The 55749-nt window shown below is 70.4% G+C and carries 54 protein-coding genes (2 of these 54 only partly in view); 21 read left to right on the top strand and 33 right to left on the bottom strand.

Annotated features, from left to right (window positions below; genetic code table 11):
• The 3 genes in view from AB0I43_RS29310 to AB0I43_RS29300 are tightly spaced (at most 28 nt apart) and all read left to right on the top strand, a layout consistent with a single transcriptional unit that may run on beyond the window.
• Positions 1-1030 carry the 3' portion of an LLM class flavin-dependent oxidoreductase gene (locus AB0I43_RS29310; RefSeq protein WP_356977077.1) on the top strand. The gene continues 104 nt to the left of window position 1, outside the view, so only the last 1030 of its 1134 coding nucleotides appear in the window; the start codon falls outside the window, past its left edge; the stop codon is at positions 1028-1030.
• Positions 1027-1779 carry a glucose 1-dehydrogenase gene (locus tag AB0I43_RS29305; protein WP_357432969.1) on the top strand — a complete coding sequence of 251 codons (753 nt, stop codon included), beginning with the start codon at positions 1027-1029 and terminating at the stop codon, positions 1777-1779. The genes AB0I43_RS29310 and AB0I43_RS29305 overlap by 4 nt, the downstream gene beginning before the upstream one ends.
• A 28-nt stretch (positions 1780-1807) precedes the next feature.
• Complete coding sequence (locus tag AB0I43_RS29300; protein WP_357432968.1) at positions 1808-2752, top strand: alpha/beta hydrolase; 945 nt, start codon at positions 1808-1810, stop codon at positions 2750-2752.
• A 183-nt stretch (positions 2753-2935) separates the two neighbouring features.
• Here AB0I43_RS29300 and AB0I43_RS29295 read toward each other — a convergent pair whose 3' ends face one another.
• The 3 genes from AB0I43_RS29295 to AB0I43_RS29285 form a co-directional block, all read right to left on the bottom strand.
• Positions 2936-3967, bottom strand: a complete 1032-nt coding sequence (locus AB0I43_RS29295) for a TAXI family TRAP transporter solute-binding subunit (protein ID WP_357432967.1) — start codon at positions 3965-3967, stop codon at positions 2936-2938.
• A complete protein-coding gene (locus AB0I43_RS29290; protein ID WP_357432966.1) occupies positions 3964-6093 on the bottom strand; it encodes a TRAP transporter fused permease subunit in 2130 nt (709 codons plus the stop codon). Before AB0I43_RS29290 ends, AB0I43_RS29295 begins: the two co-directional genes overlap by 4 nt.
• Before the next feature lie 67 nt (positions 6094-6160).
• The gene (locus AB0I43_RS29285; RefSeq protein WP_357432965.1) at positions 6161-6922 is read right to left on the bottom strand and encodes a helix-turn-helix domain-containing protein; all 762 of its coding nucleotides are present in this window, start codon (positions 6920-6922) and stop codon (positions 6161-6163) included.
• 77 nt (positions 6923-6999) lie between these two features.
• On the opposite strand from AB0I43_RS29285, the gene AB0I43_RS29280 reads away from it, so the two are divergent.
• Entirely contained in the window at positions 7000-7590 is a 591-nt protein-coding gene (locus AB0I43_RS29280; RefSeq protein WP_357432964.1) for a DUF2867 domain-containing protein, read from the top strand.
• Between the two features lie 93 nt (positions 7591-7683).
• On the top strand, positions 7684-8475 hold the full coding sequence (locus AB0I43_RS29275) for an SDR family oxidoreductase (RefSeq protein WP_357432963.1): 792 nt from the start codon (positions 7684-7686) through the stop codon (positions 8473-8475).
• Between the two features lies 1 nt (position 8476).
• Here the strand turns inward: AB0I43_RS29275 and AB0I43_RS29270 are convergent, their stop codons facing one another.
• Together AB0I43_RS29270 and AB0I43_RS29265 are read right to left on the bottom strand one after the other, a co-directional pair.
• Complete coding sequence (locus AB0I43_RS29270; protein ID WP_357432962.1) at positions 8477-9526, bottom strand: aminotransferase class V-fold PLP-dependent enzyme; 1050 nt, start codon at positions 9524-9526, stop codon at positions 8477-8479.
• Positions 9527-9604: 78 nt separating this feature from the next.
• Positions 9605-10087 carry a nuclear transport factor 2 family protein gene (locus AB0I43_RS29265; RefSeq protein ID WP_356977065.1) on the bottom strand — a complete coding sequence of 161 codons (483 nt, stop codon included), beginning with the start codon at positions 10085-10087 and terminating at the stop codon, positions 9605-9607.
• Between the two features lie 242 nt (positions 10088-10329).
• Here AB0I43_RS29265 and AB0I43_RS29260 point away from each other — a divergent pair, with 242 nt between their 5' ends.
• Entirely contained in the window at positions 10330-10596 is a 267-nt protein-coding gene (locus tag AB0I43_RS29260; protein WP_356977064.1) for a three-helix bundle dimerization domain-containing protein, read from the top strand.
• Positions 10597-10599: 3 nt separating this feature from the next.
• Here AB0I43_RS29260 and AB0I43_RS29255 read toward each other — a convergent pair whose 3' ends face one another.
• From AB0I43_RS29255 to AB0I43_RS29230, 6 genes are read right to left on the bottom strand one after another with little or no spacing between them, the layout of a single operon-like run.
• Complete coding sequence (locus AB0I43_RS29255) at positions 10600-11631, bottom strand: zinc-binding dehydrogenase (RefSeq protein ID WP_357432961.1); 1032 nt, start codon at positions 11629-11631, stop codon at positions 10600-10602.
• Positions 11631-12833, bottom strand: coding sequence for an LLM class flavin-dependent oxidoreductase (locus AB0I43_RS29250; RefSeq protein ID WP_357432960.1), 1203 nt, complete (start codon positions 12831-12833; stop codon positions 11631-11633). The genes AB0I43_RS29255 and AB0I43_RS29250 overlap by 1 nt, the downstream gene beginning before the upstream one ends.
• 25 nt (positions 12834-12858) lie before the next feature.
• Positions 12859-13743 (bottom strand): VOC family protein, encoded by an 885-nt coding sequence (locus tag AB0I43_RS29245; protein WP_357432959.1) that lies wholly within the window; start codon positions 13741-13743, stop codon positions 12859-12861.
• 26 nt (positions 13744-13769) lie between these two features.
• Positions 13770-13943, bottom strand: coding sequence for a hypothetical protein (locus tag AB0I43_RS29240; RefSeq protein ID WP_356977059.1), 174 nt, complete (start codon positions 13941-13943; stop codon positions 13770-13772).
• Positions 13944-13990: 47 nt separating this feature from the next.
• Complete coding sequence (locus AB0I43_RS29235; RefSeq protein WP_356977057.1) at positions 13991-15121, bottom strand: Rieske 2Fe-2S domain-containing protein; 1131 nt, start codon at positions 15119-15121, stop codon at positions 13991-13993.
• 48 nt (positions 15122-15169) lie between these two features.
• Positions 15170-15700: a flavin reductase family protein gene (locus AB0I43_RS29230; protein WP_356977055.1), complete on the bottom strand. Its 531-nt coding sequence runs from the start codon at positions 15698-15700 to the stop codon at positions 15170-15172.
• A gap of 257 nt (positions 15701-15957) precedes the next feature.
• On the opposite strand from AB0I43_RS29230, the gene AB0I43_RS29225 reads away from it, so the two are divergent.
• The 3 genes from AB0I43_RS29225 (at position 15958) to AB0I43_RS29215 (ending at position 18218) form a co-directional block, all read left to right on the top strand.
• Complete coding sequence (locus AB0I43_RS29225; RefSeq protein WP_356977053.1) at positions 15958-16800, top strand: IclR family transcriptional regulator; 843 nt, start codon at positions 15958-15960, stop codon at positions 16798-16800.
• A 73-nt stretch (positions 16801-16873) separates the two neighbouring features.
• On the top strand, positions 16874-17497 hold the full coding sequence (locus tag AB0I43_RS29220) for a PadR family transcriptional regulator (RefSeq protein WP_356977051.1): 624 nt from the start codon (positions 16874-16876) through the stop codon (positions 17495-17497).
• A 10-nt stretch (positions 17498-17507) separates the two neighbouring features.
• Positions 17508-18218 carry a helix-turn-helix domain-containing protein gene (locus AB0I43_RS29215; protein WP_356977049.1) on the top strand — a complete coding sequence of 237 codons (711 nt, stop codon included), beginning with the start codon at positions 17508-17510 and terminating at the stop codon, positions 18216-18218.
• On the opposite strand, the gene AB0I43_RS29210 is transcribed toward AB0I43_RS29215, so the two are convergent.
• Positions 18200-18775 (bottom strand): dihydrofolate reductase family protein, encoded by a 576-nt coding sequence (locus tag AB0I43_RS29210; RefSeq protein ID WP_356977047.1) that lies wholly within the window; start codon positions 18773-18775, stop codon positions 18200-18202. The two genes, AB0I43_RS29215 and AB0I43_RS29210, sit on opposite strands and share 19 nt — an antisense overlap.
• 184 nt (positions 18776-18959) lie before the next feature.
• On the opposite strand from AB0I43_RS29210, the gene AB0I43_RS29205 reads away from it, so the two are divergent.
• Both AB0I43_RS29205 and AB0I43_RS29200 read left to right on the top strand, forming a co-directional pair.
• Entirely contained in the window at positions 18960-20210 is a 1251-nt protein-coding gene (locus tag AB0I43_RS29205) for a bifunctional 3,4-dihydroxy-2-butanone-4-phosphate synthase/GTP cyclohydrolase II (RefSeq protein WP_356977045.1), read from the top strand.
• A gap of 208 nt (positions 20211-20418) precedes the next feature.
• The gene (locus AB0I43_RS29200; RefSeq protein ID WP_357432958.1) at positions 20419-21363 is read left to right on the top strand and encodes an expansin EXLX1 family cellulose-binding protein; all 945 of its coding nucleotides are present in this window, start codon (positions 20419-20421) and stop codon (positions 21361-21363) included.
• Between the two features lie 101 nt (positions 21364-21464).
• On the opposite strand, the gene AB0I43_RS29195 is transcribed toward AB0I43_RS29200, so the two are convergent.
• Together AB0I43_RS29195 and AB0I43_RS29190 are read right to left on the bottom strand one after the other, a co-directional pair.
• Positions 21465-23156, bottom strand: a complete 1692-nt coding sequence (locus tag AB0I43_RS29195; RefSeq protein WP_357432957.1) for an FAD-binding dehydrogenase — start codon at positions 23154-23156, stop codon at positions 21465-21467.
• Positions 23153-23791: a TetR/AcrR family transcriptional regulator gene (locus AB0I43_RS29190; RefSeq protein ID WP_356977040.1), complete on the bottom strand. Its 639-nt coding sequence runs from the start codon at positions 23789-23791 to the stop codon at positions 23153-23155. The genes AB0I43_RS29195 and AB0I43_RS29190 overlap by 4 nt, the downstream gene beginning before the upstream one ends.
• Positions 23792-24208: 417 nt before the next feature.
• On the opposite strand from AB0I43_RS29190, the gene AB0I43_RS29185 reads away from it, so the two are divergent.
• Positions 24209-24805, top strand: a complete 597-nt coding sequence (locus AB0I43_RS29185) for a cutinase family protein (protein WP_356977340.1) — start codon at positions 24209-24211, stop codon at positions 24803-24805.
• A gap of 55 nt (positions 24806-24860) precedes the next feature.
• Here the strand turns inward: AB0I43_RS29185 and AB0I43_RS29180 are convergent, their stop codons facing one another.
• On the bottom strand, positions 24861-26870 hold the full coding sequence (locus AB0I43_RS29180) for an SDR family oxidoreductase (RefSeq protein ID WP_356981157.1): 2010 nt from the start codon (positions 26868-26870) through the stop codon (positions 24861-24863).
• A gap of 326 nt (positions 26871-27196) precedes the next feature.
• On the opposite strand from AB0I43_RS29180, the gene AB0I43_RS29175 reads away from it, so the two are divergent.
• Complete coding sequence (locus AB0I43_RS29175) at positions 27197-27685, top strand: hypothetical protein (protein WP_356981156.1); 489 nt, start codon at positions 27197-27199, stop codon at positions 27683-27685.
• 4 nt (positions 27686-27689) lie between these two features.
• Here AB0I43_RS29175 and AB0I43_RS29170 read toward each other — a convergent pair whose 3' ends face one another.
• The 10 genes from AB0I43_RS29170 to AB0I43_RS29125 all read right to left on the bottom strand — a co-directional run bounded on the left by AB0I43_RS29170 (position 27690) and on the right by AB0I43_RS29125 (position 40210).
• Positions 27690-28802: a glycosyltransferase gene (locus AB0I43_RS29170; RefSeq protein ID WP_356981155.1), complete on the bottom strand. Its 1113-nt coding sequence runs from the start codon at positions 28800-28802 to the stop codon at positions 27690-27692.
• Positions 28799-30151 (bottom strand): glutamate-1-semialdehyde 2,1-aminomutase, encoded by a 1353-nt coding sequence (locus AB0I43_RS29165; protein ID WP_356981154.1) that lies wholly within the window; start codon positions 30149-30151, stop codon positions 28799-28801. Before AB0I43_RS29165 ends, AB0I43_RS29170 begins: the two co-directional genes overlap by 4 nt.
• A 169-nt stretch (positions 30152-30320) precedes the next feature.
• Complete coding sequence (locus tag AB0I43_RS29160) at positions 30321-31610, bottom strand: GNAT family protein (protein ID WP_356981153.1); 1290 nt, start codon at positions 31608-31610, stop codon at positions 30321-30323.
• A gap of 3 nt (positions 31611-31613) precedes the next feature.
• Positions 31614-32969, bottom strand: coding sequence for a glycosyl hydrolase family 28-related protein (locus AB0I43_RS29155; protein ID WP_356981152.1), 1356 nt, complete (start codon positions 32967-32969; stop codon positions 31614-31616).
• Positions 32966-34249: a protein tyrosine kinase gene (locus AB0I43_RS29150; protein WP_356981150.1), complete on the bottom strand. Its 1284-nt coding sequence runs from the start codon at positions 34247-34249 to the stop codon at positions 32966-32968. The genes AB0I43_RS29155 and AB0I43_RS29150 overlap by 4 nt, the downstream gene beginning before the upstream one ends.
• Positions 34240-35616 carry a hypothetical protein gene (locus tag AB0I43_RS29145; protein ID WP_356981148.1) on the bottom strand — a complete coding sequence of 459 codons (1377 nt, stop codon included), beginning with the start codon at positions 35614-35616 and terminating at the stop codon, positions 34240-34242. The genes AB0I43_RS29150 and AB0I43_RS29145 overlap by 10 nt, the downstream gene beginning before the upstream one ends.
• Positions 35613-36629, bottom strand: a complete 1017-nt coding sequence (locus AB0I43_RS29140; RefSeq protein ID WP_356981146.1) for a glycosyltransferase — start codon at positions 36627-36629, stop codon at positions 35613-35615. The genes AB0I43_RS29145 and AB0I43_RS29140 overlap by 4 nt, the downstream gene beginning before the upstream one ends.
• Positions 36626-37972 carry a lipopolysaccharide biosynthesis protein gene (locus tag AB0I43_RS29135; RefSeq protein ID WP_356981145.1) on the bottom strand — a complete coding sequence of 449 codons (1347 nt, stop codon included), beginning with the start codon at positions 37970-37972 and terminating at the stop codon, positions 36626-36628. The genes AB0I43_RS29140 and AB0I43_RS29135 overlap by 4 nt, the downstream gene beginning before the upstream one ends.
• Positions 37965-39122 (bottom strand): glycosyltransferase family 4 protein, encoded by a 1158-nt coding sequence (locus AB0I43_RS29130; RefSeq protein ID WP_356981143.1) that lies wholly within the window; start codon positions 39120-39122, stop codon positions 37965-37967. The genes AB0I43_RS29135 and AB0I43_RS29130 overlap by 8 nt, the downstream gene beginning before the upstream one ends.
• On the bottom strand, positions 39122-40210 hold the full coding sequence (locus AB0I43_RS29125) for a glycosyltransferase family 4 protein (RefSeq protein WP_356981141.1): 1089 nt from the start codon (positions 40208-40210) through the stop codon (positions 39122-39124). The genes AB0I43_RS29130 and AB0I43_RS29125 overlap by 1 nt, the downstream gene beginning before the upstream one ends.
• Before the next feature lie 281 nt (positions 40211-40491).
• Between AB0I43_RS29125 and AB0I43_RS29120 the strand changes: the two genes are divergently transcribed.
• Positions 40492-41835, top strand: coding sequence for a polysaccharide pyruvyl transferase family protein (locus AB0I43_RS29120; protein WP_356981139.1), 1344 nt, complete (start codon positions 40492-40494; stop codon positions 41833-41835).
• A 1-nt stretch (position 41836) separates the two neighbouring features.
• Positions 41837-42670, top strand: coding sequence for a glycosyltransferase (locus tag AB0I43_RS29115; RefSeq protein ID WP_356981137.1), 834 nt, complete (start codon positions 41837-41839; stop codon positions 42668-42670).
• Positions 42671-42732: 62 nt separating this feature from the next.
• On the opposite strand, the gene AB0I43_RS29110 is transcribed toward AB0I43_RS29115, so the two are convergent.
• Together AB0I43_RS29110 and AB0I43_RS29105 are read right to left on the bottom strand one after the other, a co-directional pair.
• Positions 42733-43326 carry an MspA family porin gene (locus AB0I43_RS29110; RefSeq protein ID WP_356981135.1) on the bottom strand — a complete coding sequence of 198 codons (594 nt, stop codon included), beginning with the start codon at positions 43324-43326 and terminating at the stop codon, positions 42733-42735.
• A gap of 235 nt (positions 43327-43561) precedes the next feature.
• Complete coding sequence (locus AB0I43_RS29105; protein WP_356981133.1) at positions 43562-44647, bottom strand: methyltransferase domain-containing protein; 1086 nt, start codon at positions 44645-44647, stop codon at positions 43562-43564.
• Positions 44648-44682: 35 nt separating this feature from the next.
• Here AB0I43_RS29105 and rfbC point away from each other — a divergent pair, with 35 nt between their 5' ends.
• Positions 44683-45243 (top strand): dTDP-4-dehydrorhamnose 3,5-epimerase, encoded by a 561-nt coding sequence (rfbC, locus tag AB0I43_RS29100; protein ID WP_356981131.1) that lies wholly within the window; start codon positions 44683-44685, stop codon positions 45241-45243.
• On the opposite strand, the gene AB0I43_RS29095 is transcribed toward rfbC, so the two are convergent.
• Genes AB0I43_RS29095 through AB0I43_RS29080 form a run of 4 tightly spaced genes read right to left on the bottom strand, consistent with a single transcriptional unit; the run spans position 45221 to position 48971 of the window.
• A complete protein-coding gene (locus AB0I43_RS29095) occupies positions 45221-46255 on the bottom strand; it encodes an SDR family oxidoreductase (protein ID WP_356981129.1) in 1035 nt (344 codons plus the stop codon). The genes rfbC and AB0I43_RS29095 overlap by 23 nt on opposite strands.
• The gene (locus tag AB0I43_RS29090) at positions 46256-46906 is read right to left on the bottom strand and encodes a PIG-L family deacetylase (protein WP_356981127.1); all 651 of its coding nucleotides are present in this window, start codon (positions 46904-46906) and stop codon (positions 46256-46258) included.
• On the bottom strand, positions 46903-47679 hold the full coding sequence (locus AB0I43_RS29085) for a glucose-1-phosphate cytidylyltransferase (RefSeq protein WP_356981125.1): 777 nt from the start codon (positions 47677-47679) through the stop codon (positions 46903-46905). Before AB0I43_RS29085 ends, AB0I43_RS29090 begins: the two co-directional genes overlap by 4 nt.
• A gap of 20 nt (positions 47680-47699) precedes the next feature.
• The gene (locus tag AB0I43_RS29080; RefSeq protein WP_356981123.1) at positions 47700-48971 is read right to left on the bottom strand and encodes a class I SAM-dependent methyltransferase; all 1272 of its coding nucleotides are present in this window, start codon (positions 48969-48971) and stop codon (positions 47700-47702) included.
• Between the two features lie 496 nt (positions 48972-49467).
• Here AB0I43_RS29080 and AB0I43_RS29075 point away from each other — a divergent pair, with 496 nt between their 5' ends.
• Complete coding sequence (locus tag AB0I43_RS29075) at positions 49468-50982, top strand: sugar transferase (RefSeq protein ID WP_357432956.1); 1515 nt, start codon at positions 49468-49470, stop codon at positions 50980-50982.
• 80 nt (positions 50983-51062) lie between these two features.
• Positions 51063-51311 carry a hypothetical protein gene (locus AB0I43_RS29070; RefSeq protein ID WP_356981119.1) on the top strand — a complete coding sequence of 83 codons (249 nt, stop codon included), beginning with the start codon at positions 51063-51065 and terminating at the stop codon, positions 51309-51311.
• 145 nt (positions 51312-51456) lie between these two features.
• Here the strand turns inward: AB0I43_RS29070 and AB0I43_RS29065 are convergent, their stop codons facing one another.
• Entirely contained in the window at positions 51457-52257 is an 801-nt protein-coding gene (locus tag AB0I43_RS29065; protein WP_357432955.1) for a prolyl oligopeptidase family serine peptidase, read from the bottom strand.
• Positions 52258-52446: 189 nt separating this feature from the next.
• Here AB0I43_RS29065 and AB0I43_RS29060 point away from each other — a divergent pair, with 189 nt between their 5' ends.
• The gene (locus AB0I43_RS29060; protein WP_357432954.1) at positions 52447-53118 is read left to right on the top strand and encodes a molybdopterin-dependent oxidoreductase; all 672 of its coding nucleotides are present in this window, start codon (positions 52447-52449) and stop codon (positions 53116-53118) included.
• A 7-nt stretch (positions 53119-53125) separates the two neighbouring features.
• Here the strand turns inward: AB0I43_RS29060 and AB0I43_RS29055 are convergent, their stop codons facing one another.
• On the bottom strand, positions 53126-53743 hold the full coding sequence (locus AB0I43_RS29055; RefSeq protein ID WP_357432953.1) for a TetR/AcrR family transcriptional regulator: 618 nt from the start codon (positions 53741-53743) through the stop codon (positions 53126-53128).
• A gap of 123 nt (positions 53744-53866) precedes the next feature.
• Here AB0I43_RS29055 and AB0I43_RS29050 point away from each other — a divergent pair, with 123 nt between their 5' ends.
• Together AB0I43_RS29050 and AB0I43_RS29045 are read left to right on the top strand one after the other, a co-directional pair.
• Positions 53867-54466 carry an SRPBCC family protein gene (locus AB0I43_RS29050; protein ID WP_357432952.1) on the top strand — a complete coding sequence of 200 codons (600 nt, stop codon included), beginning with the start codon at positions 53867-53869 and terminating at the stop codon, positions 54464-54466.
• A 134-nt stretch (positions 54467-54600) separates the two neighbouring features.
• On the top strand, positions 54601-55749 hold the 5' portion of the coding sequence (locus AB0I43_RS29045) for an NAD(P)/FAD-dependent oxidoreductase (RefSeq protein ID WP_357432951.1). Its footprint extends 309 nt past the window's final position; only the first 1149 of its 1458 coding nucleotides appear in the window; it begins with the start codon at positions 54601-54603; its stop codon lies beyond the right edge, outside the window.

The raw sequence follows: 55749 nt of genomic DNA, 5'->3' as shown, positions 1-55749 counted from the left end.
GATGGGTTTCGACACCGTCTGGGCCGTCGAACACCACGGCCTGAAGTGGTACGCGCACATGAGCGCGCCGGAGATCTTCCTGACCTGGGTCGCCGCGCGCACCTCCCGGATCCGGATCGGTCACGGCGTGGTGTGCATGCCGTTCAACTTCAACCACCCGGTGCGCGCCGCCGAACGCGCCGCCATGCTCGACGTGCTCTCCGGCGGGCGGGTCAACCTGGGCGCCGGACGCGGGGCCACCCCGCAGGAGACCTCCATGTGCGGCGTCGACCCCGACCGCACCTACCAGGAGGTCGAGGAGGCGCTGCGCATCATCGGCAAGGCGTGGCAGGACCCGGAGGGCGAATTCGAGTGGCACGGTGAGCTGCTCGACATCGATCCGCATCCGCTGCTGCCCCGGCCGGTGCAGCTGCCGCATCCGCCGCTGTTCATGGCGTGCACCAAGAAGGACACCCTGAAGCTGGCCGCCGACTACGGAATCGGCGCGCTGGTCCTGGGTTTCGCGGGCATCGAGGAGATCGCCGACCTGCGCCGCACCTACGACGCGGCCATCGCCGAGCGCACCGGGGAGAAGTTCGTCTCCACCGTGGTCAACGATCATTTCGCCGCGCTGTGCCCGACCATCGTGCTCGACGACCGGGAGCGGGCCCAGCAGATCGGCGCGCGCGGTCAGCGCTTCTTCGCTCAGTCCATCAAGCACTGGTACGGCGCGGGCCCGGTGCCGGACGAGGCCGTCGACCCGACCGTGGACGAGGTGGCCGGCATCCAGAAGGCCGCCGAGGAGCACCTGGCCTACCTGCACGAGGCCAAGATTCCGGTGAAGCCCGGCGCGACGTCGGTGTTCAACGCCGAGCACGCCTACGGCAGCCCCGAGGACGCCATCGCCTATGTGGAGCGGCTGCAGGCCGCGGGCGCCGACGAGATCCTGTGCCTGATCCAGATGGGCACCGTGCCGCAGGAAGCCTGCCTCGAGACCATCCGGCACTGGGGCGAGAAGGTCATCCCGCATTTCAAGAAGGACGCGAAATGAGCGATCTCACCGGAAAAGTCGCACTGATCACCGGTGCCGCCCGGGGGCAGGGTGAAGCCGAGGCGCGGCTGTTCGTCGAACGCGGCGCGCGCGTCGTGCTGACCGACGTCCTGGCGGAGGAAGGCCGGGCCGTCGCCGAATCCCTCGGCGCCGCCGCCGCTTTTGTCACCCACGATGTGAGCAGCGCCGAGGACTGGGCGAGCGCGGTGGACACCGCCGTCGAGCGGTTCGGCGGTCTGGACGTGCTGGTCAACAACGCCGCCATCTACACCGCCAAGCCGCTGATCGACACCGGCGCCGACGAACTGGAACGGATTCTGCGGATCAACCTGGTCGGCTCCTTCCTCGGCATCCAGGCCGTGGTCGCGCCGATGACGGCGGCCGGTGGCGGTTCGATCGTCAACATCTCCTCGCAGGCCGGGTTGCAGGGGCTGCCCGGGCACGCGGCGTACGGCGCCTCGAAGTGGGGTTTGCGCGGACTCACCAAGACCGCCGCACTGGAACTGGGGCCGGCCGGGATCCGGGTGAACTCGGTGCATCCCGGCCCGATCGCCACCCCGATGATCGGTCATCTGGGTCTGGCCACCGGGCCCGGCAGCTTCCCGACGCTGCCGCTGGGCCGGGTCGGGCTGCCCGCCGAGGTGGGCAGTCTGGTCGCCTTCCTGGCCTCCGACGAGGCCGCCTTCATCACCGGGGCCGAGCTCGCCATCGACGGCGGTCTCGCGGCCGGGCCGTTCATACCCCAGTGAAGCACCGCACACAGAGCAGGAGGCGACGATGGCGTTGAAGCCAGAGGCGCAGGCAATCGTCGACGCGGCCGCCGGGTCGTTCCCGAAGCTGGGCACCGAGGTGACCGACGCCGCGCAGGCGCGGCGCATGCTCGCCGCCCGGCCCGTCGCGGCGGTGGACCCGATCCCGGTCCGCAAGGTGGAGGAGCGGCTGATACCCGGGCCGGAAGGTGCGCCGCCGGTGCGGGTGCGGATCTATCACCCGGCCGGGGCGGGCGGCGAACTGCCGGCCATCGTGTTCTGCCACGGCGGCGGATTCACCATCTGCAGCCTGGATTCCCACGATCAGCTCTGCCGGGGCATGGCCAACGAGGTCGGCGCGATCGTCGTCTCGGTCGATTATCGGCAGGCGCCCGAGCATCGGTATCCGGCCGCCGCCGAGGACGCCTACGCGGTGCTGTGCTGGGTCGCCGAACTCAAGGCCTCGCTCGGCGGGGATCCCGGCCGGATCGCGGTGGCGGGCGACAGTTCCGGGGGCAATCTCGCCGCGGTGACCACGCTGCTGGCCCGGGATCGGCGCGGGCCCGCGATCGCGCATCAGCTGCTCGTCTACCCGATGCTCGACCCGGCCCGCGACACCGACTCCTACCGGGAGAACGCCCAGGGCTACTTCGTCACCGACGATCATCTGCGCTGGTACTGGGAGCAGTATCTCGGACCGGACGGCGACGCCGCGGATCCCTACGCCGCGCCCGCCCATGCCGCCGACCTGACGGGTCTGCCGCCCGCGCACATCGTGACGGCGGAATACGATCCGCTCCGGGACGAGGGCGAGAACTACGGTGCGCGGCTGCGCGCCGCGGGCGTCGACGCCGAGGTGATCCGATACGACGGTGAGTTCCACGGCTTCTTCAGCATGGGCGAACATCTCCCGGACGCGAAAGTAGCCTCGGCCGCGGCGTATTCGGCCCTGCGCCGCGCGCTGCACGACTAGCTGACAGCCTGGGCTCGGACGCCGTCGAGCAGCAGGGTCAGCAGGCGATCGGCCTGGGCGGTGGGCGCGGGTGCGTCCTGGGCCGCCCAGGCGATCGCGCCGATCATGCGCAGGATGTCGCGTCGGCCGGATCGCCGAACACCCCTGCCGGGTGCCAGGTGGCGGGGCAGGGGTGGTCCGGGGTCAGTGGGTCAGGGCGTGGGTGGCGCCGCGGTGCAGGGGGACCGGTTCGGTCTTCTGCGCGTTGTCCTTGACGATGCCCTTGGCGGCCGAGTTGGCCTGTTCCAGTTGGGTTTTGCGGTCGAAGACGGTCTTGGCCAGGACGCAGGCCAGGTTGGCGTCCAGGTCGTCGCGGACCAGCAGGACGTTGGGGACCACGATGGTCTTGGCGTCGGCGGGCAGCCCGTAGGTGGCGGCGGGGATGGTGCCTTCCTCGTAGACGGGGCTGATCTTCTGCATCGCGCCGTTCAGGCCGGCGATGTCGAGGAACCTGACCTGGTCGCGCGCCGAGGTGAACAGGTCGGTGATGCCGGGGGTGGGCAGCCCGCCGGAGAAGAACATGGCGTCGATCGAGCCGTCCTTCATGCCGTCCACGGTCTTGGTGAGATCGAGGCGCTGGGCGGAGATGTCGCTGTCGGGGTTGAGGCCCGCGGCCTGCAGCACGCGGTTGGCGATCACCTCGGTGCCGGATTTCGGCGAACCGGTGGAGACCCGCTTGCCCTTCATGTCGGCGACCGAATTGATGTTCGCGCCCTTGCGCACCACCACCTGGGTGTAGTTCGGGTACAGCCGGGTAAGCGCCTGCACCGGTTGCTTTTTCCCGTCGAAGCTGCCGACGCCGAGCACCGCGTCGGAGGCGGAATCGGCGAGCGAGAACGCGACCTGGTAGGTGCCCGCCACCAGCTGCTGGATGTTCTGCACCGACGCGCCGGTCTCGGCGGCGGTGGCCTTCACGGTGCCGTTGGTGGCCTGGGCGATCTGCTCGGCGTAGGCGTTGCCGAGCGCGAAGTAGACACCGGTCGCGTTGCCGGTGGCGATGCCGACCCGGGTTTCCTGGTGCACTTCACAATTCACCTCGCCGCCCGCGTCGGTCTGTGGCGCGTCGCGGCGACCGCCGCAGCCGGTGAGCAGCCCGGCCGACAGGACCGCGACGCCGAGCACCGCGATCACCCCCGCCGACCTCGATCTGACGAAACCCTTTGCGACTGCGCTCATGTCGTCCTCCTTCGTGACAGGGCAGTAACCCCGATAGCCGCGACCACCGCGACCAGCCCGGCGATGATCGCACCGGGCTCCAGGTACAGCAGCGTAAGACCGCCGAGCGCCGCGAGCACGCGGGCGGGCTTACCGGCAGGTCCGACGCCGAGGATCCAGCCGCCGGTCGCGACGGCCAGCGCGGCCACCGCGAGGCAGGCGATCAGCGTCGTCCACAGCACCTCGAGCCAGGGACCCCGCCCCAGCAGCGCTTCTCCGTTGGTGGTCAGCACGAAGACCACCGGCACCAGGAACGCGGGCAGCGCGTATTTCAGCGCCTGCCACATCGTGGGCACGGTGCGCCCGCCGGTGATGGCGGCCGCGCCGACAGCGGCGAGCGCGGTCGGCGGCGTCACCTCCGAGAGCACGGAGTAGTAGAAGACGAACATCGCGGCCGCGGGCGCGGGCACGTTCAGCTCCAGCAGGGCGGGCCCGATGATGGCCCAGCCGATGATGAACGAGGCCGTCACCGGCACCGCGAGCCCGAGGATCGCGAGCGCCACCGCCGCGAGCACGACCGTCAGCGCCAGGATCACGGTGTGGTTGTCCGAGATCGAACGCGCGGCCTGCACCAGCAGCGCGGCCAGTTGCGCGCCGAGGCCGGTCTTGGTGGTGATCGCGGTGATGACGCCGGCCGAGGTGCACACCGCGACCACCGGCAGCGCCGAGCGCACCCCGGAGCTGAGCGCGGCGAAGACCTGGCGCGGCGAGCGGGCCCGGGCCCGGGTGCGCGAATCCAGGAACGCCAGCACGAATGCCAGCGCCGTCGCGTACACCACGGACTTGGTGGCGCTGACGCCGATCAGCAGCAGCACCACGATGACGATCAGGGACAGGAAGTGATAACCGAAGCGCCCCAGCAGCCGCCACGACGAGGTGGTCGCGACCTCCACGGGCCGGGTGCCCAGCCGGCGCGCGTCGATCTCGACGGCGAGCAGAATGCCCAGGTAGTACAGCACCGTGGGGATCAGCGCCCAGCCCAGCACCGTGACGTAGGAGACGTCGAGGTACTCGGCGACGATGAACGCCGCCACACCCAGCGTCGGCGGTGACAGGATCGCCCCGACGCCCGCGGCGGCGAGCATGCCGCCGGCCTGCTCGGCGGGATACCCGGCCTTGCGCAGGATGGGCCAGGTGACCGCGCCGACGCTGACCGCCGTGGCCGTGCCCGACCCGGACACGGTGCCGAGCAGGAAGCCCGAGGCGACGGTGGTGCGCCCGGCCGCCGTGCGCGAACGCCGGAACGCCGACACCGACAGATCCACGAAGAACTGTGCCGCGCCGGAGAATTCGAGCACCGCGCCGTAGAGCGTGAACAGCACGATGTAGGTGGCCGCCACGTCCAGCGGTGTGCCGAAGAAGCCGCTCGAGGAGTTGTAGAACGCGTCGATCATCTGCGAGAAGTCCAGTCCCGCATGGGCGATGGACCAATCCTGCGGCATCAGTCCGCCGTAGTACCCGTAGGCGACGAAGACCAGGCACACCAGGGGCAGCACCCAGCCGGTGGTGCGCCGGCAGGCCTCCAGCACGAGCACCAGCAGGACCGCGCCCATCGCGATGTCGACCGGATCGAACAGGGTCTGGCGGTCCAGGAAGTCGTCGTAACCGCCGCCGCCGGAACCGATCCGGAACGGCAGCACCGGATACAGGCAGACCGCCAGGGTGAGCGCCGCGAGCGCGTAATCCAGCGGCCCCGGCCCGGATTCCCGGTCCAGGCGCCGGATTCCGGAGCGATAGGCGAGGAAGACCAGCGGGAGCGTGCCCGCCAGGAACACCACCAGGTAGTACTGGCTGCCCTGCGGCAGCGGGCGGAACACCTGCCAGAGTGCGAGCAACGCCACCGCGAACGCCGCGGTGGCCACGATCCGCTCCGGCCATCCGGTCAATTCCCGGGCGGGGCGTTCCTCGTCGTCGACCTCGATGGTGTCCGGGAGTTGTCTTGGCTCGTCCGGGATTTCGACCCGGGTCGTCTCGAAGTGCCCGGGTTCGACCGTTTCGGTACCGGCGTTCTCCGACCCGGTCGAGGGGTGCGGCCGTTGCTCAGCGGTCGGCTCGCCCCCCGATCGATCGCCCTGCGAGTCCAACATGGCGCGACGATATCAACGGGATAGGTCAAGATCACAGAGTTTTGAAACATGTGCTCCGCAACATTAACTATTCCTTAGGTATGGGAATTCCCACACCCGATTCGGGAACGATCGCCTGCCATCGTGCCGACAGCGCGCCGGGCGTGACCCCGCCCAGGGCGACGGTGGTGCGGACCAGGTGCGACTGGTCGGCGAACCCGGCACCGGCCGCCACCGCCGCGGCGGGCCGGAACGGTAGCTGGACGACTGCCGCCCGCAGCCGATGCCAGCGGCGCAGGGCGGGCAGCGAGCAGCCCAGACTTTGCGCGCAGAGCTGCCGGAATCGTCTGGGCGACACCCCGGCTCGCGCGGCCAGTTGCCCGGCGGGCAGGCCACCGTCGAGGAGTTCCAGGGCGCGACCCACCCGCGGATCGAGGTCGGCGCCCGGCCCGAGGGTCCGCGCCACCGCCGCGCGCAGCCGGGCCGGATCGAGGTCGGTCCCGAGGCCCGTCAGCAGGCGCGTGACCCGGGATCGGTCCAGGGCGTGCACGCCGCGCGGACCGGTCAGCCGGTGCGGATCGATCCAGAGCGACACATAGCCCGCCGGATAGGTGAAGGTGCGAAACAGGCCCGGCGAGACCAGGATTCCGGCCCCGGCGGTGCGCACGCCGCGCTCGTCGCGCACGGTCACCGGCGCGTCCGCGGACAGCACCAGCTGCCAGGCCGGGTGCCGGAATCCGTTCGGCGTCACGGCCGAACTCTCGGCGATGCAGGCGAACTCGGCCGCCACCGCCACGAACGCGGTATTGCCGTTTCGTTCAAGACGCCAGGACCGGCTGGGCTGCACCATGAGCTCATCGTGGCACCGCCGCCGGGCCACCGGCCAGCGGGCCGCGCTGTGATTCCGACCTCGGGAAAGGCTCGACGATGAAGCTTCCGGATACCGCGCACACCACCCGGCCGTGGCGGATCCACGAGATCGCCCCGGATTTCGTCCTCTACGACGTGTGGGGCCTGCCGACCCCCGGCGGCCCGGACGATCTGCCGCTGCTGGTGCAGTGGTTCGCGGGTAGCGACGAGGGCGCCACCCGGCCGCCGCTGGTGTACCGGTTCCTGATGGCCGCGCGCTGGCGGATCGGCGCGGTATTGCGCTGGGACACCGCCGAATCCGGCGTCGGGACCCGCACGCCGAGCCTGCGCGACCGGCTGCCCGCCGATCTCGCGGCCGGCCCGCGTGGCCCCGATCCGCAGACGGTGCCGTTCACCTCGCTGTATCAGACCCACGACGAATGGGTGGCCGAGATGGGCAACCGGACCGTGCACGGTCTGCTGCACCTCGGCTGGGTCCCCGACGGACATGGCGGCTACCGCGGTCAGATGGCCGTGCTGGTCAAGCCGAACGGGTGGTTCGGCCGGCTGTACATGGCCGCGATCACCGCTTTCCGATACGTGCTGGTCTATCCGGCGCTGCTGGGCATGATCGAGCGCGGCTGGCGGCAGCAGCTCGCCGGCCGCTGACACCGGTCAACGAGATCACCGGTCGCGCGCGCCCGCCCGGTCCCGCACAATCGGTGGCGGTAAGTGACATCGACGTGGATGTGGTGGGCCGGCATGATTTTGGATCGTTTTCGGATCGACGGGCAGGTGGCCGTGGTCACCGGCGCGGGGCGCGGCCTGGGGGCGGCCATCGCCGTCGCCTTCGCCGAGGCCGGGGCGGACGTGGTGATCTCCGCGCGGAGCAAGGACCAGCTCGACGAGGTGGCCGGGCGGGTCGCCGCGCTCGGGCGGCGTGCGCACGTGGTGCCCGCCGATCTCAGCGATCCCGACGCGGCGGCCGCCTTGGCCGCGGTGGCGGTCGAGGAGTTCGACCGCCTCGACATCGTGGTCAACAATGTCGGCGGCGCGATGCCGAGTCCGCTGCTGGACACCACGCCCGAGGCGCTCTCCCAGGCGTTCGACTTCAATGTGGCCAACGCGCACGCGCTGGTGCGCGCCGCCGTGCCGCTCATGCTGGAGACAGCGCACGGCGGGTCCATCGTCAACATCACCTCGGCGATGGGCCGGCTGCCGGGGCGGGCCTTCGCGGCCTACGGCACCGCCAAAGCCGCTCTGGCGCATTACACCAAGCTCGCGGCGCTGGATCTGAGCCCGCGCATCCGGGTGAACGCGATCGCGCCGGGCTCGATCCGCACCTCGGCGCTGGAGATCGTCGCGCAGAACGAGGCCATGCGCACCGAACTCGAGACCAAGACGCCGCTGCACACCATCGGCGAGCCGGAGGACATCGCCGCCGCCGCGCTCTACCTGGTCTCCCCGGCGGGCAAATACCTCACCGGCAAGGTGCTCGAGCCGGACGGCGGCCTGATCATCCCGAACCTGGCCATCCCGCTGCCGGATCTGTGAGTCAGCGGTTCGGTCCGAGCGCGTCGAGCGCGCGGTCGACGTCGGCATCGGAGTTGTGCAGGTGGAACGAGAAGCGCAGGCCGCCGCCCCGCGCCGATACGATCACCGCGGCGGCTTCCAGCCGTTCGGCCGCCGCGCCCGCGCCGGGCACGGTGACGATCGCCGAGGGCTGGGCCGGGGTCCGATAGCCGAGATCGGCCAGCCCGGTGCGGAAGCGCTCGGCCAGGGCGAGGTTGTGCGCGTGGATCTTGTCCACGCCCAGCTCTTCGAGCAGGCTCAGCGCGGCCGCGGCGGTGACGACCCCCAGCCAGTCCGGGGTCTGATCGAAGCGCCGTGCGGTGCCGGCCAGGGCGACCGGCTGGTACAGCTCGGCCCAGCGGTCCTCGGCCGCGTACCAGCCGGGGCCGACCGGGCGCAGCTCGGCGGCGGCCTCGGCGCTCGCGCCGAAGAACGCGACGCTGCGCGCCCCGATCAGCCATTTGAAACTCGCGCACACCCAGTAGTCGGCGTCGGCGAAGCGCAGCGGCAGCCAGCCCGCGGCCTGGGTGGCGTCGAGCAGCAGGCGCGCGCCGGCCGCGCGGGTGACCTCGCGTAGCCGGGCGGTGTCGGCGATCCGGCCGTCAGCGGACTGCACCACGCTCACCGCGACCAGCGCCGTCTCCGGCCGCACCGCCGCCGCCAGCCGCTCCAGCGGCACCGTGCGCACCGCGAGGTCGCCGCGGAACAGGAACGGCATTGTCACCGAGGCGAATTCGCCCTCGGCCACCAGGACTTCCGCGCCCGCGGGCAGGGCCGCCGCGACCGGCGCGATCAGCGCGGACACGGTGCTGCCCAGGCCGATCTCGTCGGCGCTCGCGCCGTCGAGCAGCCGGGCGAAGCCGGCGCGCAGTTCGGGCACGAGGTGGTCGTGCACCAGGGGCGCACCCCGCCCGGCGGCCCAGCGGTCCTGGGCCGCGCGCACCGCGGCCAGCGCGCGGGCGGGCGGCAGGCCGTGCGAGGCGGTGTTCAGATAGACGGTCTCGGGGGCGAATTCAGCGGGCGCTAGAGACATACCTCGAGCATGATCCGACGCCCGGGGACCGGTCCAGCGCCACTACTGCCAAACTGGACCGATCTCCTGCCAATCGGCTCACTCCGTCGCCGCGGCGGCCCAGCGGTTCGTCAGCAGGTGGAAGCTCGGCGTGTCCGCCAGTGACTGCGACGCCTCGTAGATGCGCTGATAGCCGGTGGAGCTGATCCGCCACTGCCCGTCGGCGTCGCGGCGGTAGGCATCGGAGTAGTAGCCCGACCCCCGGATCAGCACCCCGTACTCGGTGGCGATCACCGTGTCCTCGAAAAGCCAGGAGCCGGTGGCGGTTTCACCGTCGACGTCGATCTCCGGCTGGCTGGCCACGTGGGTGGTGAGCACGCTCGGCCCGAGGTTCTGGCGCATGAACTCGACGATCGCGTCCCGTCCGTCGAACACCAGGGCCTTGCCGAGCGCGTGCGTGCCGTAGCGGCCCTGCGCGTCGACGGCGAGGGTGTCGGCGAACTCGTCCCACAGCTTCAGATCGAGGGTGCGGAAGTAGCGGTGCTTGAGCCGGCGGATGGCTTCGAGGGCGGCGAGATCCATCCGCTCAGGCTCGCACGCGCGGTGTGCGGCGACAACCGATCTCGCGACCCGGTTCCGGTGGTCAGGACGGCAGCTCGACTTGTGCGCTCCTCGTATGCTTCCCGACCCGGGGTCAGGTGAATGGGCGGTGAACAGTAGCTGTCGAGCAGAGGGAGAGCGCGCGACCGTGCGTGTCGCGGGGTACTCGCCGACTGGGCGCCCAGCACGGCGTCCGGAATTTCGTCCACGCCGAGGAGTCCGCCGTGACCGAGAGTCCCGCTTCCGCCACCCACACCGATGATCCCACCCTGGACCAGGGGATGGCGCTGCGTGTCGCCACGCATCGCCTGACCGAGGAATTCGGCGCCGACGTCGAGGAGACCGTGATCGGGGGTCTGCTCCGCGCGGCCTACGACCACCTCGCCGCCGACGCCAAGCTCGACAATTTCCTGCCGTTGCTGGCCGAGCGCTACACCCGCGAACTGCTCCGCGCGGCCGCGGAGCAGCGCGTCGGATCGCGCGCTAGTTGACCCTCAGCCGTTGGGCCGCACCAGGATCTGGATGTGGTCCTCGGGGTCGCGCAGCGCCGCCAGGGTGCCCGCGACCCCGTCCAGGCCCACCTCCGCGGTGATCAGCGCCGCGGCGTCGATGCTGCCCTCGGCGATCCGGCCCAGCGTGCGCGCGTACTCCTCGTGCGGGTAGACCATGCACATCTGCAGCGAGATGTCCTTGTAGATGCCGACGATCGGGCGGATCACGTCATCGCTCATCACCGCGCCCACCTGCAGGATGGTGGTCTCGCGCGGCACCTTGTAGAGCAGGTCGTTGAGCAGGCCCGGCACCGCGGCGCACACCCAGACGTGCAGCAGCTGACCGGATTCGGCGGCCGCGCGCCACACGTCCACCGGATCCCGCTCGGCCGGATCCACCACCTGGTGCGCACCCAGCCGCAAGGCCGTCGCGCGCCGCAGGGCCGAGGGATCCGAGGCGATGATCGGCGCGACGCCGCGTTCGGCCAGCGCCGCCACCACGCCGAGTCCGACGGGACCGCAGCCGATCACGATGCCGGTGCCGCCCGGGCCGATGCCGGTGCGCGCCACGTTGCCGTAGCCCACCGCCAGCGGTTCGGTCAGCGCGGCGACCTGCGGCGGCACGTGCTCCGGAATCGGTTCCAGGGCCATGGCCTGCAACACCATTCGCTCGCCGTAGCCGCCGGGGAAGTCGTTGGAGAAACCGACGCCGTGCACCCGGCCCGCGTGATCGACCGCCCAGGGCAGGGCGACGACCAACTGCCCCTCGGTGTGCGGCGTGTCCGGGCCCGCCGCGAGCACGCGCGCCGCGATCTCGTGGCCCAGCACCAGATCCCGGCCCGGGTCGAATTCGAAGGTCGACACCCCGCTGTCGCGGGAGGCCTGCAAGAAGTCCTCGGTGTGGTCCAGGGCCTGCTTGTCGGACCCGCAGATGCCGCAGGCCACCGTTTCCACCAGCACCTGGCCGGGTCCGGGCACCGGGTCGGGTACCTCGTCGACGATCAGCGCGCCCGCGCGCAGCACCACGGCCCGCATCAGGCGCCCGTCCCGTCGTCCAGCGCGGTGGCCAGCGCCTGCCCGTGCTGCTCGAAGGCGCTCTGGATCCCGGCGGTGAGCCCGCCGATCATCCGCTCGCTGTTGGCGTGCGCCCGCTCCAGCGACGCGACGCGATTGCGGTTGGCGCGGGTGAAGTGCGGAATCACCTGTTCGGCGAACAACTTCGCCGAACGCCGCGTGGCGTCCCAGTCCGCGACATTGAGCCCGAGCAGCAGGAAGGTGCCGAAACCGCCGGACTGCTCGGCGAGCTTCTCGATCGTGGCGATGGCGTCCTCGGGCGTGCCGATGGTGGCGCGGCCGAAGGCCGGGAAGCCCTCGCCGGTCCACTGCCGCACCGCGGCGCCGGCGGAGGTGTGCCAGGGCGCACGTCGGCCGCTGAGCTTCTCGATGTAGTCGACCAGATGCCCGACGCCCCACTCGGCCTCGCGCATCGCCTGTTCCCGGGTTTCGGCCAGGTGCATGGGCGCGACGAGCCGCCATCGAGATCGGTCCACGGTGTGGCCGTGCTCGGCCATGGTCCGGGTGTAGACCTTCCAATTCGGCAGCAGCGCCTCGTAACCGGACGGATCCGAGGCGGCCAGCGACAGCAGGCCCGCGCCGTGGCGGCCGGCCAGCACCGCGCCCGAGGGCGACATGGTGGACGCGACCGCCAGTTCCAAGCCCTCGGGCCGGTACGGCAGCAGCTGCAAACGGGCTTCCTCGAGGTGATACCACTGTGTCCGCGCCGTCACGGTCTCCCCGCGCAGCAGGCGCACCAGCACGCCCATGGACTCGTGCATCATCTCGCGCTGGCGCACCGGGTCGATGCCCATCATGGCCGCGTCGGTGGCCAGCTGGCCGGGGCCCACGCCCATCATGGCGCGGCCCATGGTCAGGTGATCGAGCAGGCACAGCCGGTCCGCCAGCATCATCGGCTGGTGGTAGGGCAGCGAGTTCACTCCGGTGCCGAGCCGGATCTGCCGGGTGCGCTGGGCCGCCGCGGCGAGGAAGACCTCGGGCGCGGCGATGATCTCCAATCCCGCCGAATGGTGTTCGCCGATCCAGGCTTCGGTGTAGCCGAGCTGATCGGCCAGCTCCACCAGGGCCAGATCGCGGTGGATCTGCAAGGTGGGGTTGCCGGTCAGCGGGTGGTAGGGGGCGATGAAGAATCCGAACCGGGTCGGTCCGTGCTGCTCGCTCAATTCAGTTGTCCTCACTCGTACTACATCACCGGGACCAGTCGTGGCCCCAGTAGCTGTCGGCGGTGATCTCCTCGGCCGTGTAACTGTCTTCGTCGACCTGCACGCCCTCGGTGCCGAACTCCAGATCCCAGCCGCCCGGGGTGCGGACGTAGAAGGAGATCATCTTGTCGTTGGTGTGCCGGCCCAGCGTCGAGGACAGGTGATATCCGGCCTTGCCGACCCGGTCCAGGGCGCGGCCCACGTCGTCGAGCGAGTCGACCTCGACCATGATGTGCACCAGTCCCGAACCCTCCTGGCCGCCGGAGGGAATCAGCGCCAGGCTGTGGTGGCGGCGGTTGACGCCGAGGAAGCGCACCCGCATCGGCCCGTACTCCGGCGGCGTCGGCAGCCGGAACGCGCCGCGCGGCCGGAACCCGAGCACGTCGGTGTAGAAGTGGAAGGCGGCGTCGAGATCGGGCACCGGTAGTACGGCGTGCCCGAGCCCCAATCCCTCGGTGACGAACCGGTTTCCGTGCTTGCCGACGACGGGGGAGTGGTCGAGCACGGGTCCGTGGAACACCTCGACGGTGGTGCCGGCGGGATCGGTGAAGCTGATCGCCTGCTCCACCCGGCGGGCGTCGGCCTGCTCCAGCGAGAGCGCGGTGACCTCGAGGCCGAACTCCTCGACGGCGGCGCGCACCCGGGCGAGCGCCCGGTGATCGCGGACCTCCCAGCCGATCGCGAGCACCTTGTCGGTCTCGCCGGGCACCAGCTCCAGGCGCGCGGCCCGCTCGTCCATGCGCAGGTAGACCGCGTCCGGATCGGGGCCGCTGCCGGGCGCGAAACCGATGACGTCGAAGGCGAATTCGCGCCAGGCGTGCGGGTCGCGCACGGCCACCCGCACGTAGCCGAGCGAACTGATCAGAGCCATGGGTGGATCCTTTGCGAGAGAGGCGTTCACAGGAGGTCCTGCTCACGGGTGTGCAGGCCCAGCGCGCCCGCGGTGACGGCGTTCTCGATGCTGCGGCGCAGGGCCAGGCAGCCCTGGAAGGGGCCGGCCTGTGCCTCGGCGCAGGTGCGGGCGGCGGCGCCGGTCCACTGCACGCTGGTGTGGGCGGGGCTGAATTTCACGACCCCGACTCGGTTTCCGCAGGTGTGACAGCTGACGACGGCCATGGTCAGGCGTGCTGCCGCGCGGCGAGATTCTCGGCGACCTCGGCTTCCCACGCGGTCACCGCGCGGGTGGTGTCGACCTCGAATTCGAAACGGTCGGTCATCTTGTCGTCGATGTCGGCGACATCCCGGTAGAACTGTTCGTACCACCGGCGCAGCTGGTAGACGGGGCCGTCCTCCTCGCACAGCAGCGGATTGTCGATGCGGGTCTTGCGTTTCCAGATCGCGACGTCCTGTTCGAAGCCGCGGCCCAGGCCGCCCGCGAAGCGCACCGCCATGGCGTCGGCCTCTTCCGGCGAGAGACCGGGCCGCTTCTTCACGATCGCGCCGTACTGCAGGACGAACTTGGTCGGCGTGACCGGGTAGTGGCAGTTGATCAGCACGGCTTCGACGGTCGCGCCGTGGGATTCGTTGACCAGGTTGTCGATCATGTAGGAGGGGCCGTAGTAGTGCGCCTCGGAGTGCAGCACGTTCTCGCCGCCGGCTTCGCGGGCCAGCTCGCCCTGGATGTCCGCGCGCCCGATCGAGGTCATGTACTGGCTGGCGACGTGGCCCTCGAAGACGTTCTTGAAGTAGGTGGGGAAGGCGAAGTGCACGTAGAAGAAGTGCGCCATGTCGACCACGTTGTCGATGACCTCGCGGCAGTTCGCGCCCTCGATGACGATCTCGTTCCAGGTCCAGTCGCTCCACTCGTCGCTGAACGCGCCCTCGATCCGCGGGATCGCGACCTCGTCCGGCGGCGGATTGCCCTCCGGGTCGTTCCAGACGAAGAGCTGCTTGTTCTGCTCCAGCGTGGGCCAGGCCTTGGTGCGGGCCAGCGGCGGCACCCGGCGCGCGTAGGGGATGCCGGCGCAGCGGCCGTTGCCCTTCCAGCGCCAGTCGTGGAACGGGCAGGCCAGGGCATCGCCCTTGATGGTGCCGTCGCCGAGGTTGCCGCCCATGTGGCGGCAGTAGGCGTCGAGCACGTTCAGCGTGCCGTCACCGGCGGCGAAGACCACGAGCTCGGTACCGAAAGCCGTGATCGTGTGCGGCTTCCCGTCGCGGAAGGAATCCGCGAGGCCGAGGCAGTGCCAGCCGCGGGCGTACCGTTCGGGCGGCGCGCCGGTGTCGATCACGCGTACCTGATCGTCGGTCATGATGTGTTTCCTCCGAAGGTATTTCGGTCAGGTCTATGACTGGCTGGGTTATTTCGATGCTGCGACCGCCGGCCGGGTACCGGTAGCCGGGGTCTCACTCATCGGGCCGCGCTCCAGGCGCTCGAAGGCCGAGCGATAGAACAGCAGCGGTGCGGCTTCGCGCTGCTCGCCGAGCGTGCTGACGTGCCCGACGACGATGGTGTGGTCACCGCCGTCCACCTCCTGGGCCAGGGTGCAATCGATCCAGGCCAGCGCACCGGCGAGCAGCGGCGAACCGTTGGGGGAGCGGGTCCAGTCCAGCCCCGCGAATTTGTCTGCGCCGCTGCGACTCAGCTGCCGGCACACCGCTTCCTGATCCTCGGCGAGGATGTTCACGCAGAACCGCCCGACCGTGCGGATGCGCGGCCAGGTGGTCGAACTGCGAGCCGGAAAGATCGCGACGGCGAGCGGATCCAGCGAGAGGGCGGAGAACGATTGGCAGGCGAACCCGAGCGGGAGGTCGCCGTCGGAGGCGGTGACGGCGGTGACGCCGGTGCAGAACCGGCCGAGGACGGCCTTGAAGTCGAGGTCGACGGCCATGTGGCTGCCATCCTTTCACGACGAAGTTTCGACTAGACATATTCCGTTTCGCCATGAAAGTAAGCTGTGACCTCGAAGGGGTGTCAAGAACGGATTCCGGCTACCGAGAAGATCCGTAGCGATCTACGTAGTTTCCGGGATTCGTCGTCCCGCCCGGGTCGGCACTGTGATGGGGGACACAACAGGGAGTGCCGAAACCGCACATGCCTAGTCGAAATACTCCTAAGCTTGGACGCGCTACACCACTGGAGGTAACCATGACGGTCGAGATGCTGACCCATCCCGAGTCCGGCGAAGCATGGACGGGCACGGGTCGAGCGGCCGCCAAACCGGCGCAACCGCCGGTGTCCATGATCGAGCGAATGACGTTGATACTGGACGCTTTCGACGGTTCCACGCCGACTCTCACACTGCTCGGACTGGCCGAACGCACCGGCCTGCCGCGCTCCACGGTGCACCGCATCCTGGACCAGATGATCCGGCTGCGCTGGCTCGCGCACGCCCCGGGCGGCTACCGGCTCGGCATGCGCACCCTGGAGCTCGGCGGACTCGCCGCCGACCACAACGAGATTCGCGACGTGGTGAGTCCGCTGCTGCACGATCTCGCGCAGCGCACCGGCATGGTCGGCCACCTCGGCGTGCTCGACGGCCGCGAGGTGCTCTACCTGGACAAGGCCGGCGGCCGCGGCACCGCGAACGTGCCCACCCGGCTGGGCGGCCGAATGCCCGCGCACAGTACGGCTTTGGGCAAGGCGCTGCTGGCCTCGCTGGAACCGAGCATCATCGAGGCGTCCTTCCGGGATCCGCTACCCCAGCTGACCTCCCGAACCATCTGCGACAGAGGCGAACTGCACCGCGAGCTGGCCCGGATCCGGCATCGCCAGGGTGTGGCGGTGGACAACGAGGAAGCGGTGGCGGGCATCGCCTGCGTCGCGGTGCCGGTGCGCGGGCGCGGCGCGGCCGTGGCGGCGCTCTCGCTGACCGCCCAGATCACCGGGGAGCGAACGGCTCTGGACACCGCGCGCCTGGCGCGCGTGCTCGTGGAGGTCGCCCACGAGGCCGGGCGCAGCCTGTTCCCGAGGCATGCGCGGTGGCGCTGACCAGATTTTCCTGGCCAGGAATATGCCTGGCCGATATAGTCCGGTTCGTGAGTGCGAGAACCCAGGCGGGGCGATGAGTGACGCGAAGGTGCCGGAGCTGCCCACCACGAGCTGGGCGGTGCTCGGAATGCTCTCGCACGCCGAGGAACTATCGGGTTACGACCTGAAGAAGTGGGCCGACTGGAGCCTGCAGTTCTTCTACTGGAGCCCGTCGTTCAGCCAGATCTACGCCGAACTCAAGCGCCTGGAGAAGCACGGCTACGCCACCTCGCGCACCGTGCTCCAGGACGACGGCGTACGCGGCAAACGCATGTACGCCATCACCGCCGCCGGTCGCGCGGCCGCCGCGCAGTGGGTCAACCACGCGCCGGTCGAGGCGCCGGTGCTCAAGCACAGCGTGATGTTGCGCGCCTGGCTCGGCCATCTCGCCGAGCCCGAGCGCCTGCGCGAGATCCTCACCGAGCACATCGGCTACGCCGAGCGCATGCGCAAGCTGGCCGAGGTCGACGCCGAAGGCGCGGAGGAGAATCCGGACTGGGCCTACCCGGGGGCGGTGCTGCGCTGGTGCGTGCGGCACTACGAGGCCGAGCGCGAGTTCGCCGAGGCGCTGCTCGCCGACGTCGCCAAGCTGGCCGAGGGTGCGCCCCGGCGCCCGGCGAAAGGCAAGGGCCGCAGGGCGGCCGCCCCGGCGAATTAGACTGCCGAGAGTGGGATTGCAGTTCGAGACCCGTGGGTCCGATTCGCCGTGGGTCGATCTGGTGTGGACCTGCCGCAGCGAACAGGACGCGGAGATGACCTCCGTGGCGACCGAGACCGTGGGCCTGGTGTTCTGGGTCCAGGACGGTGCGTTCGCCGCCGCCGTCACCGGTCCGGAAAGCCGGTGCGGCACCGCGCCGATCCCGCAGGGCGCGGATTTCGTGGGCCTGCAATTCGCCGTCGGCACCGTGCTGCGCCCGGTCCCCGCGTCCACGCTGGTCGACGCCGGCCTGGTGCTGCCGGACGTCACCGCGCGCGGGTTCTGGTTCGACGGCGCGCGGTGGGAGCTGCCGGGCCCGGACGATATCGAGGCGCTGGTCGAGCGGCTGGTCCGCGCCGGAGTGCTGGACCGGGACCCGCTGGTCGCCGCCGCGCTGCGCGGTCAGCGTCCGGCCGGCGCCGAGCGCACCCTGGAGCGCCGCTTCCGCTCCTCGACCGGCCTCACCCAGGGGGCGGTGCGCCAGATCGGCCGGGCCCGCTCTGCGGCGCTGCTGCTGAGCGCGGGCGAGGACACCGGCGACGTGGTCGACAAGCTCGAGTTCTACGACGAGCCGCACCTCGCCCGCGCGCTGCGGCGCTATGTCGGACGGACCGCGCGGCAGCTGCGCGAGGGCACCGGCGGTGTGCTGGCGCTGGATCCGGCTCAGCGCACGACGTCGTAGATCAGCTTGGTCACGCCGTTGCGGTAGGACTCCGACTCGCGCAGCTGCAGCTGCCGCGCGTCCCGGTCCGTCCGGCTGAACAGGCTCTTGCCCGCGCCCAGCAGCACCGGGAAGACGAGCAGGTTGTACCGGTCGATCAGGTCGGCGTCGGCCAGGCGCCGGGCCAGCTCGGCGCTGCCGTGGATGAAGATGCCGCCGCCCTCGGTCTGCTTGAGCGCCGCGACGTCCTCGATCGAGCGCAGGATCGTGGTCGGGCCCCACCCCGCTGTCAGCTCGTCCTCCTTCAGGCCGGTGGACAGCACGTACTTGGGCAGTTCCTGGTAGGCGAGGTGATCCTCGGAGTCGCGCCAGTACGGCGCGAACGCCTCGTAGCTGCGGCGGCCGAACAGCAGCGCCGTGGTGTCGGCGAGCTCGTCGCCCTTGAGCGAGTAGGCCTCGGGCACGAACTCGGTCCGCATCACCCAGCCGCCGCTGCGGTGGCCCTCGGCCTCGCCGCCGGGCGAGTCCACGACGCCGTCGAGGGACATGAAGCCGGTGTAGACCAATTCGCGTGTCACTGTGTTCCTCCTGGATTCGGGCCGTTCGGTCGGCCGTGGCGCTCGGTGCGCCGTTGTGCAGCAGCCTATGGCCGGGGCCGCGCCACCGTCTTGGACAGAACCGACACGGAGCGTCGCCACTGAGCGGGACGCCCTCTTCACACGCTCGGTAGGAATATTTCTACTAGGCATATAGGAGGTGGTCATGCGGACCGAAATCGGGCAACACCGGGTACTGGACTCGATCGAGACGGCCCTCGCCGCGATCGCGGCGGGCCGGCCGGTCGTGGTGGTCGACGACGAGAACCGGGAGAACGAGGGCGATCTGGTGCTCGCGGCCGCGCTGGCCACACCGGAGACCGTCGCCTTCATGGTGCGCCACACCAGCGGGGTGCTGTGCGCGCCGATGACCGGCGGCGATCTGGACCGGCTGTGCCTGCCGCCGATGACCGCGGTGAACGAGGATCCGAAGGGGACCGCGTACACCGTGTCGGTGGACGCCGCCGACGGGGTGAGCACCGGCATCTCGGCCGCCGACCGCGCGCGGACCGTCCGGTTGCTGGCCGACGCGCGCACCGGCGCGGCCCAGCTGACCCGGCCGGGCCACGTGTTCCCGCTGCGCGCCGATCCGGACGGCGTGCTCGGGCGCCCCGGCCACACCGAGGCGGCCGTGGATCTCACCCGGCTCGCGGGCCTGCCGCCCGCCGGGGTGATCGCCGAGATCGTGCGCGACGACGGCTCCATGGCGCGGCTGCCGGAGCTGCGGGAGTTCGCCCGGACGCACGAGCTGCCGATCATCTCGATCGCCGACCTGATCGACTATCGCCGGCGCCGGGAACCGGCCCTGCGCCGGATCGTCGAGACCCGGCTGCCCACCCGCTTCGGCGAATTCCGGGTCCTCGGCTACCGCGACGGCGCCGGAACCGAAACGCTGGCACTGGTTTTCGGCACCCCGGGCACGGACGGCGTGCTGGCCCGCTTGCACTCGGAATGCCTGACCGGCGACGCGCTCGGCTCGTTGCGCTGCGATTGCGGCGACCAGCTCGACGCCGCGCTGCGGATGGTCGCCGAGGCGGGCAGCGGGGTGGTGGTCTACCTGCGCGGGCAGGAGGGCCGGGGCATCGGCCTGCTGAACAAGCTGCGCGCCTACGAACTGCAGGACCAGGGTGCGGACACGGTGGAGGCCAACCTGGCGCTCGGATTGCCGGTGGACGCCCGTCGCTACGACGTGGGCGCGCAGGTACTCGCCGATCTCGGCATCCGCTCGGTGCGGCTGCTCAGCAACAATCCGGCCAAGCAGGCGGGGCTGGAAGACCACGGCATCGCGGTCCTGCACCGGGTTCCGTTGCAGGCGACGCCCACCGAGCACAACATCCGCTACCTGCGCGCCAAGCGCGATCGGATGAATCATCAGCTGACGGAGACGGAAGCGGTGGCCGAGCGGGTCCCCTCCTGAGTTACGGAGCCGACGGCGGTTCGGCTTGGTGGAGGTTTTCCGGTTTTCGGCGCACGGCCACCGGTGATTTGCCGCAAGATTGCCGACTCGTGGACGTTTCAGAATGAAGTATTTCCGTTCCCGGCGTAAGCGGTGCGGCGTGCTGGTTTGCTGATGCGGGTCAGGATGGAGAGTCCGCAGCTGGGTGAGCCGGAAGCCGGGGACAGCGGTGCACCGAATACCTCTGAGGCAAGATCATTTTCGCGCGGGCTCGGCGTGGGCGGCGCTGGGCGTGCTGCTCGCCGTGGTCGGCGTCGTCGTCTGGGTGGCGCGGCCGGAGTCGACCACCTGTGAGACGGCGCGCACGGCCACCGACGCCATGGCCACCACCGCTCCGATGGCCGCGCCGGTCAGCAGCTCCGGCGTCGCGACCAAGCGGGTCACGCCGCCGCCCACCTCGACGCCGTCCTCGGCGGTGCCGGGGGAGGCGCGCTACTACTCGTTCACCCCGGGCGTGGCCTGCTCCTATCCCGACCTGCCGCTGGACGGCTTCTACGCGGGCATCTCCACCCACGAGTACGGCGTCGCCGACCTGTGCGGCGCCTACCTCGACGTGCACGGGCCGCAGGGCGACGTCCGCGTGCTCATCGCCGATCGCTGCCCCGGCTGTGCCCCGGGGCAACTGGATCTGAGCGCCGCCGCCTTCGAACGGATCGCCGACCCGGCCCAGGGCGTCACGGGCATCCGCTACAGCGTGGTGCGCGACCCCGACCCGGCGCCCGAAATGATCTACGAGGTCAAACCCGATTCCTCGGACGTCTGGCTCGCGGTGCTGTTCAGTAACACCGGAAATCCGCTGCGGCAGGTGGCGATCCGCTCGTTCGAGAGCGAACAGTGGCGCGAACTGACCCGCGGTCCCGACAACCACTGGACCATCAGCAGCGCCGGCCCGGGCCCCTTCGCCGTCCGCGTCACCGACCTCTACGACCACTCCACCGACATCTACGGCCTCACCCTCGAACCCGGCCCGCACCTGAGCGGCGCCCGCCTCTACACCAACGAGCCCGCGCCGGAACCCACCACCACGACCCCGCCGCCGGTGCCCACCCCACCCGCCGCCCCGGCCGCCCAATCCAATTCGGTTGCGGCGCTGACCGAATGCAAGGCCCACTGACCCGACCGGGACCCACCCGCGGGTCGGCCTCGGTGCCGCATGCATCGACCCCGCTGTATCCGGCGCGCGGCGCGAAAAGCGCTGCGCGCCGGACTGTCTGATCAGCGGTCGCCGAGCTGGGCCGCCAGAGCGCGGCCGGCGGCGCGGCCGGAGAAGATGCAGCCGCCGAGGAAAGTGCCCTCGAGCGCGTTGTAGCCGTGGACGCCGCCGCCGCCGAAGCCGGCCACCTCGCCCGCCGCGTAGAGACCGGGGAACGCGGTGCCGTCCGGGCGCATGACCTGGGAGTCCAGGTTGGTCTGGAGGCCGCCCAGGGTCTTGCGGGTGAGGATGTTGAGGCGGACCGCGATCAGCGGGCCGGCGGCCGGGTCCAGGATGCGGTGCGGCTTGGCGACGCGACCGGCCTTGTCCCCGAAGTACTGGCGGGCGTTGGTCATCGCCATCAACTGGCTGTCCTTGCTGAACTTGTTGCCGATCTCCCGGTCGCGCGCGACGATCTGGCGCTCCAGGGTGTCGTAGTCCAGCCGCGGCCCGCGCGCGATCTTGTTCATGCCCTCGACCAGCTCGTGCAGGGTGTCGGCGACCACGAAATCCGCGCCGTGCTGCTTGAACGCCTCCACCGGGCCGGGCGCGCCCTTGGCCACCCGGCTCTTGAGGGTGAGCTTGAGGTCCTTGCCGGTGATGTCGGGGTTCTGCTCGGAGCCCGAGAGCGCGAACTCCTTCTCGATGATCGACTGGGTGAGCACGAACCAGGAGTAGTCCTCACCGGTCGCGAGGATCTCCTTCATCGTGGCGTTGGTGTCGAAACCGGGGAAACACGGTGCGGGCAAACGTTTTCCGTTCGCGTCGAACCACATCGAGGAGGGGCCGGGGATGATCCGGATGGCGTGATCGGGCCAGATCGGATCCCAGTTCATGATGCCCTCGGTGTAATGCCACATCCGGTCCCGGTTGACGATCGCGCCGCCGGCCGCCTCGGTGATGCCGAGCATCCGGCCGTCCACGTGCGCGGGCACGCCGGAGATCAGGGTCTGCGGGCAGGGGCCGAGCCGGTCGACGGGCCAGTTGCGCCGGATCAGGTCATGGTTGTGGCCGATGCCGCCGGAGGTGACGACCACCGCCTGGGCGCGGAACTCGAACTCGCGCAGCACTTCCCGGGACGACGCCGCGCCCCGGGGGAGATCGGAGTCGGCCAGCACGCTGCCCGCGACGCCGACCACCACGCCGTCCTCGACGATCAATTCGTCCACCCGGTGCCGGAAGCTGAAGCCCACCAGCCCGTTTCGCTCGGCTTCCAGCACCGGTTCGGCGAAGACCCGCACCACCTCGGGCCCGGTGCCCCAGGTGAGATGGAAGCGCGGCACCGAGTTGCCGTGCCCGTCGGCGAAGCCGCCGCCGCGCTCGGCCCAGCCGACCAGCGGCGTCACCCGGAGGCCGAGATCGTGCAGGTAGTCCCGCTTCTCGGTGGCGGCGAACCGCACATAGGCCTCGGCCCACTGCCGCGCCCAGTGATCCTCGTCGTCGCGATCGAAGCCGGCCGAGCCCAGCCAATCCTGCAGCGCCAGTTCGTAGGAGTCGTGGATGCCGAGGCGGCGCTGCTCGGGGCTGTCGACGTAGAACAGCCCGCCCAGCGACCAGAACGCCTGCCCGCCCAGGTTGTTGCTGTTCTCCTGGTCCAGCAGGTGCACCTTGCGGCCCGCCTTGCTCAGCTCGTACGCGGCCACCAGTCCGGCCAGGCCCGCGCCGACGACGATGACCTCGGCCGCCTCGGCGAACTCGGGGCTGCAGTTCTTCATTTCGATCCTTCGGGAGAGGGGGTGCTGTAGGCCAGCACCACGTGACAGAAAAGGTCGATGCGCCGCCGCCGGACCCGGCGGCTGCGCGGTTCCATCAGCACCTGGACGGCCGTGCCGTCGTGCACGGCGACCAGGGCCTGGCCGAGCGCGGCCGGGTCTGGCACGGCGCGCCCGACCCGGGCCAGCGCGGCCACGATGGTGGGGATGAGCGCGGTGACGATGGCCTGCTCACGCGCGGCCATCACCCGGCGCAGCGCGGGGTTGCGCAGCGCGTGCGCGGTGAACTCGGCGGTGATGCGGAACCACGCCTCGTCCAGCGGCACGGCGCGGACCAGGCGTTCGACCGCGGCAGCGATGTCCTCGGTGCCCTCGACGGAGATGTCGTCGAGGGTGGCGCGCACGTCGGCGAGCAACTGCGCCGACCGCTGTTCCCACATGGCCAGGAACAGCTCGTCCAGTGAGGTGAAGTTCGAGTAGAACGCGCCCCGGGTGAATCCGGCCCGCTCGCACACCCGCTCCACCGAGGCGCGGCCGAAGCCCTCCTCGGCGAACACCTCGTAGGCGGCCGTGAGCAGGCGGTTCCTGGTCTCCACCCGTCTTCGGGTGAGGCGGGGTGCGCCCGTCGCCGACGCCACAATCGATCCTCCTCGCGACTCGATACAGAACCGTATTCAATACAGAAATGTATCAGACGTCAAGACCCCGGCCCTCGAAGCTGTGTGTTTGCCAGTTGCCGTATAACTATCCGGCGACATCTACTCCAGCCGTGCATAATTCGGGCCGTGACTGCCGAGAGACCCTGCTGTGACCTGGAATTCGACGCGGCTGATATGCGCGGAGACAACGATTGCGTGCCGGGCTGGTCTCGCTTGACTCGGATTGCTTGACGGTCGCTCCGCCGATTCTTACCTTCGCGGATATACGGCCGAGTACTTGTCACCGACAATCGTCACTCGGCCGCTCACAACGGCGTGAGTTGGGTGATCACAATGGAAATCCGGAAGTATCTTCGCTTCGAAAGGTGGCGGTCGGCAGGAGCATTCGCAGTGCTGATGTTCACGGCCGGGATCGCGACGGCGGGTCTGGGAGCGACGGCGGGGGCGAGTCCCTGCACCGCGGTGGAGGTGGTGGTCGCCCGGGGCACCCACGAACCCGGATGGCTCGGCGCCGCGGTCGGCGACCAGCTGTACGGCGCACTGCGGCAGGCGCTTCCGGTCTCCTCGGCCGCCTACTCGGTCAACTATCCGGCGGACCTGATGGTGCCCACCTCGATCAGCGACGGCACCCGCGATCTGGCCGCGCACCTGGAGCACCAGGCGGCGATGTGCCCGGATCAGCAGTTCGTCCTGGTCGGCTACTCGCAGGGTGCGCTCGTCGTGCACGGCGTGCTCGGCACGGGAAATATCAACGCGCTCGGCGGTATTCACCGGCTGCCCGAGTGGGTCGGACCGCGGGTGGCGGCGGTCCTGCTCTTCGGCGACCCGAACCGCCTGACCGGCTGGGGCCTGCCGGGCGACTACGGCTGGCGCAGCGGAAACTACTGCACCGCAGGCGATCCGGTCTGCGGAGCGGGCGCCGACTGGCCCGCGCACGGCGAATACGGCTGGGCGATCCGGGTGGCGGCGGCGTTCGCGGCGGGCCGGATCTAGACCGGACCGGGAAATCCGGGAAGTGGGGTCGGCGCCGGCCGACCCCACTGCTGTGTCACCAGTGCAGTCCCGGAATCACCCTGGTCACCCGCGCGGCGGGCGTGGGCAGGGCCATCAGCGGCAGCAGCACCGGGGCGAGCGCGGTGAGCGCGCCGCGCGAGGGGCCCGGCGTGCTCTCGGTCTTCGGCGTAACGCCCTGTGCCGCACGGGATTCCCCGAACATCCGGTAGCCCTGATGCAGGATCGAGCGCTTCACCGAGGGCAGCAGCACGTCGACCGCCTGGGCGAAGGTGCCGACGGGGGTATCGATGCGGTGCGGGCGCTGCTCGAGCGCGCGCAGCACGATGGCCGCGGCCTGATCCAGATCGTGCACCGGCAGCGACCGGTAGAGGTCGGTCGGCGCGATCATCGGAGTGCGCACCAGCGGCATCCGCACCGAGGTGAAGGTGATGCCCGCGTCCCGGTTCTCGACCGCGGCGATATCGGAGAAATTGTCCAGGGCGGACTTGCTCGCCACATAGGCCGCGAAGCGCGGCACCTTCGTCTGCACCGCGATCGAGGAGATGTTGACGACGTGGCCGAAGCGCCGCGCCCGCATGGACGGCAACAGCGCGAGGATCAGCCGGACCGCGCCGAAGTAGTTGACCGCCATGGTGCGCTCGAAGTCGTGCATCCGGTCGGTGGAGTTGACGACCGAGCGCCGGATCGACCGACCGGCGTTGTTGACCAGGTAGTCGACATGGTCGTGGTCGTGCAGCACGGTCTTGACCAGCAGCTCGACCGCTTCGGGGTCGGTGATGTCGCACGGGTGGGCGAAGGCCGAACCGCCCTCGGCGCGCACGGATTCCACCGCCGCCTCCAGGTCCTCGCGGCCGCGCGCGACCATGAGGACGGTGGCGCCGCGCCGGGCGACGGCGTGCGCGCTGGCCAGCCCGATCCCGGAGGACGCGCCCGTGATCAGCACGACCCGCCCGGCGAAGGGATCGCCGGCGAGGGGCCGGTCCCGGTCCGGATCCAGGTTCTCGCGCCAGAACCGCCACAGCCGCTCGGCGTAGCTGTCGAAAGACGGCACCGTCAGGCCGGAGTCGCGCAGCTGCGCGCGGGTCGAGTCGGCGACGAACTCGGCGGTGAAGCCGACGTGCGGTGCCACCGCGGCCGGAATCCCGGCCTGTTCGAACAGGAAATCGCGGACGGCCGGCACGCCCGGCAGGTGTGCGAGCCCGTGCAGCGCGCGCCCACTGCCGGGCAGCACTCCGATGCCGGTGGGCCCGCCCGCGGCGTCGGCCAAGGCGCGATACACCTCGGCGAAGGGCTGCGGCTCCGGGTTGACCAGGTGGAACGTGCGCCCGTCCAGGCCGGGCCGGCGCACCAGCTCGACCATCGCCGCCGAGACGTAGTCGACCGGAACGATATTGGTGGCGCCCAGATCCGGCAGCGGCATCGGGAGCTCGGCGGGCAGGCCGGCCAGCTTCGCGATGGCGGGGAAGAAGTAGTAGGGGCCGTCGATCTTGTCCATCTCGCCGGTGCGGGAATCGCCGACGACGATCGCCGGGCGGTACACCCGCCAGCGCAGCCCCGTCGCATCGCGGACCAGCTTCTCGGCCGCGAACTTGGTGCGGTGATAGGGCGAGGTCAGGCGCTGGCCGAGGTCGAAATCCTCCTCGAAGAACTTGCCCTTGTGATCCCCGGCGACCGCCACCGAGGACACGTGGTGCAGCACCGCGCCGAGGCGGCGCGCCAGCGCGATGACCGCCGCGGTGCCCGCGACGTTGGCCGCGTGCGCGGTGGCCTCGTCGGCGGTCATGTCGTAGACCGCGCCCAGGTGCACCACGTGATCGGCCGCGGGCGGGTTGTCGCGCAGGCCCAGGTTGTCCGCGGTGAGGTCGCCGTGCAGGGCGAAGACGCGTTCGCCGCCGTGCCAGCCCGCGGCCAGTTCGCCGAACTTGGCCCGCGATGCCTCGCGGATCAGCACATGCACGATCGCCTCGGGTTCGGCGTCGAGCAGGCCCTGCACGAATCGCCGTCCGAGAAATCCGGTACCGCCCGTAACGATGTAGGAAACCATCGCTCCTCCTGCTTTGTCGTAATCGTCTGTGGCACAACGCCGATCCGACATGCAGCCTTGGATGCGGATGAGAGAAGCCGGACGAACATGTTCATCCCGACTGATTAGAAACTGTAATAGCCGCGACGGGTTTCCGGCAAAACGACGCGGTGTGGAACTGGTCACCCCGTACGCCCAGGTCAGGGGGTATATGTGACAGGGTTTCGCAGTTACCGCGCGTGCGGGAAACTTCCTGCGGCGGAGGAGAAACCGCCGATGCCGCGCCCGGTCGCCGTAGACTGGGCGATCGGCGGGCGGGTGGTCCGTTCGCGTCGGGTGGTTCGGCGGTGGCGGTGGTGTACGGGGCCTCGACAACGTATCGGCAGTCGCACGCGAGTCTGCTCGACTACTGGTTCTGCCTGGCCGTCGGCGTCGTGTTCGCCGGGGGCGGCGGCCTGGTCGTGCTCTCCGCGCTGGCCGCGGTCGCCGACCGCACGAACCCGTCCTTCGATCACTTCGGCGCCGCGTTCGGCGGGGTACTCGGCCTGCTGTGGACGGCGCTCGGTCTGGGCAGCCTCTGGCTGGCTCGCGAAATCCTGCGCACCACAACGCGGCTCGTGCTCACCGCCACCGGTCTCACGTACCTGCACGAGGGCGTCGCCACCAGCTACACCTGGCCCGAGATCGCCCTCATCCACGCCACCGCGACCCACCTCACCATCCTCCCCGGCATCCGCGCACCGCACACCATCGCCCTGGCCGCCCTGCGCGCCACCCCCGACGCCCTCCTGGGCACCATCCGGCACTACTGCCCGAGCGTGACCATCACCCGGTGACCCGTCAGCTGGCCAGCACCGCCTCCACCGTGCGGTCGATCCGGTTGCGGAACGTGGTGGGGGAGAAGCCGAGCGCGTGCTCGCGGATGGTGGCGGGGTCGTAGTCGCCGGGAGTGAAGGCCGTCATCGCCTTCGCGAACCCCTCGATGACGGCGTCGTCGGGACCGTGCGGGACATGCGCGCCGCTGCGGCCGGGCAGCACGGTATCCAGCGCGCCGCCTTCGCCGACGGCGATGACGGGCGTCCCGCAGGCCATGGCCTCGACCGGGACGATGCCGAAGTCTTCGACGCCGGGCATGAGCAGCGCGCGGGCGCGCCGGTAGGTGTCGAGCAGGACCTCGGACGGGGCGGCGCCGAGGAAGGTGGTCTCGGGGCCGGCGATGGCCTCCAGGTGCGGGCGGAAGCGGCCCTCGCCCAGCACGACCAGGCGCACCCCGGCCTGCTGCGCGGCCCGGATGGCGAGGTCGGCGCGCTTGTAGGGGACCAGGCGACCGGCGTAGAGGAAGAAATCCTCGCGGGGGACGGTGGCGTCGGGGGTGAAGCGTTCGACGTGCACCGGCGGATTGACGACCGAGGCGGTCAGGCCCCACCAGTCGTGCACGCGCTCGGCGACGGCGCGGGAGTTGGCGATGACGTGGGTGAGGTGCAGGGCCGCGCGGAGTTCGTTGCGACGGGCGAACTCGCCGAGCACCGACAGCGCGGCCTGCCCGGCGCGCCCGCCCGCCTCCTGCGCGCGGAAAGCCGGATCCCAGGCCCAGCGGGCGGGGCTGTGCACGTAGGCGATGGTGGGTGCGTCGGTGGCGAAGACGGCCTGGGTGGCGAAGGCGAAGTGACTGATGAGCACCGCGTCGAAGCGGCCGCGCAGCGGCAGTGTGCGCAGCGCGCGCGGCACGAACGGCAGCAGCGGCGCATGCGAGCGGCGGCCGAGCGCGGAGTGCGCCTTGCTCAGCCAGGTGTCGTGCACCGTGTGCAACGGCGGCCGGACGCTGTCGGGTTCGACGATGGGCGCGAAAACCTCCGCGCGCGGCCAGTTCTCGAAGAACTGGGCCACGCAGGTCTCCGAGCCGCCGAGCTCGGTGAAGCGTTCGTGCACGATCGCCATGCGCGGAGAACTCATCGGGATTCCAATCTTCGCGGCGCCGCGTGGCGGCGAATGGCCGGGGCGACCGGCCGGCCGATCAGCAGACCTTCGACGCTGTTCTGTTCCAGGGCTTTGCGGTAAACGGCGGCGGCCTCCCGGCAGGCGGCCACCGTCTCGGCGACGTCGGCCGCGGTGTGCGCGGCCGAGGTGACGAAGGACTGCCCGAGGACACCGCGTTCCAGCAGCTCCTGCAGGAACAGCGTCCGGAACGCCTGGGACGGCTGCCCTTCGGCGTCGCGGGTCGTGAAGATCAGGCAGGAGGGCCGCCCGAGCACGCGCAGGTGCTCGCCGATGCCGAATTCGGCGGCCACCGCGTTGACGCCGCCCGCCAGCATCGCCCCGGCCTGCTCCATGCGCGCGATCGGGTCGCCGGTGGCGTATTCGCGCACCACGGCGCGGAAGGCCGCCAGCGAGGCCGTCTCCGGACCGTGCGTGGTGGACAACAGGAACACTCGCTCCCGGTCGGTGCCCAGGCCGCCCAGTTCCATGTACTCGCGTTTGCCCGCGAGCGCCGACAGCGGAAAACCGTTGCCCATGGCCTTGCCCCAGCAGGACAGGTCCGGCCGCACCCCGTAGACGGCCTGCGCGCCGCCCGCCGCCCAGCGGAAGCCGGTGATCATCTCGTCGAAGACCAGCAGCGCCCCGTGCTCGTCGCAGAGCGCCCGGACCCCCTCCAGGAAACCGGGTTCCGGCTCGGCGAGCGCCGTGGCCGCCTCCAGCACCACCGCGGCGACCGGGGCCGCCTGGAGTGCCGCGCGCAGGGAGGGCAGGTCGTTGTAGCGGAATTTCACGGTCTGCTCGGCGGCGGGGATGCCCGCGTTCATCTCGGTGGTCCCGATGAACCAGTCGTCCACGGAGAAGAAGGGCTGGTCGCAGATCGCGAGGACGCTGCGCCCGGTCGCCGCGCGCGCCAGCCGCACCGCCGCGGTGGTGGCATCGGAACCGTTCTTGGCGAACTTCACCATGTCCGCGCCGGGCACCAGCTCCAGGAAGTCCTGCGCGGCAAGCAGTTCCAGCTCGGTGGGCCGACTGAAGCTGACGCCGTCGGCGATCGTCCGGGTGACGGCCTCGAGCACCGGGGCGAACCCGTGCCCGAGGGTGACCGACCGCAGCCCCATTCCGTACTCGACGTAGCTGTTGCCGTCGACATCCCAGACCCGCGCGCCCTGCCCGCGCACCAGGATCGGCGCCCTCCACTCGGGGTACTGGTCGGAGCCGCGCGCGTAGGTGTGCGCACCGCCGGGGACGAGGTCGTGCAGCCTGGCCTGTAATTCGGTGCTGCGGGTGAAGCGGCGGGAGTGTTCTTCGCTGGGCGCAGGTTGCATGAGAGGTTCCTTCGGCTGTGGAATACACACGCGCACACTCGAATGCCCGCATCGCCAATCGCATTGTGCGCGAAGGATCTACGGATCACTGTAAACCCGTCGGCTGCGGCTGTCTTTTCGTTACCGCGTCGTTGCCTACCTGGGTGAACGGGCGCGCGGCCGACCGAGTTCATACGGGAGCGGTGACGGCCCAGAGATCGTGGTCGGCCCGGCGTCCGGTGAGCGCCACGAAATCTCGCATCCGCCCCTCCCGCGTCATCCCGATCCGCTCGGCGATCGCCGCGGACCCCGTGTCGGCCGGCTCGATCTCGGTCGCGATCCGGCGCAGCCCGAGCGCGCCGAGCCCGTGCGCCACCAGCAGCCGCAACACCGTCTCGCGCACGTGGTCGCGCGGCGGCTCCACCCACACGAAGACGCGCGCGTTCCGGTCGAACATGTCCAGCTCGAAGAGCCGGGCCTCGCCCGCGAACACCCCGTCCACCTCGATCGCCAGCACCAATCCGGTGGGTGAGCGCAATCCCGCCCGCGTGCGCAGGAATTCGCGGATCCACCGCGCGTGGCTGTGCCGCGCGCGCCACTGCTCGGCCGCGACCTCCGGGGCTATCCGCTCCCGGGCCCGGACCCGGCAGTCACGCCACCGCGCCCAGTCCGAGAGCTGTCGGGTGCGGACCACGATCCCGGGTGCGGCCGGGTCGCTCAGGCGCACCCCGGGCGGCGCGCGCAACGGGTCCAGCCGGTGCAGCGCACGGCCCGCGTAGTAGCGGGCGGTGGCGGCGGCCACGGCGGTGCGGCCGAGGGTGCCCGGGTCGTCCTCGGGGGCGGGCAGCGGCGCGTCGCCGGAGTGCCGCGCGATCCAGTTCGCGGTCGCGCCCTCGGGCGGCAGATCCGTGGCCAGGATCGCCCAGAGGTCGTGGTCGCGCCGCCGGCCGCCGGCGTCGAAGTAGTTCGCCATCAACGCTTCCCGCCGCATGCCCAGCGCCGCGGCGCCGGCCGCCGTGCCCTTGTTGGCGGGGGAGATCGGCGCGGTGATCCGGTGCAGCCCCGCGCGGCCGAAGCCGAAGTCCAGCATCATCGCGACGGCGAGGCCGCCGATGCCGTGCCGGGCCAGCCGCGCGTCCACCCAGATCCCCAGCTCCCCGGTCCCGGCGGCGAGCGAGCCCAGCTCGATCTGCCCGGCCAGGTGGCCGTCCACCTCGATCACCAGGCCGAGCCCGCGGCCGGCCCGGGCGTTCGCGCGACAGTCGAGAACCTCGCGCACCCAGAGCTTTCCGGTGTGCCGATCGGCCCAGGCCAGCGGTGAGCTGGTCCAGAACGGTTCGATGTGGCGCTGGTCGCGCAGCCGGATGCGCCGCCACCGGGCGTAGTCGTCGATCCGCGGCGGGCGCAGCCGCACCGTCGCGGAGTGCAGCTGCCGCGGACCCAATCGGATCCGGGACAGCGGTAAATCACCGTCGGGCACTGGTTACCCCCTGGGTCGTTGGCGTCCCAGCGGAGCCGTGCCCAGCGCACCCTCGGGCGACACGGTCAACCGCCAGTATCCGCCGGTTGTGTCCTTGAGGACGACACCGGCCTCGGGTCGTTCGGAAAGCCAGGCGCCGCTGGCGAGAATGGCCGCGCGCACGGCGCGGTCGGGGCCCTGGGCCTGGAAGATGTCGGCATCGCTGGCACCGGCCCGCCCGACCATCGTCCCGGCGAAATACGGCGTGTGCATGCTGTCGCGGCTGATCACCGTCCAGCCGTCGGGAAAGACGCCCGGGCGGATGTCGTCGGCGTTGGTGGAGATGAGGTTGATCGCGGTGCCCTCGGGACAGCCGGTGGGATCGACGCGGATATCGGTGGGCGCGCGATCCAGATCCTTGTCGAAGATGACATTCGCCAGATACGGCTGCCGGCAATAGATCAGGTCCACCCCGACATCGCGCGCGGCGACCTTGCAATTGGACATGCCGAACTGGGACGGACCGCCCCGTTTCAAATCGCCGATGGACAGCGCGATTTCGGCGCCCTCGAACCACACATTGGTCAGCCACCAATCGTTGGACGCGCCGTCGACCCGAATGTGGTTCACCGTCGTGCGCGGATCCCGGTCGGAGACGAATTCCACGTTGGTCAGGGCCAGACCGGCATTGTGATCGTTGCCGGTGCCGAGCACGCCGACGTAGTTGCTGGTCAATTTGGACGAGGTCACGTAGTTCTGGATGCAGGAGGTGACGATCCCGGTGCCGAAATTGTTGATGTCGCAGTTGATGAACGCGGTGCCGCCGGTGTCGCCCTCGAGCACCACGCCGCGCTGCTGCACGAATTTGGGGTGGTTGTCGCTGAGGTGGTTGCCGCGCAGCACCACGGCGTCGAACGAGCACCGGAAGCAGTTCGACAGCAGCACCGCGGTGGAGGCGGGCCCGGACATGAAGATCCCGAGCCGGGAGAACCGCACCCGATTCTGTTTGCGCAACTCGATCAGAATCGTGTCGGTGTCGCAGGTGATCAGCGAGACGTCGCCGCCGTCACCGAGCACCGTGGCGTAATCGGGCAATGCCGGGAACGCGGTCACCCGGTATTTGCCGGCCGGTAGATACAGCACCAGTGACGCGTCACCGACGTCGGCCGCGCGCGCCAGGGCCGCGGTGTCGTCGGCGACGCCGTCCCCGATCGCGCCGAAATCCTTGACGTTTCTGGCCGAGGGCGCGTCGGTCACGTGCGGTGACCGGAATTCCAGGCCGGGAGAATCGGAGGAAGCGCACGCCGCCAGGGGGAGCGCGGCGGCTGCGCCCAATGCGGTGACGAGCATTCTGCGGCGGTCGACACCATCATCTGTCATCTCCGTATTGTCTTTCCCATCAACCGTTTCAGGCCATTGCCAGGCTTGCTGTACGCTACCGCGCCGGTCAGCCGATCGGCGCCGAATGTCGCGACCGCGCCGCGCAATTGGGGGATATTGGTGGCATCGAGTTCGACAATTCCCAGAGTGTGCTCGCACAGCGGCGCCACCGCGATCGCGTCGGCGGCGTGCGCCACCGGCGCGACCTCCACCACGACGTGGTCGAAGTCGGTGCTCAGCTTGGCGAGTGTGCCGGCGAATCGCTCGGAGGCGAGCAGATCCGGGGTCCGGGTGTCCGCGGCGCCCAGCGGCAGCACGGTGAGCCCGGTCTCCGGCCACGAGGTGAGCGCCTCGGCGACCGGCGTCGCGCCGCGCAGCACCGCGGCCAGGCCGGGGCTGGTGTCCTCGCGCGAACTGCCGGCGCCCGAGGTGTCGGCGTCCACCAGCACCACATTGCGGCCGGTGTCGGCGAAGGATCTGGCCAAGGTCTGGGCCACCTCGGGCCGGGAATGCGGGGACAGGCTGGTCACCAGCACGGTGGCGGCGGGCCCGTCGCGCAGCAGCCGGGTCCGCAGCCGGCGCGTTTCGCCGATCGCACCCGGCCGCCCCTCGTCGATGATGCCGAGGATCGGAACCCGGCCGCCCAGTTCGCCTTCCAGGTCGTTGGAGGTGCGCACGGTCCGGTCGGTGCGGTCGCGCACGAACGCGGCCAGGCCGCCCAGTGCCAGACCCGCCAGCAAGCCGATCAGATAGATCCGGGTGCCCTGCGGCCCGGCCGGGGTGGTGGGCAGTTCGGCCTTGTCGATGACCTCCACCCGGGCCGCCGGCGCGGCGGTCTTCTCGATCGTCTCCAGCTCGGCGACCAGCTGGCGGAAGTGCGCCACCACGGTGTTGGCCAGATCCCTTGCCAGCTGCGGGTTCTCGTCGGTGACCGAGATGACGATGGTCGTGGTGGCCGGCGGCGAGGACGCGGTGACCTTGCCGCGCACCTCCTCGACCGACAGCTTGATGCTCAGGTCGTCGATGACCCGCTGCGCCACCGTGGCACTGGTGGCCAGGCCCAGATAGGACCGCACGCGGCCCTGCGCGGCCAGCCCGCCCTGATAGGAGTCGTTGACCGAGGTGCCGGTCGCCATCGAGACATAGGTGCTGGTGGAGGCGACGTAGACGGTGGGCTGCCCGCGCAGGTACAGCGCCGAGGCCGCCAGGCACACGGCCAGCACGGCGACGATGATCAGCCAGCGCCGCCGCGCCATTTTCAGATAGTCGGTCAATCCCATTGCGCGGAACCTCGTTTCCCTACTGGAAGAGCTGGAACGTCTGGGGCGGACCGCTGCGGTTTCGCGCGGCGCCGGAACTCCTTGACCGCCAGGTAGATCAGGAAGGCCAGGACCGCCGCCTGCAGGAATTTGCCGAGATTCTCCATACTGCCGAGGAAGCCGCGCTCGAACAGCGCCGAGGATCCGGTCATCGCCAGGGCCAGCACGACGAGCGGGAAGAAGCGGGAGTACAGGGCCTTCGCCCAGGCGAGCAGCAGCAGGAAGGTGAATACCGCGCCCAGCGCCACGCCGGTGTATCCGCCGATGACATAGCCCTCGTTGACATTGCCCTCGGCCAGCGACACCGAGACCTGGCTCATGTCCACCGACGCGCCGCGCACGTCGTTGGCCCACGCGACCCCGGACTGGAACTTCTGCGTGCCCAGCAGCTGCCCCGGGATCAGGCTGAGCAGTCCGTGGCGCAGCACCTCGGTCGCGGTCAGCCAGTAGTCCGGGCCGTGGTAGTAGGCGTCGGTGGCGGCTTCGAGCAGATCGAAACGGCGCAGGATCGAAAGGAACGGCCGCACCGGCGCCGGATACTGGGAATCCACCAGTGTCGCTTCGGCTTTCGCGAACTCGGTGGTCTTGAACGATTGCAGCCAGCCGAAGCCGACGATGCCGACGACGCCGATCACGCCGACACCGTAGGCCTTGGCCCGGCTCCAGCCGAGGATCGCGAAGCGTACGGCCACGGCCATCGCCGCGCCCAGGATCGGGGTCTTGGATTCGACCACCACCGTCCACAGCAGCTCCATCGCGAGCAGACCGCCCAGCACGAGCACGGTCGTCTGCTGCCGCACCGGGCGCAGGAAGATGATCAGGCCCATGGCGGAGATCGTCGCCATGATGGCGAAGAAACTCAGGATCGGATTGGCGCTGCCGACATCGCCGGCCTGCCCGGCCGAGCCGGTGGCCACGGTCGCGGCGCGGCCGAGCAGGCCGACGGCGTACATGGTGCCCAGGGCGGGCACGAAATCCGGGTTCGCCGTCAGCGCGGGCTCGGCGGGTACCGGACGGCGATGCGCCCAGAACGCGTAGGCCACCACCAATCCCGCGTACACCCACAACCCGAACACCACGTGATCGAGCACCAGCGCCATGATGCGGTCGTAGCCCAGATCGGCCAGCCGGGGATCGGGCACGTTGTCGCCGTAGTGCGTCCGCGGCTGCACGGTCAGCAGCACCACCGGGCGCCCCACATAGGACAGCGACCAGAACGCGGCCTGGCCGATCAGGAATACGCGCGCCACACCCGGAATCCGCAGCGCCGCGACGACGATCGTGAGCAGCGCGAGCGCGATCAGGACGATATCGGCGGCGGCGCTCACGACGCGCCCCCGCTCGCCGCGGCGAGGATCTCGCGCGCCCGATCGAGATAACGGTGCCCGTCGGCGGTGATGCGCCGGTGCCCGGCCTCGGCGATCGCGGCGGCCTTCTCCGGATGCGTGGCGCACCACTCCAGCAGGTGATACAGCTCGTCCTGATCGGAGAACAGCAGGCATTCGACGGTGTCGCGCAACAGTTCCGCGTGCTCGTCGGTGCGCTCGCCCACGAAGAGCCCACCCGCGGCGGGCACCTCGAAGGTGCGGCAGGTGTGGGTGTCGCGGTTGTCGGAGTTCAGCAGCACCAGGTTGGCGGTGACGCTCGCGACGACGGTCGAGTACCGCTGGCCGTAGACCGGCCCGCCGACCGTCGCGCCGGTGGTGCGCAGCTCCGGCACCCGCCGCCAGCCCGGCCCGCGCACCAGCATGTGCTCGCCGTAGCGGCGGGCGAGCTCGACCAGATCGTCGCGGCGATCGGGCCGGCACACGCCGATGAAACCGGCCAGGTACTCCCGGGTGCCGCGGCGGGCGGTGCGGTGGTGCCAGGCGGGATCGTAGGCGCTGCGCACGAACAGCACCTCCCGGGCGCCGCGGTCGCGCAGCTCGGGCACGTTGTGCCGCTTGGTGGTGACCACCAGGTCCCAGCCGGATTCGTGGGCCAGGTAGTCGGCGCTGATGTTGTCGGGGTTGGCGACGTCGTCGGGGCTGTAGTGCACGCGCACCCGGGCCGGCACCTCGAGCAGCCGGCGCTGATCCAGATGGACGCCCTTGAACACGACCAGCAGGTCCGGCCGCAGGGCCGCGGCGGCCTCGTCGATCGCGGCGTGCAGCCGCTCGACCTGCCACGGCGCGCGCCGGTGCGCGAGTTTGGCGTAGACCCAGGGCGCCGAGCCGCGCGCGGGCAGCGTCACCGCGGTGGAATCGAGCACGACGATCTCGTGGCCCGCCTGACGGAACCCGTCGGCCAGCGAGCGCGCGTTGCTGCCGACCCAGTCGTCGCCGACATAGAGGATTCTCACGAGGCCCCCTGTCGCAGCGACGGCACGGAGGCGACCGCGCGCTCGCGCACGATGAGCCAGCGCACGCGCACCAGATACCAAGCGGCGACCGTGCATTCGATGACCACCGTCCCGTAGACCAGGGTCCACACCGAATGCGTGCGGAAGGCGATGCCCAGTGCCACCGCCGCGACGCAGGTGCCCAGGATCGCCCCGATCAGCACCCCGGTGGTGTCCTGGCGTACCGGGAGCAGGGCGGTGGTGACGAAGGAGGTCACGGTCGTCGCGGGCAGGATGAGGACCTCCACCCGCAGCAGCGCGATGGCCGCGTCGAATTCGTTGCCGAACACCAGGTGGATCAGCATGGGCGCGGCCAGCCAGACCGCCCCGGCTGCCAGCGTCGCCGCGCCCACGCACAGTGCCAGCGCCTGCAGGGCGTGGCGCCAGAAGCGTTCGTCGCCGCTGCGCCGAGCCATCCGCGGCAGCAGCGCGAAACCGATGGGATCCAGGGTGGATTGGATGGCGCGGACCAGCCGGTCGCTGGCCGAGTACAGGCCGAGCGCGACGGTGTTCAGCACTGCGGAATACACCGCCGCCGCGCCCTGGCCGTACAGGGTGACCAGCAGCCGTGAGGTGAGAATCGGTGCGCCCGTGCGCAAGACGCCGCGGAACAGGTGCGGCCGGGACGGCCTGCCGTAGGTGCGCACCGAATCCCACCACGTCAGCGCCACCGTGGGCACCGAGGAGAGGAGCAGGCACAGCAGCGCCAGCTGCGCGCTCGGCAGCCGGGGCAGCAGCGCGAGCAGCAGGATCAGATAGCCGATGCGGCCGACCGCCTGATAGGCGGTCGAGGTGCCGAAGCGGCCCTGCCCGATCAGCAGCCAGTCCTCCGAGATCGACCAGAATCCGCCCGCGAACAGCCCGAGCAGGATCATGTGCACCGTCTCGGGCAGCGGGACCACCAGGCTCAGCAGCAGCGCCGAGCCGATGACCGCGAGGATGCTGACGCGGATCGCGAGGTAATCGCCGCGCAGCTGGTTGATGTGGGCGTGCCGCTCCGGGCCGTCGTGGCGGTCGGCCGCCTCGTGCACCCGCGCGGCCAGGAACTGGGTGATGCCGAGATCGACGAGCAGCGAGCCGAGGAAATAGGAGGACATGCCGATCGCGAGCAGACCCATGCCGTGCGCGCCGAGCAGGCGGGCGATCAGCGGCACCGTCACGATCGTGATCAGGTATTGGCCGTACTTGCCGAACATGACGTAGCCGATGTCGCGCAGCAGCCCGAGCGCGCCCTGGGCGCGATGCGTGCCGCCGCCGGCGCGGCCGCGGGTGTCGTCGTCTCTGCGGTGCTTGGGTTCAGACATGGCGCAGGTGCTCCAGAAAAGAGGCGACCGTGCGCGCCGTCGCGCCGATTGCGAAGTCGGCTGCCCGGACCCGGCCGGCCGCGGCCAACCGGGTCCGCAGGGCGGGATCGGGGAGGAGGGTGTCCAGGGCGGCGGTGAGCTGCTGTTGATCACCGCCGGTGACGAGCAGGCCGTCGACGCCGTCGGTGACGATTTCGGCGGGGCCGCCGGGCCCGGAGGCGATCACCGCGCACCCGGCGTGCATGCCCTCGACGATCACCTGGCCGAACGGCTCGGGCAGCACCGAGCAGTGCACCAGCACGTCGGCCGCGCGCAGATAGGTGCCGGGGTCCTCGACGTGCCCGGTGAAGGTGACCGGCAGCGCGAGCTCGGCGGCCAGGCGCTCCAGCCCGGCCCGGTAGGGCTCCTCGTCGAAGAAGGTGCCGCCGACCAGGAAGACTTGGCGGGGCGGCACTTTCGACTCCGCGAGCGCGCGCAGCAGCAGATCCTGGCCCTTCCAGGGGCTGAGCCGGCCGACCACCGCGACGACCACCTCGTCGGGGTGCCGCTGCGCCGCGCGGGGCTGCTCGGCGCCGAGTTCGACGCCGGGGTAGGCCACGACGGCGGGTTTGCGGCCGGTGGACAGGGTGGCCAGCGTGGCGCGGCTGTTGGCCAGATAGCCCTGGGCGGCCACGCGCCCGAGCGCGCGGATCACCAGGGTGGGCAGGCGACCGAAGTAGTCGGCCGCGATGCGATCGTGCACCTGCCACACCAGGGGGATGCGCGCGCGCCGCGCGGCGACGAGACCCATCACCAGCGCCTTGGTGCTCTCGGCGACCAGGACGTCCGCTTCGCGCGCCGCGCCGCCGAGCGCCCACCCCAGCCGCAGCAGGGCCGCGAAACCGGCGACCAGGCGCAGCGGGCCCGAGCCGATGGTCATCGCGCGGCTGTCGAAAGCGCCACGCACCACGCGGGTTTCGACCCCGCGCGCTCGCGTGCGTTCGACCATCGGCCCGTCCTCGGTGTAGATCACGCTCGGTGCGAATCCCGGCTCGGCGGCCAGCGCCGCGACCAGCCGCAGGGTGGCCAGTTCGGCGCCGGAGGGTGCGGCGGTATGGGCCAGGAAGAGGACTCGGGTGTGCCCGTGGTCCCGCCGCCCGCCACCCCGCATCACATCGCTCCGCCACGCTTGATTCGTCGGATATCCCGGTACATCGTCAGATGGCGCTCGGCTGTGACATCCCACGAAAAACTCTCCGCGTGCGCCCGGCATTTCGCGGTTCCGGGCAGGTCGCCGTCGAGCGCGCTGACGATTCGTGCACCGAGCGCCTCGGCGTCGCCGGCCGGAACGATCAGCGAAGGGTCCAGTCCCCGAACCGAATCCGGGAGCCCGCCGCAGTCGGTGACGATCGGCGCGCGCCCCGCGGCCAGCGATTCCAGCGCGATCAGCCCGAAGCCCTCGAGGGCGACGGTCGGCACCACCGTCAGTGTGGCCCGGGCGTACAGGGCGGTCAGTTCGTCGTCGCCGACATGCCCGGCGAAGCGCACCGAATCCCCGAGCGGGGCTGCCCGCGTGCGCAATTCGGCCTCGGCGGTGCCGGTGCCGACGATCACCAGCCGGGTGTCCGGGTGCTCGGCCAGCACGCCGGGCCAGCACCGCAGCAGGTTGTCGATGCCCATGCGGCGCTCCAGGCGGCGCACGCACAGTACCGTGCGCACGCCGGTGGCGGCGGGCGGCGGTTTCGCGGTGAACCGCGTCAGGTCTACCCCGGGAGGGATCACCTCGATGCGATCGGCGGGAACGCCGTAATCATTACCGAGGACCTCGCGGAAGTACTGCGAGAGCACGACGTACCGATCGGCGCGCAGATAGCGCAGCCGCTCCACGAGATACTTTGCCCGCGTCGCGATTTCGCGTTGACCGGCGAGTTTGCTCTCGGCCGCCCACGGGCCGTGGAAGTGCACCACCAGCGGCAGGCCGCCGCGCCGGTCGACGGCCGCGGGCCCGTAGAGGGAGAAGTGGCGGTCCAGCACCGTGCCCCGGGTCAGCTCGCGCCGATCGAGGAACGCGGTGCGCGCCCGGTGCGCCGTCGAACCGCCCAGCGGCCCCCAGGATCTCGCGCCGGCGGCCGCCGGCGCCGCCCCGAAGGCCGCCGCGGTGACGGCTGCCCCGGGGTTGCGGGCCAATGCCAGGAATAGGTCGGTGAAATACCGGTTCAGTCCGCCGGGGGCCGCCGCGAACCATTCCGAACCTGTCATATGGACAGAAACAAACCCGGGTTCTGCCGACACCCCAGCCCCCTAATTCCTCGCGTCGGTCGTCCCTGCGTAAGGACGTTTCTGCAGCGCAATGCCGAACTAGCTTCCCGCGCAACAGTCTAGGTGAATGCGGCCCGGGTGGGTCGACAACAACGGAGACCGAGGACTCTGGTCCGCGGGAGCGTTGCCGGTGTAAATTGCACAGCGAGTTCGAGCTCGCCGACGAGCCGACCCGCGGGGGGCCAGCGGGAGGATCAATAACTGTGGGGATTGGATCGTCAGTGGCGCAGCGAACCGACATCGCCGAGCGTGAAATACGCGTGCTCGTCGAGAACGGGGAATATTGGCTGCGAAATCGGGGCGACATCGCGATGATGGCCGTCACCGTCGAACGGCTGCGCGCACGCTGGCCGCATGCCCGCATCGGCCTGCTCACCCATCAGCCCGCGATTCTGCGCGGGCTGCTGCCGGAGGTGGAGCCGATCTGCGGGCCGGATTGGAACTGGGGTTCCGGTGGCTGGCTGACCCGCACTGCCACAACGAAACTGGTCGGCCCGGCCGCCCTGTGGTGGCGGGCGCGCACCGACGGTCCCAAGGACCGCCTCCGGTCGCTGCGGGCCGCCGGGCGTAATACCGCGCCGGAGCCCGCCGATGACATCGAGGAGACCCCAGAGGAGTTCCCGGTGCAGATTCCCGACGCCGTGCGCGAGGCCTCGCTGGTGCTCGCCCTGGGCGGCGGCTATCTCACCGACGTCGACAGGTATCAGGCCCATCGCACGCTGGATCTGCTGGAACACGCACGCGGCCTGGGTATTCCGACCGCGCTGATCGGCCAGGGCCTGGGCCCGCTGCACGACAAGCGGCTCTGGCGGCGGGCGGGCGAGGTGCTGCCCGGCGTCGATTTCATCGGCTTGCGCGAGGCGCGCCGCGGACCGGAACTGCTCGCCCAACTAGGCGTACCACGCGAGCAGGTGCTGGTCACCGGGGACGACGCCGTCGAATTCGCCTACCGGCTGCGCGATCCCAGGATCGGGGCCGACATCGGCGTGTGCCTGCGCGTGGCCGATTATTCCCAGGTCAGCGCCGCAGCCCAGGACACCCTCGGCACGGTGGTGCGCGCCCGCGCCGCCGAGCTCGACGCCGGGCTGGTTCCGCTGATCATCTCCGAATACGCCTCGGAGGACCGGCTTTCCACGCTGCCGCTGCTCGCGGGCGCGGAACGCGCGGTGGCCCCGGTGAGCCGCGGCGCCGACGCCCACGACGTGGCGCGCCAGGTCGCGCGCTGCCGGGTCCTGGTGACCAGCGCCTACCACCTCGCGGTGTTCGCGCTGTCGCAGGGCATTCCGGCCGTCGGCATCACCGCCTCGGAGTACTACGACGACAAATTCCACGGCCTGGCCGGCATGTTCGGCGCGGGGCTGCGCGTGGTGCACCTCGACGACCCGGACCTGTCCGACCGACTCACCGGCGCGATCACCGAACTCTGGGATAGCGCGCCGGCCCTGCGCGACCCGCTCCAGCAGCGGGCGATGGATCAGATCGACGCCAGCAAAGCCGGCTTGGAGCGCGTCTTCGGATTGGTGGAGGACGGACCGCTGCGGCCGGTGCAACGTTTAGGGGGCTGAAATGCCGAGGCTTTCCGTGGTCGTCCCGGCCTACAACGCCGGTCGCACTCTGGCGACCACGCTGTGCACCGTGCTCGAGCAGGATGTCGACTTCGAGCTACTGGTACTGGACAACGCCAGCACCGACGAGACCGGCGAGGTGGCGCACTCGTTCGACGATCCGCGCGTGCGGGTTGTCCGCAACGACACCGTGCTGCCGATCGGGGCGAACTGGAACACCGCGATCGAGGCGTCCACCGGCGAACTGGTGAAGGTGGTCTGCGCCGACGACGTGCTGCGCCCGGGTGCGCTGGCCGCGCAGCTCGAGGTCATGTCCGATCCGTCGATCGCCATCTCCTCGAGCCGCTTCGAGGTGATCGACGAGGCCGGCGCCGTGCTCGAAACCGAGCTGGGGCTGCCGGGCCTGCTCGGGCGGCAGTCGCCGCGGGCGCTGGCCCGCGCCATCGTGCGGCGCGGCCCCGCCGATTTCGGGCCGACCGCCGCGGGCATGTTCTATCGCGCGCATTTCGACAAGGTCGGCGGCCTGCGCGGCGATCTGGTCTTCCCGATGGATGTAGACCTGTTCGCCCGCGTCGCCTCCTTCGGCGTCTTCTTCGGCATGACCGAGATCCTGGCCGCCTGGCGCAATTCGTCGTTCAACCTGTGCAGTCAGACCTCGACGGTGAGCAAGCTGACCGACATGCTCAGGTTCCACCACCGGCTGGGCGGCGACCACCCCGAGCTGGTCTCGCGCGGCGACGTCCTCGTGGGGGACACCCGGCTGGCCCGGCAGGCGCTGCACCGGCTGCGCGTGCGCACCGTCGCGACGGTACGAAATCGCCCGGACCTCCTCTGAGGCCCGGGCGTTCCGGTGTGCTCCGGACGACTTCCGTCATCCCGGCGTGCTCTCGGCCGGGATCAAATCGTCCAGAGCTGTCCATAGGTGATCACGGTGTCACCGCTGGCACTGACGACGGCCACGAACGGACGGATATTGGTCGGGCCGAGCACCCCGGTCACCGTGCCGTGGAAGGCGCCGAGCCGCAGGTACCCCTCGATCCCGGACACATCGCCGCCGGCCACCTCGACCGTCTTGATGCCCGGGCCGAATCCGACCTCCAGCTCGATGCCCGCGCGCGGGATCAGGCTGTCGATCTTCAGCACCGAATCGTCGCCGAGGTCCAGGCCCAGGCCGGGCGTGGAGTACTCGAACTTCAGGCGGCCGTTCATGGTGGCCGGGAACCCGACCTGATAGCCGATGGTGATGTGGCCGTGCCACTTGTCGGCGTTCGGGCCGCTGATGCGCCAGGCCGCGGTGCCGTGGTGGAACCATTCCCGGGTCAACGGGTTCCCGTCGAGCGGCGGCACGAAATCGATGCGAGTATCGGACTGGATCGCCTCGACCGTGCGCGAGCTCTGGTCGACGATGCTGTTGCTGCTGTCGATCGCCGCCGCGGCCGAGCCGTTGCCGAGCGCCAATCCGGTCGCCAGGACCGAGGCCAACGCGAACATACGCACGCTCCGTGTCCGGAGCCGTGTTTCCCTCATCTGAATCCCCTTAATATCCCCGCGCCCCGATGCGCGCTCGACGGACGCCCTGCCGCGCCCGGTTGTCATCCCGCCCACCGCGCGAGGCAACATTTCATCGTCCAGCTTCATCAGGGTGAGAGTAAATAGTTTGTGTTGTTTCAAAAGATTCGAGCCGAGCGAGCTACGAATCCGCCGCGACGCAGCGAATCCGGGGCGATCAGTCTCCTTTCCAGGGTCCGTGCGGATGGTCCAGGTACCAGCGGTCCGCGAGCGCCGGATAGCGCGCGCGGACCTCGGGTAGCAGGTCGGGCAGGGTCAGCAGCACCGAATCCGGCCGCGCCGAGAGCAATTCGGCCGGGGCGACGATGGGCACGTCGGTGCCGGGCATGCGCCGCCCGTGCTTGGCGGGCGAGGCGTCGGCCACCGCCGTGATCAGCCCGCGGTGCACGCCGGCCAGGCTGAACAGGGCCACCGCGCGCGAGGCCGCGCCGTAGGCGTACACCCGGAGCCCCTGCGCGGCTTGCGCTTCCAGCCAGGACCGCAGCGCGCCCGCGTGCTCGTCGGTGACCCGCTGCAACCGCCGCAGCGCGGCGAGATCCAGGTTGCGGGCTTCGGCGGCCAGGATGTCGTGCACCGACTCGTCGGGTTCGGCCACCCCGTGCACCGCGGCGACCAGCACCGTGCCGCCGTAGAGATCGAACTCCCACGCGGCGATCACGCTCATCCCGGCCGCGCCCAGCAACCGGCGCAGCGTCGAGAGCGAATAGTAGGCAAAGTGCCCGTGCCGCAGGGCGTTCCACTGTCCGGAGGACACGATCGTGGCCAGCGAGTGATATTGCAGCAGCAGCAACCCGCCGGGCGCCGTCGCGGCCGCGCGGGCGGCGAAGGCCGCGCGCTGATCCGGTTCGTGCATGATCCCGAAGCAGTCCAGGACGACATCGGCCGGGCCGGACACCTCGCTGAACCCGCGCGCCGCCAGCAGCGGCACCCAGGTGCCCCCGTGCGGGCTGCCGAACTCGCGCACGGTGTGTCCCGGCAGCAGTGCCGCGACCTGTTCGACCGCCGAAGCCGCCTGCACGCGTAGGGCTTCGGGTTCGATGCCGCGCGGTTCCTCGGTGCGGGTGTCGTCCTCGGCGAGCTGGGCCAGCCCGCACACCGGGCACAGGTCCATGCGCAGCGGATGCGCTGTCTCGCTCGCCCCGATAGGGGTCTCCGCGGCCGGAAAGTAATCGGCCGCAGGAACTTTCCCCAGATCCAGGACCGGCCGCAGCCCGCCGTTTCCGCATCCTCTGCAGACAATCACGGCAATTCACCCTCTCCTCATGCGACGATGACCCGGTGCGTATCGAGCGATGCGATTTGGCGGACGTGCTGCTGCTGACACCAGAGCCCCACCGCGACGACCGTGGCCTGTTCACCCGGACCTTCGACGCCGAACTCTTCGACGACTATCTCGACAGTCCCGGCGCCGCCGCGAGTTTCGTGCAGGATTCGCAGTCGCGTTCCGCGCGCGGCGTCCTCCGCGGCATGCACGGCCGCTCGGGGCGCGGCGAGGCGAAGCTGGTGCGCTGCGCCAACGGCGCGGTGCACGACGTGCTGGTCGATATCCGGCCGAATTCGCCCTCGTTCGGCCGGCAGCAGGCGTTCCGGCTCGACGACATCGCCTTCCGCACCCTCTACGTGCCGCCGGGCTTCCTGCACGGCTTCCAGGCGCTGTCGGCCCAGGCCGACGTCTGCTATCGGATCGACCGTCCGCACGATCCCGCCGAGGATCTCGGTGTCGCGCACGACGATCCGGAGCTCGGCATCGAGTGGCCGATGCCGGTCACCGTCCTCTCGCCCCGCGACGCCGCCGCCGGTAGCTGGGAACATCTGCTCAGGACCGTGTGGAGGGGGTGAGCCGGCGCATCGAGGCGTCGAGCACCCCGCTCTCACGTAGCCGTTCCAGATGCGCCAGCCGGGTGAACCGCTGGAAGAAGTCCGCGCTGGTGAGCCCGCGGGTGAGGTATTCCTGATAGAGCTGCGCCGCGCCCGCGGGCACGCTCCACCACGCCTTGAAGCCGAGTTCGCGGCGCGCCGCGGAGAAATCCACCCGGTAGGAGCGCGGGTCCGGTCCGCTCTCCCCGGTGATGACCAGCCGTGAGTCCGGCACCGCCGCCACCACCGCCTCGGCGATCTCCGCGACCGTCAGATTGTTGTCCTCGGTGCCGACGTTGTAGGCGCGGCAGTGGATCGCCGCGATCGGCGCGGTCAGGCAGCTGGAGAACGCCCAGGCGATGTCCCCGGCGTGCACCAGCGGCCGCCATGGGGTGCCGTCGGAGAGCACCTTCACCTCGCCGGTGAGCACCGCGTACCCGACCAAATTGTTCAGCACGATATCCGCGCGCAGCCGCGGCGAGAAGCCGAAAGCCGTTGCGTTGCGCAGGAATACCGGTGAGAACCCGTCGTCGGCGAGGGCGGCGACGTCGTCCTCGACGCGCACCTTGCTCTCCGCGTACGGCGTGAGCGGGCGCAGCGGCGCGTCCTCGGTGACCAGTTCCGCGCCGCCCGCGCCGTAGACCGAGCAGGTGGAGGCGTAGAGGAAGCGGCGCACGCCCGCCGCCTTCGCCAGCCGGGCCAGCCGGACCGAGGCGTGATGGTTGATGTCGTAGGTGATCTGCGGCGCGAGCGCGCCCAGCGGGTCGTTCGACAGCGCCGCGAGATGGACCACCGCGTCGAAGCCTTCGAGCTGCTCGACGGTGACGTCGCGCAGGTCGACGGCCAGGCCGGGTGGATCGCCGGGCAGCTCACCCAGGACGCAGTCCTGGAAATACCCGATGTCCAGGCCCGTCACCTCGTGCCCGGCGGCGCGTAGCACCGGCACCATGACCGTGCCGAGGTATCCCTGATGTCCGGTGACCAGAACTCGCATTCACTCGCCTCCCAGTGCGATAACGGCTTTCTCCAGGACGAACGCCTCGGCGTGCTGCGCGCGGCACTGCACCCCGCGCAGCCGGGTCAACCCGGTGAAGGCCTGTTCGTCGAACCAGTCCCGGCCGACCTGGGACGGGTAGTGCTTGTGCAGCAGCCGGGCCTTCTCCTCGGCGACCTCGGTGGTCACCGGGTGGAAGACGGTCGGCCGCGGGGTGTCGGTCTCCCATTTGAGGATCTCGTACCCCAGGATCAGCTGATCCCGGAACTCGGTGGGCGCCAGTTCGGCCAGCAGCCGATGATCCTGATGGGCGTCCTCGCGGTGCGGCGCGAAGACCAGGTCCGGCGCGGTGCGTCCGCGAAACGTACGCAGCGCGTTCTTGATCCGGTCCCAGTGCGCGGGTGCGCGGCCATCGGGCAGGTCCAGCACGGCGAGCGTGAGATCGGCGTCGGGGCAGAACGCGCACAGCGCCGAGAGCTCCTCGTCCGCGCGCGCGGTGCCCGCGCCGGAGAGCACCAGCGCGCGCACCCGCAGGCCCGGGCGTGCCCGGGCCAGGGTGAGCAGCGTCGCGCCCATGCCGATCGCGATATCGTCGCAATGCGCGCCGAGTAGCGCGATTTCCGCCACGGGCGCGGCGGAGAGGCTGATCACCTCTGCTGCTCCCACACCATCCAGGGGCGCTTGCCGGTGCGGTAGGCCTCGTCGAGCTCGGCCCGCTCCTTGAAGGTGTCGGCCGGCTTCCAGAAGCCCAGGTGCTGGTAGCCGAACAGCCGGCCCTGGCCGGCCAGCGTGCCGCACGCGTCGGCCACCAGATCGCCGCCGGGCGGCAGCAGATCGAACACCTCCTGGGTGAGCACGAAGTAGCCGCCGTTCTCCCACAGCGGCATTCGCGAGACCGGCATGATGTCCTTGACCTCACCGGCGGGCGTGACGTCGACGCAGTGGAACGACTGCTGCGGCGGCACCACCATCATCGAGGCGGCGGCCCCGGAGGCGTCGAACTTGCCGATCATCTCGTCCAGCGGAGCGTCGGTGAGCACGTCGGCGTAGTTCGCCAGGAAGCGCTCGTCCCCGTCGAGGTAGGTGCGCACCCGCCGAAGTCGTTCTCCGATAGCGGATTCCACACCGGTGTCGACGAAGGTGATGGACCAGTCGCTGATGTCCTCGCGGAGCAGTTCGACCTGACCCTCACGGATGACGAAATCGTTGGACACCGATTCGTCGTAGGTGCGGAAGAAGTTCTTGATGTGGGTGGCGCCGTAGCCCAGGCACAGGATGAACTCCTTGTGCCCGTAGTGCGCGTAGTAACGCATCACGTGCCACAGCAGTGGGCGCGGACCCACGAGTTGCATGGGCTTGGGCAGCATGTCGGAGCCGTCGCGCATCCGCATGCCGTAGCCGCCGCAGAAGAGCACTACTTTCATGAGACTTCCCTCCCCGGGAATTAGGTGGTTCCGGTGGACCCAGCACCGGTAGGTCGGTCCGCACTGACCGTCAGGTCCGCGTGATGCAAGGTGGGCAGCGGATAGACGAGCTCACCGCCCCAGTCCGAGATGTGGCGCAGCTGCGCGGTGATCTCGGTTTCCAGATTCCACGGCAGGACCAGCACCACGTCGGGCCGGTCGGCATCGATGCGCTCCGGCGGATGGATCGGGATCCGCGTGCCGGGGGTGAATCTGCCGTGTTTGTAAGGGTTTCGGTCGACTGTGTACTCCAGCAGGTCGGGCCGGATCCCGCAATAGTTGAGCAGCGTGTTGCCCTTGCCGGGCGCGCCGTAACCGACCACCCGTTTTCCCGCCGCGCGCATGTCCAGCAGGAAGCGCAGCACGTCCTGCCGGACCTGCTGGGCGCGCGGGGCGAAGTCGGCGTAGCCGGCGGGGGAGTGCAGGCCCGCTTCGCGTTCCATGGCCAGCACCTCCTCGACCGCGGGGCCGGGCCGGGCGACGGCCTCGGGCCGCGCCCATAGCCGGATCGAACCGCCGTGGGTGCTCAGGAGTTCCACGTCGACCACCGTCAGGCCCGCGGTCGCGAGTGCCCGCTGGGCGGCGAGCACCGTGTAGTACTGGAAATGCTCGTGATAGATGGTGTCGAACTGGCCCAGGCGGATCAGGTTGTAGGCGTGGTGCACCTCGATGGAGAGCCAGCCGTCGTCGGCCAGCAGCGTGCGGAGCGCGCGGGTGAAGCCGCGCAGGTCGGGGATGTGGGCGTAGACGTTGTTGGCCACCACCAGGTCGGCGGGGCCGTGCGCGGAGCGCACCTTCGCCGCCGAATCCTCGTCCAGGAAGGCGGTTTCGGTGGGCACACCGACCGCGCGGGCGGCGGCGCCCACGTTCACCGAGGGCTCGATGCCCAGGCAGGGCACGCCCGCCCGGACCAGATGGCGCAGCAGGTAGCCGTCGTTGCTGGCGGCCTCCACCACGAAGGACTCCGGACCCAGCCCGAGCTTCGCGACGGCGCCGGCGACGAATTTCTGTGCGTGCCGCACCCAGCTTTCTGAATACGACGCGAAATAGGCGTACTCGGTAAATGTTTCCTCGGGGGTGATCAGCGCGGGGATCTGCAATAGGAGGCAGTCCGCGCAGAGGCGCAGATGTAGCGGGAAGGTCGGCTCGGCAAGATCGAGTTCGGCTGCCGTCAGGAACTTTTCACACGGCGGTGTAGCGCCGAGATCGAGCACGCTCGACACCCGTTCGGAATCACACAGTCGACAACGCATGCAGCACCCACCATCGCCGGAGAAAGTATTGGCGCCCGGCGCATCGCCGGCACGCCCGTTAGTTCGACCCGATCCAGTGAGACGTTACAACGAACGCCCTGCGTGTCGGGGGCGAAATCAACTGGGCGGTAGCGGGTTCCGGACGCGATAGGGGTCGATCCGGTCGTCGGCATACCGGCCGCTACCTCATTCCCCCGGGGGCTTTCCCCCTATTGCGATCGCCCGGCCCGGCCACGGAAGATCTGTCACCAGGCCACTTTTCCGGCGCGAAGATCACGGGTGAAAGGGGTTTGAAACCGACCGGCCGAATTTCGGCTATCCCGTGGAATACTCTGCGCCCCAGTTCAATCCATGGATGGACCCGATTGTGTTCTGTAACAATTACCGGTTGGCCGCCGAATGACCGAACACCCCGGGCGGTCGATGCTCGCCGCGGGGACCGATCGACGGAGATCGGGGGTGCCGAAAATTCTCTCCCAGGGGGAGGTGTGTGTTCATGAGCTTCGAGCTCACCGACGACGACGCTCTCGAGGCATCGAGACGCGCGCGGGCCGTGCCCCGTTCGGAACGGGAACGCTGGCAGGCCGAGTACATAAAACGCTTGGGTGCAACGGATTTCGGCGTCATCGTGGCCGCCGTGGGTCTGGCCCAGGTGATCCGGTTCGGCGGTCCGGTGGCCGAGCCGCTGGCCTGGCCGATGCCCTACGACATCGGCTACACCGTGGTCTCGGTGCTGCTGGCGCTGGCCTGGATGGTGTTCCTGTCCAGTCGCAACACGCGCTCGCCGCAGGTGGTCGGCAGCGGCACCGAGGAATACCGGCGGCTGGTGTCGGCGACTCTGCGGCTGTTCGGCCTGATCGCGATCCTGTCGCTGATCATGCATGTCGAATTCGCCCGGGGGTACCTGGCCATCGCGTTGCCGCTGGGCCTGTTCGGGCTGATGCTGAGCCGGCTGGGCTGGCGGGTGCACGCGCGCCGGCGGCGGCGCGAGTGCGGCGAGTACCTGGCCTCGGTGCTCGTCGTCGGTTCCCCGGAGGCGGCCAAGGCCATGGCGGCCGCGTTCTCCGAGGATCCGGCCTCGGGGTATCGCGTTGTCGGGGTGTGCATTCCGGACGGCCCGGCCTCCACCACGGAGTACGCGCTGGCCGCCTCGGGCCACCGCTTCTCGGTGGTGGGTGACGACCGGTCGGTACTCGAGGCGGTGCGGCACAGCCGGGCCGACACCGTGGCCGTCACCGCCACCGATTACCTCGGCCCCGCCGAATTGCGCCGCATGGCCTGGCAACTCGATCCGCTCGGCGTCGAGCTGATCGTCGCGCCCGGCGTCGTCGACATCGCCGGCACCCGGCTCACCAACCGCCTCGTCGCGGGCATGCCGATGCTGCACATCGCCAAGCCGCAATACGACCGCGCCAAGTCGACCGGCAAGGCGGTCTTCGACGTCTGCTTCGCGGGCGGCGTACTGCTGGCGATCCTGCCGGCGCTGCTCTGCATCGCCCTGCTGGTGAAGCTGACCAGCGCGGGCCCGGTGTTCTATCTTTCGGAGCGAATCGGCCGGGGCGGCAAGCCGTTCCAGATGATCAAGTTCCGCAGCATGTACGTCGGCGCCGACCGCGAAGCGGCGGCGCTGATCGCGCAGCAGGGCGTCAGCCCGCTCACCTGGAAAATGAAGGACGATCCGCGGATCACGCCGCTGGGCAAGGTGATCCGCAAGTTCAGCCTGGACGAGTTGCCGCAGTTCCTGAACGTGCTGCGCGGCGACATGAGCGTGGTCGGCCCGCGCCCGCAGGTGCAGCGCGAAGTCGACACCTACGACGGCGAGATGCGCCGGCGACTGCTGGTGAAACCGGGCATCACCGGGCTCTGGCAGGTCAGCGGCCGGTCGGATCTGAGCCCGGAGGATTCGGTCCGGCTCGACCTGTCCTACGTCGAGAACTGGTCGATGGTGCTGGATCTGCTGCTCATCGCCCGCACCATCGGCGCGGTGGCCAAGGGGGAGGGGGCGTACTGACCGTCTCGCGCGCTTGGATGCCGCGGGGGTGGGAAACCCGTCTTCGTACGTACGGCGCACGAGACCGAGGGAGACCGGCCATGTCGGAGACCAACAAGCGCAATCTCATCTACTTCGAGAACCCCACGATGCGTGGGCTGTACGACCGCATGGAGGAATGGCAGGAAGAGCACCAACGCCGGCTGCTCTCCATCAGCGTGCAGCAGGATCGCGACAACTACTGCGCCATCGCCCTGACCAACCCCACCGAAGTGGTGATCACCAGCGCCGACGGCCACAACCACGCGAACGTCAGCCGCTTCGGCATGCTCGCGGTCGACGCGCAGTAGGTAGCGCCGCTCCGCTCCGGCGACCTCGGGTCGCCGGAGCGGAATCGCGCAGGCCGTCCCTGTTGCACGGGGAGAGGCCCCGGGGCGGGCAGTATCGCCGGAGGTCCGGACCCGCTACTCGATACAGCGAGCGGTCTCAGGCGGGCTAGCGGGTGAACCAGGCCGTGAGAATGTCGTCGACGGCCTTGGCGTGGGGGAGTTGCGGTGCCGGATCGATGCCGGGTTCGTCGGCGAGGGGGTGCGCCAAGTCGGGGACCGTGGTGAGGTCGGCGGTGGCGCCGTGGGAGCGCAGGGCGGTGACGAGATCGGCGGCGTCGGTGCGGAATTCGGGAGCGTCCTGTTCGCCGCTGACGACCAGCAGCGGGGCGCGATCACCGATCTCGCCGGCGCGGGCGACGAAGTCGAGGCGGTCGGCGACCGTGTGGGCGTCGGCGTCCCAGGGGTAGGGGCGTTCGGTGAACCGCTCGATCAGGGCTACCGTCGAGCGTGCTCGGATCGCCGGGTTGACGAGGGCGACAGCGCGCACCGGCAGCTCGGCGCGGGCCAGGGTCAGCAGGGCGACGCCGCCACCGAGCGAGCCGCCGAGCAGGCTGACCGGGGTGTCGTCGAGGGGCAGTTGGGTGCGCAGTTCGGCCAGTGCGGCCGGGAACTCGTCGGCCGCGCTGCTGATCATGAAATCGGCGTAGGCGCGCAGCGGGTCCCGGTGCACGCGTTCGAGGCCGGCGTCCATGGTGCCGTTCACCATGCGCGCGCCGCACAGCGGCATGCCCAGGTACACCCGCCAGGCCGGGACGCCGGTCAGCGGCAGCGCCGCGGCGAAGGCCGCGTCCGAGCGCGGCGCGTCGAGCATGTGCCAGGCCACCAGCAGTGGGGCGGGCCCGTCGACGCCCTCGGGTGGTAGTGCGGTGAAGGGGACGCCCGCGGCCGTTCCGGTGATCGGTTCCATGGTCCGGATCGTAGGGGCGCGGAACCGGCGGCGGTGCGATCTCTGCTCTGGGTGAAATCGCGTGTGGGCGCGGCGGCACCACTCGCAGGGCGAGATGCGCTGCGTCACACCGTGTCCCGAGCCCTGTTGGGCGTCATGGACGCGGCGTAGGCTCTCTTTTATACGGTACCGTATAGAAGGAGAATCGGCATGACACTTCCTCCGGGCCAGCGCGCGGTCGAGGGATTCCCGCGCTTCGGCACCCACCTGCACCACCCGCCGCCCGCGGTCCCCGCCGATCACGCCCTCGAGTTCGGGGGAGCGCTGACCGAGGGTTTCCGGCTGTCCCTGGCCGAGCTGGCCGCGCTGCCGCACCGGGAGCTGCGCGCCGATTTCCACTGTGTCGCCGGATGGTCGGCCACCGATCTGCGGTGGGAGGGCGTGCCGTTCGGCGACCTCTATCGAACCCGGATCGAGCCGCTGCTCGCCCCCGGCGCCGTGATCAGTCACGTGATCTTCGAAGGGCTGGACCATTTCCAATCGATCGTCGCGCTCGAGGACGCCCTGAACGCCGACGTCCTCCTCGCCGACCGGCTGGACGGCCGCCCGCTCGACAGCGACCACGGCGACCCGGTCCGGCTGGTCAGTCCCGGCCAGTACGGCTTCATGAACACCAAACACCTGGCCCGCATCGAGTTTCGCACCACCGAACCGCCGAATCCGGACCGCTGGTCGCCGATCGCGGGTCACGCCCGGGCGCGGGTCTGGTCCGAAGAACGTCACCGCTACCTGCCCGGTCGCGCGGTGCGGCCGGTCTATCGCTGGCTGATCGCGCCGATTCGCACGCTCAGCGCGCGCGGCAGCCGCACCGGCGGCCGCTGAACCGGCGCTACAGCCGGGCCACTTCGTCGTCGAAGAGCTGTGCGGGGTCGAAGCCCATGCCGGTGAAGTGGCCCGCCAGTTCCAGGGACAGCACACCGTGCACGCGGGTCCAGAAGGTCAATGCGCGGTGCAGGGCGGCGGCCGAGGTGGCCGCGGGGGTGTATCCGGCGAGGTGTGTCTCGAAAGGCGTTGCGGGCCTGGCCGGTAGCGCGCTGTGCGCCGCGAGTAGCACGGTCATGATCTCGTTCGAGATCGCGGTGGTGTCCGCGGGCGCGTGGTAGCCGGGGACCGGCGTGCCGTAGATCAGGAAGTATCGCTGCGGATCGGCCAGCGCCCAGGCGCGCACGGTGCGGGCGAGTCCGGCGACGTCCGCGCCGCCCTCGAAGGCGGACCGCACGGCGTCGGCCAGGTCGCGATAGGCGTCACGGATCAACTCGGTGATCAACTCGTCGCGGCCCGCGAAATACCGGTAGAGGGCGGGTCCGCTCATGCCGACCTGCTTGGCGATGGCGTTGAGCGACAGCGACGCCGCGCCCGCCTCGGCGATCTGCGCCCAGGCACGTTCCTTGATCTCCGCGCGCATCTGCTCGCGATAGCGCTCGCGCGGACTCTTCGTGCCCGTCATCGGCATCTCCTCTTGCTCGCGGCCGGTGCTGTTAGAGGTTATCACTTTCCCTATTGACTCTAACGATCAGTGCGTTATAGATTCTAACCAAAGCAATAAGCGCTAACTGATCGGAGAGAAGTCATGAATATGCGCCGCGCCGCCCTGCTCGGTCTCGCCCTGACCGCCGGCATCCTCGGCACGTCCACCGCACCGGCGCTGGCCGGCGGTCCGGACGCGGCCCCGCTCAGCTGCGGCGGCCAGACCATCGACACCGCGGCACCCATCCACTACCGCACCGAGGCGCTGATCAAGGCTCCGCTGCAGACCATCTGGAAGTTGCAGACCGACGTCGAGAACTGGCCCGCCTGGCAGCCGCCGGTCACCAGCGCGCAGCGCCTGGATTCCGGTCCGCTGCGCCCGGATTCGAGCTTCCGCTGGACCACCCCGGTGCCCGCCACCGCCACCACTCCCGCGACCACCCTCGAGATCACCTCCACCGTCCATCAGGTCGAGGAGGAGCGCTGCCTGCGCTGGACCGGTCCGGCGCGCGGCGACGGCCTGGGCATCGACACCGGCACCCATGTCTGGACCTTCACCCCCGTCGCCGACGGCGTCCTGGTCCGCACCGAGGAGAACTGGTCCGGCGCACAGGTGGAAGCCGACGTCGCCACCTCCACCCAGTTCCTCGGCATGGGCCTGGACGCTTGGCTGACCAACCTGCGCGTGGCGGCCGAACGCTGAGCGGCGGTGGGGCCGATCACGCCGGGCCCCGAACGCCGTGTCCCGGGCGCGGATCCGCCGCCGCGCGGCTACGGTTCCTAGGCCGAGTCCCGTGCTCCCGGCCCGGCCACCGACCCGACGACGAAAGTGAAGCCATGTCCGACAAGGAAACTCGCACCTACGACGTCATCGTCCTCGGCGCCGGACCGGTCGGTGAGAACGTCGCCGACCGCACCCGCGCCGCCGGACTGAGCACCGTCATCGTGGAATCGGAACTGGTGGGCGGTGAATGCTCGTACTGGGCGTGCGAGCCGAGCAAGGCGCTGCTGCGCCCGGGGCTGCTCTACCGAGAGGCCGCCGGATTCCCGGGCGTCGCCTCCGCGGTGACCGGGCCGCTGGACGCGAGCGCGGTCCTCGCGCACCGCGATCGCATGGTCTCGGACTGGGACGATCAGGGCCAGGTCGACTGGCTGAACTCCGCGAAGATCGAATTGCTGCGCGGGCACGGCCGCCTCGACGGCCCGCGCCGGGTCGCCGTCCGCACGCCGGACGGCGACACCGTCCACCTGACCGCGCGGCACGCGGTCGCCGTGTGCACCGGCACCACCGCGGCGCTGCCCGACCTGCCAGGTCTGGCCGAGGTGCGGCCCTGGACCAGCCGCGAGGCCACCAGCGCGCACCGGGTTCCGGGCCGGCTCGCCATCCTGGGCGCGGGCGTCGTCGCCACCGAAATGGCCGCGGCCTGGCAGGCTTTGGGCGCGCAGGTCACCCTGATCGCCCGGCAGTCGCGGCTGCTGGGCCGGGTGGAATCCTTCGCCGCGGACCTGGTCGCCGAACGGCTGCGCGCGGCGGGCGTCGAGTTCCGCTTCGGCACCACCATCGCCGCCGCCGCCCGCCCCGGCGGACCCGAGGGCGAGATCCGGCTCACCCTCGCCGACGGCAGCGACCTGGTCGCCGACGAACTGCTGCTCGCCACCGGCCGCGCACCCCGCACCGCGGCGGCCGGGCTCGACACCGTCGGCCTGACGCCGGGCGAGTGGCTCGCGGTCGACGACAGCTACACCGTCACCGGCGTCGACGGCGACTGGCTCTACGCGGTCGGCGACGTGAATCACCGTGCGCTGCTGACCCATCAGGGCAAGTATCAGGCCCGCATCGCCGGCGCGGTGATCGCGGCCCGCGCCGCCGGGCAGAGCCTGGACACCGCGCGCTGGGGCCGCCACACCGGCACCGCCGACCTGGAGGCGGTGCCGCAGGTCGTGTTCACCGATCCGGAGGTCACCGCCGTCGGCCTGACCACCGAG

Origin of the sequence: Nocardia sp. NPDC050435 (assembly GCF_040655395.1) — a bacterium.
In the GTDB taxonomy this organism is placed as follows: domain Bacteria; phylum Actinomycetota; class Actinomycetes; order Mycobacteriales; family Mycobacteriaceae; genus Nocardia.
Note: the sequence above shows the minus strand (reverse complement) of the source record. Positions and strands in the feature narration are given on the sequence as shown.

Coding starts and splice junctions, on each gene's coding strand:
- AB0I43_RS29305 (WP_357432969.1), top strand. CDS start 1,027: ATGAGCGATCTCACCGGAAAAGTCGCACTGATCACCGGTGCCGCCCGG.
- AB0I43_RS29300 (WP_357432968.1), top strand. CDS start 1,808: ATGGCGTTGAAGCCAGAGGCGCAGGCAATCGTCGACGCGGCCGCCGGG.
- AB0I43_RS29295 (WP_357432967.1), bottom strand. CDS start 3,967: ATGAGCGCAGTCGCAAAGGGTTTCGTCAGATCGAGGTCGGCGGGGGTG.
- AB0I43_RS29290 (WP_357432966.1), bottom strand. CDS start 6,093: ATGTTGGACTCGCAGGGCGATCGATCGGGGGGCGAGCCGACCGCTGAG.
- AB0I43_RS29285 (WP_357432965.1), bottom strand. CDS start 6,922: ATGGTGCAGCCCAGCCGGTCCTGGCGTCTTGAACGAAACGGCAATACC.
- AB0I43_RS29280 (WP_357432964.1), top strand. CDS start 7,000: ATGAAGCTTCCGGATACCGCGCACACCACCCGGCCGTGGCGGATCCAC.
- AB0I43_RS29275 (WP_357432963.1), top strand. CDS start 7,684: ATGATTTTGGATCGTTTTCGGATCGACGGGCAGGTGGCCGTGGTCACC.
- AB0I43_RS29270 (WP_357432962.1), bottom strand. CDS start 9,526: ATGTCTCTAGCGCCCGCTGAATTCGCCCCCGAGACCGTCTATCTGAAC.
- AB0I43_RS29265 (WP_356977065.1), bottom strand. CDS start 10,087: ATGGATCTCGCCGCCCTCGAAGCCATCCGCCGGCTCAAGCACCGCTAC.
- AB0I43_RS29255 (WP_357432961.1), bottom strand. CDS start 11,631: ATGCGGGCCGTGGTGCTGCGCGCGGGCGCGCTGATCGTCGACGAGGTA.
- AB0I43_RS29245 (WP_357432959.1), bottom strand. CDS start 13,743: ATGGCTCTGATCAGTTCGCTCGGCTACGTGCGGGTGGCCGTGCGCGAC.
- AB0I43_RS29235 (WP_356977057.1), bottom strand. CDS start 15,121: ATGACCGACGATCAGGTACGCGTGATCGACACCGGCGCGCCGCCCGAA.
- AB0I43_RS29230 (WP_356977055.1), bottom strand. CDS start 15,700: ATGGCCGTCGACCTCGACTTCAAGGCCGTCCTCGGCCGGTTCTGCACC.
- AB0I43_RS29225 (WP_356977053.1), top strand. CDS start 15,958: ATGACGGTCGAGATGCTGACCCATCCCGAGTCCGGCGAAGCATGGACG.
- AB0I43_RS29220 (WP_356977051.1), top strand. CDS start 16,874: ATGAGTGACGCGAAGGTGCCGGAGCTGCCCACCACGAGCTGGGCGGTG.
- AB0I43_RS29205 (WP_356977045.1), top strand. CDS start 18,960: ATGCGGACCGAAATCGGGCAACACCGGGTACTGGACTCGATCGAGACG.
- AB0I43_RS29195 (WP_357432957.1), bottom strand. CDS start 23,156: ATGAAGAACTGCAGCCCCGAGTTCGCCGAGGCGGCCGAGGTCATCGTC.
- AB0I43_RS29185 (WP_356977340.1), top strand. CDS start 24,209: ATGTTCACGGCCGGGATCGCGACGGCGGGTCTGGGAGCGACGGCGGGG.
- AB0I43_RS29180 (WP_356981157.1), bottom strand. CDS start 26,870: ATGGTTTCCTACATCGTTACGGGCGGTACCGGATTTCTCGGACGGCGA.
- AB0I43_RS29170 (WP_356981155.1), bottom strand. CDS start 28,802: ATGAGTTCTCCGCGCATGGCGATCGTGCACGAACGCTTCACCGAGCTC.
- AB0I43_RS29165 (WP_356981154.1), bottom strand. CDS start 30,151: ATGCAACCTGCGCCCAGCGAAGAACACTCCCGCCGCTTCACCCGCAGC.
- AB0I43_RS29155 (WP_356981152.1), bottom strand. CDS start 32,969: ATGACAGATGATGGTGTCGACCGCCGCAGAATGCTCGTCACCGCATTG.
- AB0I43_RS29150 (WP_356981150.1), bottom strand. CDS start 34,249: ATGGGATTGACCGACTATCTGAAAATGGCGCGGCGGCGCTGGCTGATC.
- AB0I43_RS29135 (WP_356981145.1), bottom strand. CDS start 37,972: ATGTCTGAACCCAAGCACCGCAGAGACGACGACACCCGCGGCCGCGCC.
- AB0I43_RS29130 (WP_356981143.1), bottom strand. CDS start 39,122: ATGCGGGGTGGCGGGCGGCGGGACCACGGGCACACCCGAGTCCTCTTC.
- AB0I43_RS29125 (WP_356981141.1), bottom strand. CDS start 40,210: ATGACAGGTTCGGAATGGTTCGCGGCGGCCCCCGGCGGACTGAACCGG.
- AB0I43_RS29115 (WP_356981137.1), top strand. CDS start 41,837: ATGCCGAGGCTTTCCGTGGTCGTCCCGGCCTACAACGCCGGTCGCACT.
- AB0I43_RS29110 (WP_356981135.1), bottom strand. CDS start 43,326: ATGTTCGCGTTGGCCTCGGTCCTGGCGACCGGATTGGCGCTCGGCAAC.
- AB0I43_RS29095 (WP_356981129.1), bottom strand. CDS start 46,255: ATGCGAGTTCTGGTCACCGGACATCAGGGATACCTCGGCACGGTCATG.
- AB0I43_RS29085 (WP_356981125.1), bottom strand. CDS start 47,679: ATGAAAGTAGTGCTCTTCTGCGGCGGCTACGGCATGCGGATGCGCGAC.
- AB0I43_RS29080 (WP_356981123.1), bottom strand. CDS start 48,971: ATGCGTTGTCGACTGTGTGATTCCGAACGGGTGTCGAGCGTGCTCGAT.
- AB0I43_RS29075 (WP_357432956.1), top strand. CDS start 49,468: ATGAGCTTCGAGCTCACCGACGACGACGCTCTCGAGGCATCGAGACGC.
- AB0I43_RS29070 (WP_356981119.1), top strand. CDS start 51,063: ATGTCGGAGACCAACAAGCGCAATCTCATCTACTTCGAGAACCCCACG.
- AB0I43_RS29065 (WP_357432955.1), bottom strand. CDS start 52,257: ATGGAACCGATCACCGGAACGGCCGCGGGCGTCCCCTTCACCGCACTA.
- AB0I43_RS29060 (WP_357432954.1), top strand. CDS start 52,447: ATGACACTTCCTCCGGGCCAGCGCGCGGTCGAGGGATTCCCGCGCTTC.
- AB0I43_RS29055 (WP_357432953.1), bottom strand. CDS start 53,743: ATGACGGGCACGAAGAGTCCGCGCGAGCGCTATCGCGAGCAGATGCGC.
- AB0I43_RS29050 (WP_357432952.1), top strand. CDS start 53,867: ATGAATATGCGCCGCGCCGCCCTGCTCGGTCTCGCCCTGACCGCCGGC.